Below are 57,671 nucleotides of genomic sequence, written 5' to 3' on the forward strand. Positions count from 1 at the left end.
ACCGCGGCGAACTCACCTTCCACATCGAACGCGAGCACCTCGTCCGCGTCGCGCGGACCCTGCGCGACGACCCCGCCCTGCGCTTCGAACTGTGCACCGGCGTCAGCGGCGTGCACTACCCGAACGACAAGGGCCGCGAGCTGCACGCCGTCTACCACCTGCGCTCGATCACCCACAACCGGTTGATCCGCCTCGAGGTCAGCGCGCCCGACGGCGACCCGCACATCCCGTCGCTGTTCTCCGTCTACCCGACGAACGACTGGCACGAGCGGGAGACGTACGACTTCTTCGGCATCGTCTTCGACGGTCACCCGGCCCTGACGCGGATCATGATGCCGGACGACTGGCAGGGCTTCCCGCAGCGCAAGGACTACCCCCTCGGCGGCATCCCCGTCGAGTACAAGGGCGCCCAGATCCCGGCCCCGGACCAGCGGAGGTCGTACTCGTGAGTGCCCACCCGTCTCCCGGCCACCACCCCTCAACGACTCCCTTCGGGAGGCAGCGATGACCAACGCATCCCCTCGCGAGACCACCGAGGGCACCGTCTACACCGTCACCGGCGGCGACTGGGACGAGGTCGTCGAGAGCGCCGCCCGCGCCGACGACGAGCGGATCGTCGTCAACATGGGTCCCCAGCACCCGTCGACGCACGGAGTGCTGCGCCTGATCCTGGAGATCGACGGCGAGACGGTCACCGAGGCCCGCTGCGGCATCGGCTACCTCCACACCGGCATCGAGAAGAACCTCGAGTACCGCACGTGGACCCAGGGCACCACGTTCGTGACGCGCATGGACTACCTGACGCCGTTCTTCAACGAGACGGCGTACTGCCTCGCGGTGGAGAAGCTCCTCGGCATCGAGGACCAGGTACCCGACCGCGCCTCGGTCATCCGCGTGCTCCTGATGGAGCTGAACCGGCTCTCCTCCCACCTGGTGTGCATCGCCACCGGCGGCATGGAGCTCGGCGCGACCACGATCATGATCTACGGATTCCGTGACCGTGAACTCGTCCTCGACATCTTCGAGCTCATCACCGGCCTGCGGATGAACCACGCGTTCGTCCGCCCCGGCGGACTCGCCCAGGACCTGCCGCCCGGCGCCGTGGACCAGATCCGCGAGTTCGTGAAGAAGATGCGCAAGAACCTGCCGGAGTACGACAAGCTCGCCACCGGCAACCCCATCTTCAAGGCCCGGATGCAGGACGTCGGACACCTGGACCTGGCCGGCTGCATGGCCCTCGGCGCCACCGGCCCGGTCCTGCGCTCCACCGGCCTGCCCCACGACCTGCGCAAGGCGCAGCCGTACTGCGGCTACGAGACCTACGACTTCGAGGTCCCCACCGCCGACACCTGCGACTCCTACGGCCGGTTCCTGATCCGGCTGGAGGAGATGCGCCAGTCGCTGCACATCGTCGAGCAGTGCCTGGACCGGCTCCAGCCCGGCCCGGTGATGGTCGCCGACAAGAAGATCGCCTGGCCCGCCCAGCTCGCCCTGGGGCCGGACGGACTGGGCAACTCCCTCGACCACATCAAGAAGATCATGGGCACCTCCATGGAGGCCCTGATCCACCACTTCAAGCTGGTCACCGAGGGATTCCGGGTCCCCCCGGGCCAGGCGTACGCGGCGGTCGAGTCGCCCAAGGGCGAACTCGGCGTGCACGTCGTCTCCGACGGCGGCACCCGTCCCCACCGGGTCCACTTCCGCGACCCGTCCTTCACCAACCTGCAGGCCATGGCGGCGATGTGCGAGGGCGGCCAGGTCGCCGACGTCATCGTCGCCGTCGCGTCCATCGACCCCGTGATGGGAGGCGTCGACCGGTGACCACCTCATCTTCCGAGCGGTCCGAGCGGGGCGTCAGCCTGGGCATGCCCGAACTGCCCGCACCCGCCTACCCGGACGACGTCCGGGCCCGCCTGGAGACCGACGCGCGCGAGGTCATCGCCCGCTACCCGGACTCCCGGTCCGCCCTCCTGCCGCTGCTGCACCTCGTGCAGTCCGAGGAGGGGCACGTCACGCGCACCGGGATGCGGTTCTGCGCGGACATGCTGGAGCTGACCACCGCCGAGGTGACCGCGGTCGCCACCTTCTACAGCATGTACCGGCGCCGCCCGAGCGGTGACTACCAGGTCGGGGTGTGCACCAACACCCTGTGCGCCGTCATGGGCGGGGACGCGATCTTCGAGGAGCTCCAGGAGCACCTCGGCGTCGGCAACGGGGAGACCACCGGCGACGGCAAGGTCACCCTGGAGCACATCGAGTGCAACGCCGCCTGCGACTTCGCGCCGGTGGTGATGGTGAACTGGGAGTTCTTCGACAACCAGACCCCCGAGAGCGCCAAGCGCATGGTCGACGACCTGCGCGCGGGGCGTCCGGTCGCGCCCACCCGCGGGGCGCCCCTGTGCACCTTCAAGGAGACCGCCCGCATCCTGGCCGGCTTCCCCGACGCGCGCGAGGGAGCCGTCGAGGCCACCGGCAGCGCCGGACCCGCCTCCCTGATCGGCCTGAAGCTGGCCAAGGGGGAGACCGCGCCCGCGCGCGTGGTGCACCCGCGTGGTGAGGCGCCCCGGGACACCCCGCCGCACGAGCCGTCGCCCACCGAGCACCTCAGCTCGCACGACGCGCCGAAGGACACGTCGGCCTCCGACCCGCAGCACCCGTCGGGTCCCGTCGCCGAGGAGGGGGAGTGATGACCTTGGCACCCGAACTCAAGGACATGAGCCCGGAGAAGCTGCTCGCACCCGTGCTGTCGGCCTTCTGGGACGAGGACGAGTCCTGGACGCTGGACGTCTACAAGAGGCACGAGGGGTACGAAGGGCTCCGCAAGGCGCTCGCCATGTCGCCGGACGACGTCATCGCGTACGTCAAGGAGTCCGGTCTGCGCGGCCGCGGCGGCGCCGGATTCCCGACGGGGATGAAGTGGCAGTTCATCCCGCAGGGAGACGGCAAGCCCCACTACCTGGTGGTCAACGCCGACGAGTCGGAACCCGGGACCTGCAAGGACATCCCGCTCCTCTTCGCGAACCCGCACAGCCTCATCGAGGGCATCGTCATCGCGTGCTACGCCATCAGGTCCTCGCACGCCTTCATCTACCTGCGCGGCGAGGTCGTCCCCGTGCTGCGCCGGCTGCACGAGGCCGTCCGCGAGGCCTACGCGGCCGGACTCCTCGGCGAGAACATCCTGGGCAGCGGACTCGACCTGGAACTCACCGTGCACGCCGGCGCCGGCGCGTACATCTGCGGTGAGGAGACCGCACTGCTCGACTCGCTCGAAGGCCGCCGGGGCCAGCCGCGGCTCCGTCCCCCCTTCCCCGCCGTCGCGGGCCTCTACGCCTGCCCCACCGTGGTGAACAACGTCGAGTCGATCGCGTCGGTTCCCGCCATCATGAACCGGGGCAAGGAGTGGTTCCGCTCGATGGGGAGCGAGAAGTCCCCCGGCTTCACGCTCTACTCCCTCAGCGGCCATGTCGCGAGCCCCGGCCAGTACGAGGCCCCCCTCGGCATCACCCTGCGCCAGCTGCTGGAGATGAGCGGCGGGATGCGGCCGGGCCACCGGCTGAAGTTCTGGACGCCGGGCGGCTCCTCCACGCCGATGTTCACCGACGAGCACCTCGACGTCCCCCTCGACTACGAGGGAGTGGGCGCCGCGGGGTCCATGCTCGGCACCAAGGCCCTGCAGTGCTTCGACGAGACGACCTGCGTCGTGCGCGCCGTCACCCGCTGGACCGAGTTCTACGCCCACGAGTCCTGCGGCAAGTGCACCCCCTGCCGGGAGGGCACGTACTGGCTGGTCCAGCTGTTGCGGGACATCGAGGCCGGCAAGGGACGGACGGCCGACCTCGACAAGCTGAACGACATCGCCGACAACATCAACGGCAAGTCCTTCTGCGCCCTCGGCGACGGCGCGGCCTCGCCGATCTTCTCCTCGCTCAAGTACTTCCGCGAGGAGTACGAGCAGCACATCACGGGCCGTGGCTGCCCCTTCGACCCGGCCAAGTCGACGGCCTGGGCCGACCGTACGGAGGTGCACGCATGACGGTGACCACCAACGCCCCCTCCGGCGGGGGAGAGGCGGCCGTGCCGCCCGAGGACCTCGTCACCCTGACGATCGACGGCGCCGAGATCAGCGTGCCCAAGGGCACCCTGGTCATCCGGGCCGCCGAGGAACTCGGCATCGAGATCCCCCGGTTCTGCGACCACCCGCTCCTCGACCCGGCCGGCGCCTGCCGCCAGTGCATCGTCGAGGTCGAGGGCCAGCGCAAGCCCATGGCCTCCTGCACCATCACCTGCACCGACGGGATGGTGGTGAAGACCCACCTCACCTCGCCGGTCGCCGAGAAGGCCCAGAAGGGTGTGATGGAGCTCCTGCTCATCAACCACCCGCTGGACTGCCCGGTCTGCGACAAGGGCGGCGAGTGCCCGCTGCAGAACCAGGCGATGTCGCACGGCCACGCCGAGTCCCGCTTCGAGGGCAAGAAGCGCACCTACGAGAAGCCCGTGGCCATCTCCACGCAGGTGCTGCTCGACCGCGAGCGGTGCGTGCTGTGCGCGCGCTGCACCCGCTTCTCCCACCAGATCGCGGGCGACCCGATGATCGAGCTGATCGAGCGGGGCGCGCTCCAGCAGGTCGGCACCGGTGAGGGCGATCCCTTCGAGTCGTACTTCTCCGGCAACACCATCCAGATCTGCCCGGTCGGCGCGCTCACCTCGGCCGCCTACCGGTTCCGCTCCCGACCCTTCGACCTGATCTCGTCGCCGTCGGTGTGCGAGCACTGCTCCGGCGGCTGCGCCACCCGCACCGACCACCGGCGCGGCAAGGTCATGCGGCGGCTCGCCGCCGAGGACCCCGAGGTCAACGAGGAGTGGATCTGCGACAAGGGCCGCTTCGGGTTCCGGTACGCGCAGCAGCGGGACCGCCTCGACAAGCCGCTGGTGCGCAACGCCGAGGGCGACCTGGAGCCCGCCTCCTGGCCCGACGCGCTGCAGATCGCGGCCCAGGGGCTGCTCGCCTCACGGGGCCGCACCGGTGTGCTGACCGGTGGCCGGCTCACCGTCGAGGACGCCTACGCGTACAGCAAGTTCGCGCGCGTGGCGCTCGACACCAACGACATCGACTTCCGGGCGCGCGCGCACAGCGCCGAGGAGGCCGACTTCCTCGCCGCGCGGGTCGCGGGCCGCGGCCGTGACCTCGACCGTACGGGCGTCACGTACTCCTTCCTGGAGAAGGCGCCCGCCGTGCTGCTGGTCGGGTTCGAGTCCGAGGAGGAGGCGCCCGGCGTCTTCCTGCGGCTGCGCAAGGCCTGGCGGGGACACGGGCAGAAGACCTTCGCCCTGGCCACGCACGCCACGCGCGGACTGCGCAAGGCCGGCGGCACCCTGCTCCCGGCGGCCCCCGGCACCGAGACCGAATGGCTCGACGCGCTGGCCGGCGGCGTCGGCCTGGACGGCGACGGGGCCGCGGCCGCCGAGGCGCTGCGCACCGAGGGCGCGGTCGTCGTCGTGGGCGAGCGGCTGGCGGCCGTACGGGGCGGGCTCACCGCGGCCGTCCGGTTCGCCACCGCGACCGGCGCCCGGCTGGTGTGGATCCCGCGCCGGGCCGGGGAGCGCGGCGCGCTGGAGGCGGGCGCGCTGCCCGCGGTGCTCCCGGGAGGCCGCCCGGCCACCGACCCGCGCGCACGGGAGGAGGTCGCCGCCGCGTGGGGCGTCGCCGAACTGCCGCACCGCTACGGCCGCGACACCTCCCAGATCGTCGAGGCCGCGGCCCGCGGCGAACTCCAGGCACTGCTGGTGGCGGGCGTGGAGGTGGCCGACCTGCCCGACCCGGCACGCGCGCGGGCCGCGCTCGCCGAGGCCGGCTTCGTCGTCTCGCTGGAGCTGCGGCCCAGCGAGGTCACCGCACTGGCCGACGTGGTCCTGCCGGTCGCCGCGGTCGCCGAGAAGGCCGGCACCTTCCTCAACTGGGAAGGCAGGGTCCGGCTCTTCGAGGCGGCGCTCAAGCCCGACCAGATGACCCGGCCGGCCGCTCCCACCGACGCGCGCGTGCTGCAGATGCTCGCCGACGCCATGGACGTCCACCTGGGCCTGCCGGACCTGCGCACGATCCGCGGGGAGCTCGACCGGCTCGGCGCCTGGGACGGACCCCGGGCCACCGACCCGCTGGAGACCGCGGGCGGCCTGCCCCGGCCGGCCGCCGGGGAGGCCGTGCTCGCCGGACACCGGCTGCTGCTCGACCAGGGCCTGCTGCAACAGGGCGACGAGGCGCTGGCCGGCACCCGGCACGACGCCCGCGCGCGCCTGTCGGCCGCCACGGCCGCCGAGGTCGGCGTCAAGGACGGCGACCCGCTGGCCGTGACCGGCACCGCCGGGACGGTGGAACTGCCGCTGGCGGTCACCGAGATGCCCGACCGGGTGGTCTGGCTGCCGCTGAACTCCGTGGGCGGCGGCGTCGCCTCCGGCACCGGGGCCCTGCCCGGCTCCCTCGTCCGTATCGGCCCGGCGACGCTCGCCGGTGAGGCCCCCCAGGAGGTGGAGGCATGAGCCCGTACCTCGCCGCCGAAGACCTCTCGATGTTCGGCCGCGACCCGTGGTGGCTGATCGTCGTCAAGGCGGTGTTCTGCTTCGCCTTCCTGATGGTGACCGTGCTGCTCTCCATCGTCATGGAGCGCAAGGTTGTCGCCTGGATGCAGCTGCGCGTCGGCCCCAACCGGCACGGCCCCTGGGGCATGCTCCAGTCGCTCGCCGACGGCGTGAAGCTGATGCTGAAGGAAGACGTCGTCGTCAAGCGCGCCGACAAGGTCGTCTACGTGCTCGCGCCGATCGTCGCGGCCGTCCCGGCCTTCATGGCGTTCGCCGTGATCCCCTTCGGTCCGGCCGGCAACGAGGTCTCGATCTTCGGCCAGCGCACCACGATGCAGCTCACCGACCTGCCGATCGCGATGCTGTACATCCTCGCGGTCGCCTCGGTCGGCATCTACGGCATCGTCCTGGCGGGCTGGAGCTCCGGCTCCACCTACCCGCTCCTCGGCGGCCTGCGCTCCTGCGCCCAGATGATCTCGTACGAGATCGCCATGGGTGCCGCGTTCGCCTCCGTGTTCCTCTACTCGGGGTCGATGTCGACGTCGACGATCGTCGAGCAGCAGGCCGACCGCTGGTACATCCTGCTGCTGCCGGTCTCCTTCCTCATCTACATCGTGACGATGGTCGGCGAGGTCAACCGCGCCCCCTTCGACATGCCGGAGTCCGAGGGCGACCTGGTCGGCGGCTTCAACACCGAGTACTCGTCGATCAAGTTCGCGATGTTCATGCTCGCCGAGTACATCAACATGGTGACCGTCTCGGCCGTCGCCGTGACCCTCTTCCTCGGCGGCTGGCGGGCCCCGTGGCCGATCAGCACCTTCTGGGAGGGCGCGAACCACGGCTGGTGGCCGATGCTCTGGTTCACCGGCAAGCTCCTGACGCTGCTGTTCTGCTTCGTCTGGCTGCGCGGCACGCTCCCGCGCGTGCGCTACGACCAGCTGATGAAGCTCGGCTGGAAGGTCCTCATCCCGGTCGCCCTGGTGTGGCTGATGGCCGTCGCCACCGTGCGGGCGCTGCGCAACGAGAACTACGACTTCGCCGACATCGCCCTCTACATCGCCGGGGGCGTCCTCACCCTGCTGCTGCTCTCCTTCGTCGCCGACATGTTCCGGGGGAAGGGCAAGGAGGCCGAACGGCCCGGTGAGGAACCGGCCTTCGACCCCATGGCGGGCGGCTTCCCCGTGCCGCCGCTGCCCGGCCAGGAGCTGCCGCCGGTGCCGCGCCGGCGCCCGCGCCGGGAGCGGGAGCTGATTTCCAGTGGCGGCTCCGATACCAAGAGTGACCAAACCCTGGGCGGATCTACGGATGGAAAGGAGGCGTCCGATGGCTGAGGAACCCAAGGACACCAAGCCCGGTTTCCAGAACCCCGTGGCCGGCTTCGGCGTGACCTTCAAGGCCATGTTCAAGAAGCGGCTGACCGAGCAGTACCCGGAGCAGCAGAAGACCACCGCTCCCCGCTTCCACGGCCGGCACCAGCTCAACCGCCATCCGGACGGCCTGGAGAAGTGCGTCGGCTGCGAACTGTGCGCCTGGGCCTGTCCCGCCGACGCGATCTACGTCGAGGGCGCGGACAACACCGAGGAGGAGCGCTACTCGCCCGGCGAGCGGTACGGGCGCGTCTACCAGATCAACTACGCCCGCTGCATCCTGTGCGGGCTGTGCATCGAGGCGTGCCCGACGCGCGCGCTGACGATGACCAACGAGTTCGAGCTGGCCGACTCCAGCCGCGCCAACCTCATCTACACCAAGGAGCAGTTGCTCGCCGGTCTGGAGGAGGGCATGGTCGACTCCCCGCACGCCATGTACCCGGGCACCGACGAACAGGACTACTACCGGGGCCTGGTGACCGAGGCCGCGCCCGGTACGGAGCAGCAGGCCGCCCACTCCAGGGGCGAGGTGGTGCAGGAGGCCGACTCGACCTTCGGGCCGGAGGAACCGGCGTCGGGGAAGGTGGTCGGGCGATGACCGGTCAGCTCGCCGCCTACTCCACCTCCACCGGAGAGGCCGTCCAGTTCTGGGTGCTGGGCACGGTCGCCGTGATCGGCGCCCTGTGCACCGTGTTCATGCGGCGGGCCGTGCACAGCGCGCTCTGCCTCGCCGGGACCATGATCGTCCTCGCGGTGTTCTACCTGGCCAACGGCGCCTACTTCCTGGGCGTCGTCCAGATCGTCGTCTACACCGGCGCGATCATGATGCTGTTCCTGTTCGTGGTGATGCTGGTCGGTGTCACCGCGGCCGACTCCCTGAAGGAGACCATCAAGGGCCAGCGCTGGCTGGCCCTGCTGTGCGGTCTCGGCTTCGGCGTCCTGCTGGTCGGCGGGATCGGCAACGCCTCGCTGAACGAGTTCAGCGGCATCGGCGAGGCGAACGCCGGCGGCAACGTGGAGGGCCTCGCCGCCCTGCTGTTCACCAAGTACGTGTTCGCCTTCGAGATCACCGGCGCCCTGCTCATCACGGCCGCCGTCGGCGCCATGGTGCTCACCCACCGGGAGCGCACCGAGCGGGCCCGGACCCAGCGGGAGCTGGCCGAGCAGCGCGTACGCGAGGGCACGTACCTGCCGCCGCTGCCGGCGCCCGGCGTCTACGCCCGGCACAACGCCGTGGACATCGCCGGCCTGCTGCCCGACGGCACCCCGTCGGACCTCACCGTCAGCAAGACGCTGCGGGACCGCGGCCAGATCCGCGACGTGTCGCAGGAGGCCATCAACGACCTGCGGGCGATGGAGCAGCGCGCGGAGGAACGCCTGGAGCGCAGGGCGATCGATCCGCCGACGTTCAAGCGGGCCGAGGAGGCGTCGAAGTGAACCCCGTCAACTATCTCTACCTGGCCGCGCTGCTGTTCACGATCGGCGCCACGGGTGTGCTGATCAGGCGCAACGCGATCGTCGTGTTCATGTGCGTCGAGCTCATGCTCAACGCCTGCAACCTCGCCTTCGTCGCCTTCTCCCGGATGCACGGCAACCTCGACGGGCAGGTCATCGCGTTCTTCACGATGGTCGTGGCCGCCGCGGAGGTCGTGGTCGGGCTGGCGATCATCGTGTCCCTGTTCCGTTCCCGCCACTCGGCCTCGGTCGACGACGCCAGCCTGATGAAGCTGTGAGGGGCTGCTGAATCGTGGAGAACCTGATTGCGCTGCTGGTGGCGGCGCCCCTGCTCGGAGCGGTGGTCCTGCTGTGCGGCGGACGCCGGCTGGACGCCGTCGGTCACTGGATCGGCACGCTGCTCGCGGCCGTCTCCTTCGCACTCGGCCTGGTGCTCTTCACCGACCTGCTGGGCAAGGGCGCGGCCGAACGCACCATGACGCAGCACCTGTTCAGCTGGATCCCGGTGGAGGGATTCCAGGCCGACGTCGCCTTCCGGCTCGACCAGCTGTCGATGACGTTCGTGCTGCTGATCACCGGTGTCGGCTCGCTGATCCACCTGTACTCCATCGGGTACATGGAGCACGACGAGCGGCGCCGCCGCTTCTTCGGCTATCTGAACCTGTTCCTCGCGGCGATGCTGATCCTCGTCCTCGCCGACAACTACCTGCTGCTGTACGTCGGCTGGGAGGGCGTCGGTCTCGCCTCCTACCTGCTGATCGGCTTCTGGCAGCACAAGCCCAGCGCCGCCACGGCCGCGAAGAAGGCCTTCCTGGTCAACCGCGTCGGCGACATGGGCCTGTCCATCGCGATCATGCTGATGTTCCTGTGGTTCGGCACCTTCGCCTTCGGGCCGGTGCTCGGCGGCGCGGGGGAGGCGGGTCTGGCCGGTGAGGCGGGCGAGGGCAAGCTCACCGCCATCGCCCTGATGCTGCTGCTGGCCGCGTGCGGCAAGTCGGCCCAGGTGCCGCTGCAGTCCTGGCTCGGGGACGCGATGGAGGGCCCGACCCCGGTCTCGGCCCTGATCCACGCCGCGACCATGGTGACGGCGGGCGTGTACCTGATCGTCCGCTCCGCGGCCGTCTTCAACGGCGCCCCGGACGCCCAGCTGGTGGTCACCATCGTCGGCGCGGTCACGCTGCTGTTCGGTGCGATCGTCGGTTGCGCGAAGGACGACATCAAGAAGGCGCTGGCCGGCTCGACCATGTCGCAGATCGGCTACATGGTGCTGGCCGCCGGTCTCGGCCCCATCGGCTACGTCTTCGCGATCATGCACCTGGTGACGCACGGCTTCTTCAAGGCCGGGCTGTTCCTGGGCGCCGGCTCCGTGATGCACGGGATGAACGACGAGGTCGACATGCGCCGCTACGGCGGCCTGAGGAAGTACATGCCGGTCACCTTCGTCACCTTCGGGCTCGGCTACCTCGCGATCATCGGCTTCCCGGGGCTGTCCGGCTTCTTCTCCAAGGACAAGATCATCGAGGCGGCGTTCGCCAAGGGCGGCACCGAGGGCTGGATCCTCGGTGCCTGCGCCCTGCTGGGCGCGGCCATCACCGCGTACTACATGACGCGCGTGATGCTGATGACGTTCTTCGGCGAGGAGCGCTGGCGCAACGCGCCGACGCCGTCCCCGGCCGCCCCCGACGTGGAGCCCGCCGCCGAGACGCGCGGCGCGTACGAGCCGCCGCACCCGCACGAGTCCCCGAGGTCCATGACCATCCCGATGATCGTGCTGGCCTTCGGATCGGTCTTCGCCGGCGCGTTCTTCGGTGTCGGCGACCGCTTCGTGCAGTGGCTGGAGCCCGTCACCGGCTTCGCCCACGGCCATCCGCCGGTCAGCGCCCTGACGGTGACGCTGTCCACGGTCGCCGTGATGGTCGTCGGCGTGGCGGTCGCCTGGGCCCAGTACGGGCGCCGTCCGGTGCCGGCCGTCGCCCCGCGCGGTTCGCTGCTCACCCGGGCCGCCCGGCGCGACCTGCTCCAGGACGACTTCAACCATGTGGTCCTGGTCCGCGGCGGCGAGCACCTCACCCGCTCGCTGGTGTACGTGGACCACACCCTGGTCGACGGGGTCGTCAACGGCACGGCGGCCACCATGGGCGGCCTGTCCGGGCGGATGCGCAAGCTGCAGAACGGCTTCGCGCGGTCCTACGCGGTCTCGATGTTCGGCGGCGCCGCGGTCCTCGTCGCCGCGACCCTGCTGATGAGGGCGGTCTGAGATGTCCTTTCCTCTGCTGACGGCGACGGCGGCGCTCCCGGCCATCGGGGCGATCGCCACGGCCGCCGTACCGGCCGCGAAGCGCACGGCCGCCAAGTGGCTGGCCCTGCTGTTCTCGCTCGCCACGCTCGTCCTGGCGATCGTCGTCCTGGTGCGGTTCGACCCGGGCGGCGACCGCTACCAGCTCACCGAGTCCCACGCCTGGATCGCGGACTTCGGCGTCCGGTACGAGCTGGGTGTGGACGGCATCGCGGTGGCGCTGATCGCGCTGACCGCGCTGCTGATCCCGTTCATCGTCCTGGCGGGCTGGCACGACGCCGACCCGCTGGAGACCGGGAGCAGGCGGTGGCGGCCGACGCAGGGCTTCTTCGCCCTGATCCTGGCCGTCGAGGCGATGGTGATCCTCTCCTTCGAGGCCACCGACGTCTTCCTCTTCTACATCTTCTTCGAAGCCATGCTGATCCCGATGTACTTCCTCATCGGAGGCTTCGGGGACCGTGCCCACGAGCACGGCGAGGAGAAGGCGGCGACCCAGCGGTCGTACGCGGCGGTGAAGTTCCTGCTCTACAACCTGGCCGGCGGTCTGATCATGCTGGCCGCGGTGATCGGGCTGTACGTGGCCGCCGGGAACTTCTCGCTCCCCGAGATCGCCGCGGCACGGGCGAGCGGCGAGCTGACCATGTCGACGAACACCGAACGCTGGCTGTTCCTCGGCTTCTTCTTCGCCTTCGCGGTGAAGGCGCCGCTGTGGCCGCTGCACACCTGGCTGCCCAACGCCATGCAGGAGTCCACCGCGCCGGTGGCGGTGCTGATCACGGCGGTCGTCGACAAGGTGGGCACCTTCGCGATGCTCCGCTTCTGCCTCGGACTGTTCCCGGAGGCCAGCAAGTGGGCGACGCCGGTCGTGCTCGTCCTGGCGGTCGTCAGCATCATCTACGGCGCGCTGCTCGCGGTCGGCCAGCGCGACATCAAGCGGCTGATCGCGTACGCGTCGATCTCGCACTTCGGCTTCATCGTCATGGGCATCTTCGCCATGACCAGCCAGGGCCAGTCCGGCGCGACGCTCTACATGGTCAACCACGGCATCTCGACGGCCGTGCTGATGCTGATCGCCGGATTCCTCATCTCGCGGCGCGGCTCGCGGCTCATCGCCGACTACGGCGGGGTGCAGAAGGTCGCCCCGGTGCTCGCCGGGACGTTCCTGATCGGCGGGCTGGCGACCCTCTCGCTGCCGGGGCTCGCGCCCTTCGTCAGTGAGTTCCTGGTCCTGGTCGGCACGTTCACCCGCTATCCGGTGATCGGGATCGTCGCCACCTTCGGCATCGTCCTGGCCGCGCTGTACGTCCTCGTCCTCTACCAGCGGACGATGACCGGCCCGGTGAGGCCCGAGGTGTCGGCCATGCCGGACCTGCGGGTGCGGGAGATCGCCGTGGTGGCGCCGCTGGTCGTGCTGCTGGTGTTCCTGGGCGTCTACCCGAAGCCCCTCACGGACGTCGTGAACCCGGCGGTGCAGCACACCATGTCCGACGTACAGAAGAAGGACCCCCAGCCCGAGGTGGAGGCGGCCAAGTGAGCGCAACAGCAGCCGTCCACAGCCTGTGGACAACGGCGGCGGCCGAGCCGATCGCCAGGATCGACGCGCCGAAGATCGAGTACGGGCAGCTCGCCCCCATGCTGATCGTCGTCGGCGCGGCGATCGTCGGGATCGCGGTCGAGGCGTTCGTGCCGCGGAAGTCCCGCTACTACGTACAAATGTTCGTATCGGTGGTGGCGCTCGCCGCCGCGTTCGCCGCGGTCGTGGCGCTCGCCGCGAACGGCTACGCCACGACCAAGGCGGGCATCGCGGCGATGGGCGCCATCGCCGTCGACGGACCGGCCCTGTTCCTCCAGGGCACGATCCTGCTGACCGCCCTGGTCGGACTGTTCACCTTCGCCGAACGCCGGCTCGACCCGGAGGTGCACGGCAACCGCGTCGACTCCTTCGCCGCGCAGGCCGCGGCCGTGCCGGGCAGCGAGAGCGAGAAGAAGGCCGTCAGGGCCGGGTTCACCACCACCGAGGTCTTCCCGCTGCTGCTCTTCGCGGTCGCCGGCATGCTGGTCTTCCCGGCGGCCAACGACCTGCTGACGCTGTTCGTGGCGCTCGAGGTCCTCTCGCTGCCGCTGTACCTGATGTGCGCGCTGGCCCGCCGCAAGCGGCTGATGTCGCAGGAGGCGGCGGTCAAGTACTTCCTGCTCGGCGCGTTCGCCTCCGCGTTCATGCTGTTCGGCATCGCCCTGCTGTACGGCTACGCGGGCTCGATGTCGTACGCGACGATCGCGCAGGTCGTCGAGGGCACGGTGCCCGAGATCACCCCGGCGCTCGCCGCCACCACGGGCAACGACGCGCTGCTGCTGGTCGGCGCCGCACTGGTGGTCATGGGCCTGCTGTTCAAGGTCGGCGCCGTGCCCTTCCACATGTGGACGCCCGACGTGTACCAGGGCGCCCCGACGCCGGTGACGGGCTTCATGGCGGCGGCGACCAAGGTGGCGGCGTTCGGCGCGCTGCTGCGCATCCTGTACGTCGTGCTGCCGGGGCTGCGCTGGGACTGGCGGCCGGTCATGTGGGGTGTCGCCATCGTCACCATGCTGGCCGGTGCCGTCGTCGCGATCACCCAGACCGACATCAAGCGGCTGCTGGCGTACTCGTCGATCGCGCACGCGGGCTTCATCCTCGCGGGTGTCATCGCGGCGACACCGTCGGGCATCTCGTCCGTGCTGTTCTACCTGGCGGCCTACTCGTTCGTGACGATCGGCGCGTTCGCGGTGGTCACGCTGGTGCGGGACGCCGGCGGCGAGGCGACGCACCTGTCGAAGTGGGCGGGGCTCGGCCGTCGCTCCCCGCTGGTGGCGGCGGTGTTCGCGGTGTTCCTGCTGGCCTTCGCCGGCATTCCGCTGACCTCCGGCTTCTCCGGGAAGTTCGCCGTGTTCAAGGCGGCGGCGGAGGGCGGTGCGGCCCCGCTGGTCGTCATCGGTGTGATCTCGTCGGCCATCGCGGCGTTCTTCTACATCCGCGTCATCGTCCTGATGTTCTTCAGCGAGCCGCGCCCCGAGGGCCCGACCGTCGCGGTGCCGTCACCGCTGACGACGACGGCGATCGCGGTCGGCGTGGCGGTCACGGTGGTGCTCGGTGTGGCGCCGCAGTACTTCCTGGAGCTGGCGGGCGACGCGGGGGTCTTCGTGCGCTGAGCGTCGCGCCCGTCGGGCCCCGAGGACGGCGGCGGCCCGGTACCCCGTGGGCGGGGTGCCGGGCCGCCGCCGTCTCCCACCGGCCTGTGGACAACTCCGGGGCTGTCGGTGCGGGCGCCTATCGTGGACGCAGTGGTCGAAGGACGACGCACGGGGGACGGGACGATGCACGGGACGGACGGTGTCGCCGGGATGGCAGTGACGGACGGTGAGGCGCGGGCGGTGCTGCACCGGGTCTTCGGGTACGAGGCCTTCCGGGGCGAGCAGGAAGCGGTCGTCGACCATGTGATCGCGGGCGGCGACGCCGTCGTGCTCATGCCGACCGGCGGCGGCAAGTCGCTGTGCTACCAGATTCCGGCCCTGGTCAGACCGGGTACGGGCGTCGTGGTCTCCCCGCTGATCGCCCTGATGCAGGACCAGGTGGACGCGCTGCGGGCGCTGGGCGTGCGCGCCGGGTTCATGAACTCCACGCAGGACTTCGACGAGCGGCGGACCGTCGAGGCGGAGTTCCTCGCCGGCGAGCTGGACCTGCTCTACCTCGCGCCGGAGCGGCTGCGGCTGGACAGCAGCCTCGACCTGCTCTCGCGCGGGAAGATCTCCGTCTTCGCGATCGACGAGGCGCACTGCGTGTCCCAGTGGGGGCACGACTTCCGGCCGGACTACCTCAGCCTGTCCCTGCTGGGCGAGCGGTGGCCGGAGGTGCCCCGGATCGCGCTCACGGCCACCGCCACGCACACCACGCACCGGGAGATCACCGACCGGCTGAGGATGCCGGACGCCCGCCACTTCGTGGCCAGCTTCGACCGGCCCAACATCCAGTACCGGATCGTGCCCAAGGCCGACCCCCGCAAGCGGTTGCTGACCTTCCTGCGCGAGGAGCACGCCGGGGACGCGGGCATCGTGTACTGCCTCTCACGCAACTCCGTGGAGAAGACCGCCGAGTTCCTGTCGCGCAACGGCGTCGAGGCGGTGCCGTACCACGCGGGCCTCGACGCGGGGACGCGCGCCGCGCACCAGGCGCGGTTCCTGCGGGAGGAGGGGCTGGTCGTGGTGGCGACCATCGCCTTCGGCATGGGCATCGACAAGCCGGACGTCAGGTTCGTCGCCCACCTCGACCTGCCCAAGTCGGTCGAGGGCTACTACCAGGAGACCGGGCGCGCCGGGCGGGACGGACTGCCGTCCACGGCCTGGATGGCCTACGGGCTGGGCGACGTCGTGCAGCAGCGCAAGCTCATCCAGTCCGGTGAGGGCGACGAGGCGTTCCGGCGGCGGGCCGGCGCGCACCTGGACGCGATGCTGGCGCTCTGCGAGACCGTGCGGTGCCGGCGGGGGCAGCTCCTCGCCTACTTCGGCCAGGAGCCCGGCGCGGACGGCTGCGGCAACTGCGACACCTGCCTCACCCCGCCGGAGACCTGGGACGGGACCGTCGCGGCGCAGAAGGTGCTCTCGACGGTGGTGCGGCTGCAGCGCGAGCGCGGGCAGAAGTTCGGCGCGGTGCAGATCGTGGACATCCTGCTGGGGCGGCGCACGGCCAAGGTCATCCAGTTCGACCACGACCAGCTCTCGGTGTTCGGCATCGGCGAGGAGCTGAGCGAGGCCGAATGGAGGGGCGTGCTGCGCCAGTTGCTCGCCCAGGGGCTGCTCGCCGTCGAGGGCGAGTACGGCACGCTGGTGCTCACCGAGGAGAGCGGGGCGGTGCTGCGGCGGGAACGCCAGGTGCCGCTGCGCAAGGAGCCCGAGAAGCCGGTCACGGCGCGCGGCGCGGGCGGCCGGGGCGGACGCAAGGCCAAGGCCGCCGCGGCCGAGCTGCCGGAAGAGCTCCAGCCCGCGTTCGAGGCGCTGCGCGCCTGGCGCGCCGAGCAGGCCCGCGAGCAGGGCGTCCCGGCGTACGTCATCTTCCACGACGCCACCCTCCGGGAGATCGCCACCGCCTGGCCCACGTCGGTGGCCGAGCTGGGCGGAATCAGCGGGGTGGGGGAGAAGAAGCTGGCGACGTACGGCGAGGGCGTGGTCGCGGTGCTGGCCGGGATGACGGCGCCGGGGGACGCCGGGCCCGCCCCTCAGGACGGCCCGGACGACTGGCCGGACGAGGAGCCGGAGCCCGACGACTGGACGTGACCGGGCGGGCGCGTCGGGCGGATGCCGGGCCGCCGCGCGGCCCGGTGATCACCGGGGCAGGGCGTTCAGCCCCGGCGCGAAGGTGATCAGCAGCGGGACGAACGGCACCAGCGCCGCGGCGGCGGTCGTCAGGGCGCGGTCACGGCGGCCGAGGCGGGGCGGGGGCTCCAGCAGGCGGTCGACGCGCTCGCCGAGCAGCCGGTGGCTGGAGGAGCAGGACAGCACGCCGCGGTGCTGGTTCAGCTCGATCAGCGCCAGGGCCGTGGTCAGGTGGCCGCAGCGGCGGGACGCGGTGTCGTCCGCGGACAGCTCCACCAGACGGTGGGTCTGGTCGCAGAAGTGGGCGAACAGCGGGACCCGGGGGAAGCCGGTGGCCAGGGCCGTGGACAGGTGCAGGAGCCAGTCGTGGCGGGCGCGGGCGTGGCCGCGCTCGTGGGTGAGGACGGCGTCGACCTGGTGGTCGGTGAGGCGCCGCAGCGCGCCGGTGGTGACGATCAGCTGGGGCGGGCTGCCGGGCATCCACCACGCGTCCGGGTACTCGTCCTCCAGCACCAGCAGGGGGCCGCGGGCGGCGGGGAGACCGGCGGGCAGGTCGGGGGCGCGCTCCCGCAGGTGCGCCCGGGCCTGGGCGCGACGGCGGCGCGCCTCGACCAGCTCACGTCCGAGCATCGCCGTCGTCCAGGCCGCACCGCAGGCCAGCAGCACGGTGAGGACGACGGTCCAGGGCGAGGCCGCGGACAGGTCGTAGGCCGCGGTCACCGCGGGCGGCGCCGGGGCGAAGAGCTGGGCGCGGACCGTGCCGAAGACGGCCGCGGCGCCGAGGGCGAGGGCCGTCAGACAGCACAGCAGGACGGTGGCGACCAGGCACTGCCACACCCACAGGGCGACCACCGGTTCCCGTTCCGGCCACTTCGCCCGGGTCAGTGCCCGGGGGACGGGCACGGCGGCCGTCACGGCGACAACGCTCAGCAGGAGCAGGCAGACGGTCATGCCACGGGCTCCGGTTCCTGTCGGAAGGGGCGGCTCGGGGGCGTGCGGGTCGTGCGGAGGGGCGCGGTGCCGGTACGCGCGCACCGCCCGACGCCAATTATGACGGCGAAGGGCGGTGCGGGTCAGGGGTCGTCGGAGATCGGGCAGGGCCGGGAGGGTCAGGTCCCGGGGACCACGCGTCCCGTGACCTCGCCGAGGCCCACGCGCACCCCGTCCGGGCCGGGCGCCCAGGCGGACAGCGTCACCACGTCGCCGTCCTCCAGGAAGGTCCGCTTGCCGTCGGGGAGTTCGAGGGGATCGCGGCCGTTCCAGGTCAGTTCCAGCAGCGAACCGCGCTCCCGCTCGGCGGGGCCGCTCACCGTGCCGGAGCCGTACAGGTCGCCGGTGCGCAGGGACGCGCCGTTGACGGTCATGTGGGCGAGCTGCTGGGCGGCCGTCCAGTACATGGTGGAGAAGGGGGGTTCGGAGACGACGTGGCCGTTGACGGTCACGGTGATGCGCAGGTCGTAACCCCCGGGCTCCTCTCCGCTGTCGTCCAGGTACGGCAGCAGTTCGTGGGTGCGCTCCGGCGGCGCCACGCGGGCCTCCTCCAGGGCGTCCAGCGGGGTGATCCAGGCCGACACCGAGGTGGCGAAGGACTTGCCGAGGAACGGGCCGAGGGGGACGTACTCCCAGGCCTGGACGTCGCGGGCGGACCAGTCGTTGAGGAGGCAGAGGCCGAAGACGTGGTCGCGGTAGTCGGAGAGCGGCACCGGCCGGCCCCGCTCGGACGGCGTGCCGACCACGAAGCCGACCTCCGCCTCGATGTCCAGCCGGACGGACGGCCCGAACACCGGGGCGGCGTCGGCGGGCGCCTTGCGCTGGCCGGAGGGGCGGACCACGTCGGTGCCGGACACCACGACCGTGCCGGAGCGGCCGTGGTAACCGATCGGCAGGTGCTTCCAGTTGGGGGTCAGGGAGTCGGCGGCGTCGGGGCGGAAGATCTGGCCGACGTTCCGGGCGTGGTTCTCGGAGGCGTAGAAGTCGACGTAGTCGGCGACCTCGAACGGCAGGTGCAGGGTCACCTCGGACAGCGGGTGGAACAGCGGCTCGACGGTCTCCCGGTGCGCGGGGACGGTCACCCAGGCGGTGAGCGCCCGCCGCACGTCCGACCAGGCCGTCCGGCCCGCGGCCAGCAGCGGGTTGAGGGTCGGGCGGGCGAGCAGGGAGGCGTAGGGGGAGCCCAGGGCGTGCGCCGCGGCGCCGGCGTCGAGGACATGATCGCCGAGCCGGACGCCGACGGTCCGCTCCGACGAGCCGGGGGGCGAGAACACGCCGTACGGCAGGTTGTGCGGGCCGAAGGGGTCGCCCTCGGGAACATCGAAGGGGGGCATCGGGTGCTGCCTCGCTTTCGTGTGCGCGGGTGCTCCACGTGTCCGTGGCCGTGCCACACGTTACGGGCCGCACGGCGATCCTGTGCAGAGCGGACTGCCACAACCGTGCCGAAGAGGGCCGGCGGACGGCGGGTGCGCGGGCGCGGGGGCGTCGCGCGCGGCCTCCCCGCGCGTACCGGACGTCATCCACGCGACGGGTACGCAATCTTGACGGAGTGGTGCGAACGGGGCGACTCTGGGCGGGTGCCGGAAGGCCTCGGGGAGGGGGCGTTCCGACGGCACACAGGGGGGCTGATGGCCATCGGGGAGGCCGGCCCGCGCTCGGCGCGCTCGCGGTCGCGGCCACAACGGCTGGAAGAGACCATGCGCGGCCGGCTCGGCCGGGAATGCGTGTACGTGCCGTCGTGCAGGCTGGGGCTGTACGTGGCGCTGCGCCACTTCTGCCCGCCGGGCGGCAGGGTGCTGATGTCACCGGTCGACGACGACGTCGTCCTCTTCGTGGTGCTGGCCGCCGGACTGCGCCCGGTGCAGGCGCCGTTGAACCCGCTCGACGCGTCCATCGACGTCGATGCCGTGCCCGAGGAGACCTGGCGCTCGCTCTGCGCGGTCCTGACCACCAACCTGTACGGCAACCCCGACCCGGCGCCACGCCTGCGGGCGCGCTGCGACGCGTCGGGCATCCCGCTGATCGAGGACGCGGCGCACGCGATCGGCAGCGAGGTGGGCGGACGGCCGGTCGGCGCCTGGGGCGAGGCCTCCGTCTTCAGTCTCTCCAAGCACGTCGGCGCGCAGGCGGGCGGCATCCTCTCGCTCGCCGACCCGGACCGGGGTGATGCCGTACGGCACACCTGCCGCGGACTGCTCACCCCGAGCCGGACGGCGTCCGAAGCCGCCCACGCCGTACGGCCGTTCGCGGAGGCGGCGGTGCGCGGGCTGGGGCTGCGCCGGGCGGCGTGGGCGGCGATGGGGCTGCTGGGGCTGACGGAGCGCGAGGGGATCAGGATGCCGCTGCGCCCGGCGGCGCTGGCCCGGGCCGTCGCCGCGGCCCCGGACCTGACCGCGTTCGATCCCTGGGTCCGCGTCGACCTGCACGGCTACCGGCTGGAGTCCGGCCGGTCGCGGCTGCGGCGGGCCGGGCGCGGCCTGGGGCGGCTGGAGGAGGTGCTGGAGGCGTGCCGGGACGGCACCGAGCTGCTGCTGTCGACGCGCTGGGCCCGGCCGCGTGCGGGAAGCGGCACCCAACCGCTGTTCCGGGTGCCGCTGTTCGTGGCGGACCGGGACGCGGCGAGGGCGGCGCTGGCCCGGCGCGGCATCGTCGTCGGCTACCTGTACGATCCGCCCCTCGACGACTACGCGGGGGAGGCCTTCACCGACGTCTCGCCCGCGCCCGGGGCGGCCCGCTGGTTCGCGCGGCACGCGCTGCCGGTGGATCCCCTGCGGGCCCGGGAGGCCGTCGAGGTGCTGGAGCGGTCCGGTGCGCGGCCGGCCGGCTCACCGCCCGGCCCGGCGGGGTGGTGGGCGGCGGCCGACGGGCCGGGGCCGTCGTCGTGACGGACATCCAGGTGCAGGAGCCGGCCGCGACCCGCGCAGGCGGGCGGCCGCCGCCCGCCGGGAAGCGGTCCGGTGCCGACTCCCTGTTCAAGAACGCCTACTTCCTGATGCTCAGTACGGGCGTGTCGGCCGTTCTCGGGCTGGGGTTCTGGCTCGTCGCCGCCCGCTACTACTCCGAGGAGGCCGTCGGCCAGGGCTCCGCCGCGATCGCCGCGATGCGGCTGCTCGCCAGTGTCACCGCGACCACGATGATCGGCGCGGTGGTCCGCTTCGTACCGCGTGCGGGCCGGGCGACCGGACGCCTGGTGTGGGGCGTGTACGGGGCGAGTTCGGTGGTCGTCGCCCTGGCCGCGGGTGTCTTCCTGCTGACGCTGGAGCAGTGGGGCGCCTCCTACGAACCGCTCGGCACACCGCCGGCCGGTGCGCTGTTCGTCGCGGCGTGCGTGGCGTGGGCGCTGCTCACGCTGCAGGACGGGGTGCTCACCGGGCTGCGCGAGGCCGCGTGGGTGCCGGTGGGGAACGCGGTGTTCTCCGTCGGGAAGCTGGTCCTGCTGGCCGTGTTCGCGAGCGCGCTGCCCGTCCTCGGCATCTTCGTGTCGTGGGCGGTCGCCATCGCGTTCTCCACCCTGCCGCTCGGCTGGCTGGTCTTCCGCCGGCTCATCCCGCGCCAGGCCGCCGCGGACCGGGACGTGGAACCGCCCGGCCTGCGGAGCATGGGCCGCTTCCTGGCCGGTGACTCGCTCGGCGCGCTGTTCAGCCTGGCGATGATCAACCTGCTGCCGGTGATGGTCGCGGTCCGCTTCGGCGCCGCGGAGAACGGCTACTTCTACGTGGCGTACACCGTCGGCGGCACGATGGAGTTCATGGCCATCAACATGGCCTCCTCGCTCACCGCGCACGCCTCCCACGACCCGCGTCAGCTCGCCGACGGGGTGCGCGGGGCCCTGCGCCGCATGACGCTGCTGCTGGTGCCGGTGGTCGTGGTCCTGGTCGTCTTCGCGCCCCTGATCCTCACGCCGTTCAGTCCGGACTACGCCGAACACGGCTCGACCGTGCTGCGGCTGCTCGCGCTCGGGGCGCTGCCCCGGGTGGTCGTGGAGCTGTACATCGGGGTGCTGCGGGTGCGGGGACGCACCGGTGTGCTCGCCGCGCTCCAGGGGGCGATGTGCGTCCTGGTGCTGGGCAGCGCGACCGTGCTGTTCACCCCGGCGGGGATCGCGGGGGTCGGGTGGGCGGTGCTGATCGGCATGACGCTGATCGCGGGTGTCTCGGTGTTCGGGCTGCGCGCGGCGCTGCGTGACCGGAGCGGCGGGACCGCCGACCGGCCCGCCCCCGCGCCCGACTACGGCACACGCTGGGCCCGGCTGAACGCCACCGCCGGGCACGCCACCGCCGGGTACGGCACCGGCCGGGCCCGCCGGTCGGCGGACGCCGAGGACGCCGGGAGGACCGGCGAGGACGCCGGGAGGACCGGCGAGGACACGCTCACGCTGTTCATCGGCCGCTCCGGGTACGAACGGGAGGCGCTGCGGGCGGACACGCCGGCGTTCGTCGTGCGCCCCCGCGGTCCGGGCGCGGCAGCACGGGCACCCGGGGGCGGGGACGGGGGCGCGAGCGGGGAGGGTCCCCGCCGGCCGGAGCGAGCCGGACCGGCCGGCGGCGCGGGCGCCGGTGCCGGTGCCGGTGCCGGTGCCGGGCGGGACGACGGCCTGGTACCGGAAGCCCCCGTACCGGAAGCCCTCGTACCGGAAGTCCCCGGGCCGGAACCGGTGGAGGGGTGTACGAGCGGCGTCCTCTGGGCGCTGCTGGGGCTCGCCACCCTCGTCTTCTGGGCGTCCCTGCGCGACCTGCCCCGGCCGGCCGGAACCGCCGAGCCGACCGGGCGCCTGCTGCTGGAGGGACTCCCGACGACGGCGCTCGCGGCGGGCACCACGCTGCTCCTCGTCTTCGTCGCCTCGGTGACCCTGTGCCCGCGCCCCGCCCCCTGGCTCTCCGGTACGGCGCTGGGGTCCGCACTGGCCGCCCTGTACGCCGCGCCCGTCGCCCTCGGCCGGGGACCGGAGCCGGTGGACGGGGCGCTGTACACGCGCACGGCCGGTTTCCTCGCGGAGACGCTGGGCCTGGACGGGCCCGGACCGCTGCTGCGCTGGGGGCCGCTCGTCTGCCAGCTGCTGTGTCTCGTACCCCTGTCGTTGCTGCTGGCGACCGTGGGCGGACGGCTGTCGTGGCCGGGCCGCTGGGCGGTGCTGTATCTCGTCGCGGTGGGCGGCTGGGTGGGGCGGGACGCCCTGGCGCCGGTCGCGCCGGCGCTGCTCGTCTCGCTCGTCGTCCTCCATACCGTCGTCGTACTCGTCCTGCTCCCGCCGCCGCTCCGCGGCGGACCACCGAACGGCCGATCCAGGGACTGATCACGCCGCAGAGCCGAACCGCCAGGGGGGAACCACCGTGCGTCCGCCAGCCACTCCACGAGAGAGATCCGCGCCCGAGCCGGCACCAGAGGGCACCGCGGCCCCGGTCACCCCGGACGACGCCGCGGCGGAGCGTACGGCCGGGGCCCCGGCCCCGGGCGCGTCGGAGGCGTCGAGTCCCGGCCACGATCCGGTGACGGACCGCTCCGACCTCCCGCCGGCGCCACCGGCGGGGCGCGGTCCGCGCGCGGCCCGGCCGGCGGTGCCGCTGCTCGCCGCGCTGGCCCTGTGGCTGTACGCGGTCCGGCACACCGACGTGTCACGGCTGGACGACTTCGGTCTGGTCACCGCGCTGCACCCGGCCTTCTGGGCGGGGCTGGCCGTCCTCACCGCGGGTTTCTGGCGCACGGTCCGCGATCCGCTGCGGCCCGGCGGCTGGGCGGCCGCGTACGTGTTCGGGCTGCTGGTGATGGAGCGGGCCACCCAGGCGCTGCTCTACCCGACCCCGTTGTACGCCTGGGCGTGGAAGCACGACGGTGTCGTCGACCACCTGCTGACGGCCGGCGGACTGCAGAGCGCGGACCAGGTCGGCGACATGGCCGTCTACGACCAGTGGCCCGGCTTCTTCGCCGCGCAGGCGGCGCTGGTGCGGCTGCTGGGCGTGGAGTCGGCGGCCATGTACATGGCCTGGTGGCCGCTGGTCTCCAGTCTGCTGCTGGTGCTCCCGCTGCTGCTGATCTACCGCACCTTCACCGAGGACCGGCGGCTGATCTGGACCGGCGTCTGGCTCTTCTGCGTCGCCAACTGGGTGGGCCAGGACTACTTCTCGCCCCAGTCGGTGGCCTTCGCGCTGCACCTCGGGGTGCTGGCCGTCGTCCTGCGCCGGTACGGCCGGCCCGGCGGCGGGCGCGGGCGGCACGGGCAGGCCGTCTGGACGGTCGTGCTCAGCGTGCTGGTGGTGACGATCGTCGTCTCGCACCAGCTCACGCCGGGCATGCTCGTCGTCTCGCTGCTCGCCCTGTGCCTGGTGCGCCGTCACCGCGCCTGGGTTCCGGCGGCCACCACGGTCGTGATCTTCCTGGCCTGGTGCCTGACGGCCGCGCTGCCGTTCCTGTCCGCCGCGCTGCCCGACATGATCCGCTCCGTCGGTGACGTCGGCGGCAACGTCGCCACCGGGTACGGGGCCACCCCGACCGGTACGGGGGCGGTGGCGACCTCGTGGGCGGCCCGGCTGCTGTCGGGCACGGTGCTGCTGCTGGCGGCCGCCGGGGTGTGGCGGCAGCGGGTGCTGCGGCACCGGGCGATGCCGCTGCTGCTGATCGCGGCGGCCCCACTGCCGATGCTCGCGGCGAGCGGCTACGGCAGCGAGATGCTCTTCAGGGTCCTGCTGTTCATGCTGCCCGGCGTCGCCTTCTTCGCCGCCGCGGCGCTGCTGCCCGAGGTGCGCACCCTCGCCGCCGGGGCCCGGCCGGACGCCCCCGCCGCGGCCCCCGCTCCGGCCAGCCGGCGGGGCGTCATCGGCGCCGGGGGTCCGCTGCTCGTGCTCCTCGCCACGACCCTGGCGTTCGTCCCGAGCTACTCGGGCAAGGACAGGATCAACTACTTCCCGCCGGCGGAGGTGGCCCTGGTCCAGCGGCTCTTCGACGAGGCGCCCGAGGGTTCCACGGTCGTCGCCGCCAACCGCAACTACCCACTGGCGTACGCGTCGTACGGGACCGTCGGCCACTACTGGTTCCTCGAGGACGACCGGCGGCACGTCGACGCGATCGTGCGGGACCCGGCCGCCACTCTCGCCGCCGACATGGCCGGGGTCGAGCGTCCCGGCCGCGCCTACTTCCTGCTCACCCAGGGCCAGTTCGCCAACTCCGAGATGAACGGACAGCTCACGAAGGCCCAGTTGAACCGCATCCGGGAGTCCGTCGCGGACTCGCCCCGCTTCCGGCTCGTGGCGGAGAACGGCGCGGGCGTGGTCTACGCACTGCGACGCGAGGACGAGGACGGACCAGCGGGAGGAACAGCCGAAGCGGACGCAGCGGAAGCGGACGCAGCGGGAGCGGAAACAGGAGGAGCGCGGTGATGACACCACAGGACCTCGTCGTGCGGATGCTCCCGCCGTTCTCCGGCTGGCTGGCCCTCGCCGCGCTCGCCCTGCCCGGCGGTTCGCCCCTGCGCGGTGCGGCGGTCGCCGTGTTCCTGGCGGCGGGCCCTGGCGCGGCCCTGACCGGCGTCTGCGGGCCGGCGCTGCGGGCCCGCCCCGCGCGGGGACCGGTCGAGTCACGGGACCCCGGCTTCGCCCGCCGCTCCGACCTGCTGGAACGGCTGATGCTGGCGGTCCTGCTCAGCGTCGGCGCGGTGGTGATCGTCGCCACGGTGCTGATCGCCACCCACACCTTCAGCGCACAGCGGGTGCTGCTCGCCCTGACCCTCCTGACCACGCTCGCCGCCTGCTGCCCGCGGCTGCGGGCCTCACCACCGGCACCGAGGACGTCGACGACACGGAAGGGCTCCGCTCCGTGAGATTCCACCGCCCCTTTCGCCGCGACAGCGGCCCGCCCGCCCCCGAAGCCCGGCACCGCGAGCCCTCCCGGCCGCGGGCGCGCGGCCCGCTGTCACGGCGCCGCAGACTGCTGCTCACCTCCGCCACGGTGGTCGGCGCGGGCCTGGTCGCCCTGCTCGCCCTGCGGGACGCCTCCGGGCCCGAACCGTCCCGCGCGGGCGGGAGGTGCGCGCCCACCGAGCTCCTCGAACCGCCCTGCGGCGCCTGGTTCGGGGCGTTCGTGCCGCACGACCGGGACGACCTTCAGGACAGGGTGGAGGCCTACGAGAAGCGCGTGGGCCGCGCACTTGACGTCGTGTACACCTACCACGACATGTCCCTGCCCGAAGGGACCCGCAGGGAAGGGCAGTTGCTCAGCCCGGAGGAGCAGCGCGTGGGTGAGGACCGCCTGCTGCTGCTGTCCTGGGAGAGCAAGTGGTGGGGCGGTACGAAGGACCGGCAGCCGACGTGGAAGGAGATCGCGGCCGGTGAGCTGGACGAGACCGTCATCGACGTCCAGGCCCGGCGGATCAAGGACTACGGCGAACGCACCGGCAGGAAGGTGTTCCTCTCCTTCGACCTGGAGATGGACACCCGCACCCCGGACAACGGCACCCCGGCCGAGTACGTCGAGGCCCACCGGCACATCCACGACCGGTTCGCGAAGCTGGGCGTGGACAACGTCGTGTGGACGTGGATCATCACCGGCTACCTGAACCACGCCGACCTGTTCCGGCGCATGTACCCGGGGGACGCGTACGTCGACTGGATCGGCTACAACCAGTACAACTACTACCGCTGCCACAGGACGGACTGGCTGACCTTCGAGCAGACCCAGACCGCCACCCACGCGTGGATCCGCGCGAACATCTCCGACGACAAGCCGCTGATGCTCTCCGAGTTCGGCACGGCGGCCGACCCGGCCCGCCCGGGACGGCAGGCCGAGTGGTACGCGCGGGTGCCGCGGGTGCTGAAGGACCTGGACGGGGTGAAGGCCGCCCTCCAGTGGAACCACCGGGACCCGGGCCCCCACTGCGACCTCGCCCTGGCCGGCGACGCGGCCTGGGACAGCCTGCGCGAGGCGGTGTCGGACCCGTATCTGAACCAGCCGCGGAAATGACCCCGCCGGAGTTCCCCTCGCCCGTCAGCCGGCGAACTCCGGCCCCTTGAGGGCGGCCCGGCCACGCCGGTACCAGCGCCAGGCGACCGTCTCCGGGCCGTCCCGGTACGGGGCGACGCGCGCCCTCTCGCCGGCCAGCCACGCCTCGACGTCGGCGACGGTGTGGCCGCGCCGGACGATCAGGCGGGCGATGCGGTGGCGCTCGTCGCGCTCCGAGCTGAGCGCGTGCCGCACGGCGGCCGCCGTCTCGTAGCCGGCCCGGACGGCCGCCGCGCGCACCCGCGGACTGTTGTAGCCGTGCGGGTAGGCGAGATGGGGCACCGCGTGGCCGAGGGTGTCCTCCAGCACGGCCTTGGAGTCGAGCAGTTCGGCGCGCAGGCGGCGCGCGGTCAGCGTGTCGAGCTGTGCGTGGGTGACCGTGTGGCTGCCGACCTCCAGGCCGGCCTCCTCCAGCCGTTCCGCCCCGTCCAGGGTCATCATCGGGGCGGGTGGCAGCAGACTGCGGCCGCCCGGGACGATGGCACCGGTGGTGAGGTAGGCGGTCGCGGGCATCCCGCGGGCGGCCAGCATCTCGGCGGTCGGACCCGGCAGGTCGGCGAAGCCGTCGTCGAAGGTGAGCAGCACCGGCCGGGGCGGCAGCGGCGCCCGCCCGGCGAGGCGGGCGGCGAACGCGCCGATCGTGACGGGCGTGCGGCCGCTGTCCGCGACGGCGTCGAGATGCGCCGCGAACGCCCTCGGTGTCACGGTGAACTCGGCGATCCACTCCGGTGGATCGTCCATCACGGCGTGGTAGAGGAGGACGGGCACGGCAGGGTTCATCCCGTCGCCCTCCCCGCGGTCCGGCCCGGCGCGCGCCGCGCCCGCAGGTATCCGAGCGGCCCGTACACCATCCCCCTGCGCTGGAGCCGCGACAGCCTGCGCGGCCACGGATGCGCGCGGGTGCCGTGGGCGCCGGGCGCGCCGCCGCCGTCCGTGTCGCGCACGGCGGTCAGCGCCCGGGCGTGCGCCAGCCCGCGCGGCAGCCGGGCGAGGAACGCGGGCAGCAGCGCGGGCCGGCCGACCAGGATCGCGGTGAGGTAGGCGGTGAGGCCGGCGCCGTACCCGTACGCCTGGGCCTCCAGGTCCGCCCAGGTCTCCCGGTGGTGGTGCCACACCAGCGCGTACGGCGTGTAGTGCAGCCGGTGCCCGCGGGTGAGGACGCGCACGAAGCCGTACAGGTCGTCACCGCCGCGCGCGGGCGTCCCGGCGCCGGTGGCCGGGTCGAAGCCGCCGACGGCCCGCAGCACCTCCGTACGGAACGCCATGTTCGCGCCGGAGCCGAAGCGGCCCGCGGTGAAGGGGAACAGCGGTTCGTCGCGGGGCGGGTCCCTGGGGTCGTACGTCGTCGGGGCGAACCCCTTCGCGAAGCCGCCGTGGCTCTCCAGCAGGACCTGGGCCGGGGTGCGCAGCCGGGCGGGCAGGATCAGGCCGGTGGCGCAGCCGAGCCGCGGGTCGGCGGCGAACGGCGCGGTCAGTTCGGTGAGCCAGCGGGGATCGGCGACCACGTCGTCGTCGGTGAAGGCGATCACCTCGCCCCGGGCCGCGGCCAGCCCCGTGTTGTGGGCGGCGGCGAGCCCGGGGACCGGCTCGCGGACGTACCGCACCCGCTCGCCGTACGCGCGCTGCACCAGCTCGCGCGTCGCGCCGGTCGCGGGCGCGTTGTCGACGACGACGATCTCGAAGCGCGGATGCTCCTGCGCGAGCAGCGAGTCGAGCGCCCGGGCGAGCTGCCCGGCCCGCTCCCGGGTGGCCACGACCACGGAGACGTACGGCACCGCGCCACCGTCGGCCTCGTCCTCCCGGTTCTCCCGGGCTGCCGTCCGGGGGTCCGTCCCCGTGCCCCGGCCCTCCCGGGCCGGCGTCCCGGCATCCGTCGCCGTCCTCCGGCCCTTCCGGGCCGTCCCGGCGTCCGCCCCCGCAGCCGGGTGCTCCGGGGCCCGTCCGTGACCGGCGCGGGCCGCCTGCTCCAGCACGGTGCGCGGGTCCGCTCCCTCCGGTACCCGCGTCAGCAGGGTGCCCACCGGGCGTCCGGCACGCCTGACCAGCAGGAACACCTCACCGTGGGTCACCGGCGGGCTGCCGGGGCCGGGTCTGAGCCCGCTCCCGCCCTCGCCCTCCAGGTCCAGCTCGGCCACCTGCACCGCGCCGATGGCCAGGAACCGCCGTATCTCCTCGTGCGTGCGCGCGCGTGCTACCCCGGACATACGTCCTCCCCTCCCCCTTCTCACGCCTCACGAGCGGCGCAGCCGTGCCGCGCCCTTCAAGGTCCGTGACGCCAGCGACGCCAGGCGCGGACGGGCGCGGACGAAGCCGTGCGCGCGGCGCGCGGGCTCGCGGCCCAGCCAGTGCAGCGCGGCACCCACCCCGGGACGGCTCACCGCCCCCTCGTGGACGGCGAGTTCGCCGGTCTTCAGCGCGTCCTTGTACTCGGCCGGGCCGCGCCCCATGTCGAGCAGGCCGATGCCCTCGGCCGCCGCCGCCTCGGCCATCCGCAGGTGCAGCACCAGCCCGGGCGAGTACCTCGCGTACGACGGGTCGTACGCCGGGAACCAGCAGGCCAGGACGGAGGCCGACCGCAGCCCGAAGTGAGCGGCCACGGGCCGGTCACCGGCGTACAGGACCGACAGCGTGCCCGCGCACTCGGGCGCCCGCGTCTCGGCGAGCCGCCCCACGAGCCCGACGATCCACTCCCGCGCGAACCGGTCACCGCGCCCGGTCCGCCGGTACTGGGCGGACTTCCACGCCATGAGCGCCCGCAGCGCGGCCGGGTCGCGTTCGTCGAAGACGAACCGCACGGGGCCCTCCCGGCGGCCGAGGCGGCGCTCCTTGGCCAGCGTGGTCTTCAGGAACTTCGGCGACTGGGTGCGCAGCACCGACTCGTACGTCTCGTAGCCCTTCTCCACGTCGATGACGTAGGTGGCGTGCTCCTCGGCCGCGTACGGCACGAACAGCTCCTGGCCGGCCTCCAGGTTGTCGAAGGCCAGGCTCGACACGGAGCAGGCCCGCAGCAGTCCGGCGGGGTCGGGGGCGACACCGGGAGCCAGCACCGCGCCCTGGCAGTCCGACACCCCGAGCCCGATCGCCCGGCCCTGCCCCAGCACGCCCCGCTCGTGGGGCAGGAAACCCGTCGGCTCCGCCCCCTCGTACAGCACCGCCACCCGGGCCCCCGGCCGCACCCGGCCCACGGCGGCGGTGAACTCCGGCTCCATGAAAGGGCTGCGCGGCGCGTCCGCCGCGGCGCGCACGTCCCGCCAGCGCTCCCGTTCCCCCTCGCCGAGCTCCTCGGGCCTCAGCACGCGCACGCGTCCACCGCTCACCTGACCCCCCGATCAAGTCCCCCCTGGACTCTTCGGAAGGTACCGCCCGATCCCGGGCGGACGGTAGACAGCGGACGATGTTCTCGCCAAACGGTGAAAGAGTGCTGAACCGGTCCCTATCCGGCGCCTACGGAAGGGGAACCGCACCGAAAGCGAGCGGATCCGGGCACGGTGAATCGGACGGTCGCGTTGTCCGTATTCTCTGATCATGGCCGCACCCACCGATTGTTCCCTCATCGCCACCGACCTGGACGGGACGCTGCTGCGCGACGACGACACCCTGTCCGACCGGTCCCTCGCCGCGCTCACGCGGGTGGCGCAGTCCGGTGCCCGGCACCTCGTGGTGACGGGCCGCCCGGCCCCCAGGGTGCGGCCGCTCCTCGACGACCTCGGCTGCACGGGACTCGCGGTGTGCGGGCAGGGCGCGCAGGTGTACGACGCGGGCGCGCACCGGATGCTGTGGTCCGTCCGGCTGGACCGGGAACTCGCGGAGACCGCGCTCGGCAAGATCGAGGCCGAGGTGGGGGAGGTGTACGCCGCGGTCGACCAGGACGGGGTCGACGGGCTGACGCTGATCGAGCCGGGCTATCTGATGCCGCACCCGACGCTCCCCGCGGTGCGGGTCGAGCGGCGCGGCGATCTGTGGGAGCGGCCGATCAGCAAGGTGCTGCTGCGCCACCCGCTGCTGTCCGACGACGCGTTGGCGGCTGCGGCGCGGTCGGTGGTGGGTTCGCTGGCCACGGTCACCATGTCGGGGCCGGGGACCGTGGAGCTCCAGCCGTGCGGGGTGACCAAGGCGACCGGGCTGGCGCTGGCCGCCGAGCACCTCGGGCTGAGCCCGGAGAAGACGGTCGCCTTCGGCGACATGCCGAACGACATCCCGATGTTCGACTGGGCGGCGCACGGCGTCGCCATGGCCAACGCGCACCCCGAGCTGAAGGCGGTGGCCGACGAGGTCACCACGTCGAACGAGGACGACGGCGTGGCCGTCGTCCTCGAGCGACTGTTCGGTGGTGCGGCCGTGCTGGGCCGTCAGCGGTCGGCTCAGTACGCGCCGAAGACGTTGTCGATGGAGCCGTAGCGGTCGGCGGCGTAGTTGCAGGCCGCCGTGATGTTCGCGACCGGGTCGAACGGGTCGAAGGCCGTGCCGGGCACGTGGTAGGCCTGGAAGGTCGGGTCGATGACCTGCAGCAGGCCCTTCGACGGGGTGCCCTTGGCGGCGTTTGAGTCCCACAGGTTGATGGCGGCGGGGTTGCCGGAGGACTCGCGCATGATGTTGCGGTGGATGCTCTCGTAGGAGCCCGGGATGCCGTGCTGCGCCATCACGTCCAGCGACTCGCGGATCCAGCCGTCGAGGTTGTCCGGGTACGCCGTCGTGGAGGCGGTGGTGGACGTGGTGGTGGCCGCGGTGGCGCTGGTGGCGCCGAACAGCGGGAGGGCGACCACGGCGATGCCGGTGCCGGCGACGGCGAGGGAGCGGGCGATGCGGCGACGGCCGAAGCGGGACTGACCGGAAGCGGGCATGTCTGGGTTCCTCTCCTACGCCTGCGAGGTGAGCTGTCGGGTTCGGGCGGGAGAGTGCCCGGCCGTGCCCCTGCGGGCATGGCTTCACCCCCAGCCGTCCCGGTGCGATGCCCGGTCCGGCGACTTACCTGGGTCCCCCGCTCCTGCCGTGCGTGAGTTCGTCGATGGGTGTGATGCGGGCGGTGGCAGGATTCGGCGTCCGCCCGGCAGGCCCGGAACGTATGCGAGAGCGGATGTCGGGAACAAGTGAGGGCATCACACAAGCGGCCGTTTGATCTTCGAATGGGTGATTTGGGGCGCTTGATCCTTTGCGGACGGGAAGGGTCAACTCCGTTCCGCGGGGCGGGGATACGCCGGAACGGAGGCGTGGCGGGCGGGAAGGGCTGCGCGTGACTCACTTCACTGGCCACGGAATGCGAGAGCATTTACCGCCAAGAGGAATTCGTTCGTCAATCGCGGCAAATCGGACGCACGTCCGGGCGGGGCGATTGGGGCGCCGATACGTCCGTCAAAGAGAGGGAATGTCCATTGCGGTCGACCGGTCGCGGACACGCCGCCGCTGATCCCGTACGGCCTTGCCTGTAACGCCGGGTGCCGGTGGTGATCGAAACGTGACCGGATACGCTGACTTGAGTGAGGGCAGCGACCTATCGACATTCCGTGTAATCGCCAGTGGACACCAGCAGACAGGAGACCCCTCGTGACCGTCGTCGGGCCGTTCGGGCTGAGCGTGCGGGACCAGGCTCTGGAAGCCGATGTCCAGGCCGGAATGACGGCTGTCGAGGAAGGGCTGATCGAGGCCACCAAGAGTGAGGTCCCCTTCATCACGGGCGCCGCCCAGCACCTGGTGCGGGCCGGCGGCAAGCGGTTCCGCCCGCTGCTCGTGATGCTCGCCGCCCAGTTCGGCGACCCCTACGCGCCCGGCGTGGTGCCCTCCGCCGTGGTCGTGGAGCTCACCCACCTGGCCACGCTGTACCACGACGACGTGATGGACGAGGCCGACGTGCGGCGCGGCGTGGACAGCGCCAACACCCGCTGGGGCAACTCCGTCGCGGTCCTCACCGGCGACTTCCTCTTCGCCCGGGCCTCGCACATCCTGGCCGACCTCGGCCCGGAGGCGGTGCGGGTGCAGGCGGAGGCGTTCGAGCGGCTGGTCACCGGGCAGATCCTGGAGACCGCGGGACCGCAGGACGGCCGCGACCCGGTCGACCACTACCTGGACGTGCTCGGCGGCAAGACCGGCTCGCTGGTCGCCGTCTCCTGCCGGTTCGGCGCGATGATGTCCGGCGCCGACGACACGGTGGTCGACGTGCTCACCCAGTACGGCGAGCGGCTCGGCGTCGCCTTCCAGCTCGCCGACGACGTCCTGGACATCGCCTCCGACACCCACGAGTCCGGCAAGACCCCCGGCACCGACCTGCGCGAGGGCATCGCCACCCTGCCCGTGCTGCGGCTGCGCGAGCGGGCGGCCCGGCTGGGGCTGCCCGAGGACGTCGCCCTGTGCGAACTGCTCGACTCCGACCTCACCGACGACACCCGGCACGCCGAGGCGCTGCGCCTGCTGCGCGCCCACCCCGCACTGGAGCAGGCCCGCCGGGACACCGTGCGGTACGCCGAGGAGGCGCGCGCGGCCCTGGCCCCGCTGCGGGAGTGCGAGGCCAAGGCGGCACTGGTGGAGCTGTGCGACGCGGTGGTGCACCGAGCGGGCTGAGCGGCCCGCGCTCCCCGCGACCCCCACGCGACGCCCGACCCCCACGGAACGCCCGACCCCCACGCGACGCCCGACCCCCACGGAACGCGCGACCCCTACGGGGCGGGGGAGGGAACCGCCCCTCGTGTCATACCCCAGCAGTACGCGGAGTTGAGCCCGGGGTCTGACGCGTCCGGCCGCCGGATTTGGTCGGATGGACCACGACGGACAACACCACTTCTCACCGGTTCGGGTGAGAATGGCGGCTCAGGGCGAGACTGGTGCGAGGACACGAGACGGAAGCCGCCGCCGACGACGGAGGGCACACATGGCACCGTACGAATCCGACGACACGACCACCGCGGGGGAGGCCGGCGAGCCGCGCACGGGGCGGCGCAGGGCGGCGCGGTACGTCGTCCCGGTCACGGTGATGGGAGTGGCGGCCGCGACCATCGGGCTCGTCCCCGCGATCGCCAGTTCCGGAGACCCCGACCTGCCGGAGATCACCGCCGCGCAGCTCATCGAGAAGATCGCGCAGTCGGACGTGGAGCGGCTGTCCGGCACCGTGAAGATCACCACCGACCTCGGACTGCCGGACCTCGGCGGCCTGGAGAGCGGCCTGATGTCCGGCGCGGCGGAGCGGGGCGGTGACGACGGCTCCTCGGCCGACCCGTCCGCCAAGCTCACCGAACTGGCGTCCGGCACGCACACGCTGCGGATCGCGGCCGACGGCCCCGACCGGCAGAAGGTGTCGATCCTGGAGAACGCCGCCGAGTACAGCCTGATCCACAACGGCGCGGACGTCTGGGGCTACGACAGCAAGTCCAACGAGGTCTACCACGGCACGGTCGACGCCTCCGGCGAGGCCCGGGAGCAGCGGCCCCCGGCCACCCCGCGGGACTTCGCCGAGGAGGCGCTGAAGGCGGTCGACGACACCACGTCCGTGACCGTCGACGGCACCGCCCAGGTGGCCGGCCGGGACGCGTACAAGCTGGTCGTCGAGCCGAAGCAGTCCGGCTCCACGGTGGGCGCGATCAGCATCGCCGTCGACCACGAGACCGGCATGCCGCTGAAGTTCACGCTCACCCCGTCGAGCGGCGGCGCGGCCGTCGTGGACGTGGGCTTCACCAAGGTCGACTTCGGCGCGCCGGCCGCCTCCACGTTCGAGTTCACCCCGCCCAAGGGCGCGAAGGTGACCGAGGGCGAACCGGAGCACGACCGGGAGCACTCGGGGAAGCCGGAGCGGGCCCCGAAGTCCGAGGAGGACCTGGCCAAGGGCCTCGACGGGATGAAGACGCTCGGCAAGGGCTGGAACACCATCGCCACCTTCGACGGCGGCGCCGGGGGCGGCCTGCCCACCGGTGACGCCGGCGGCGACCTCGGCGGCTTCGTCGACTCGCTCGGCGACCGCGTCAAGGGCGAGTTCGGCACCGGCACGGTGTTCAGCACCCGCCTGATCAACGCCCTGCTCACCGAGGACGGCACGGTCTATGTGGGCGCCGTCACCAAGGACGCGCTCGTGAAGGCGGCCGACGCGGGGAAGTAAGGCCCCGGGACCTTACGACGGGACAGGGAACGAGGGAGCCGATGGGCGAGGCGTCCGCCAGGGAGCCGGACGGCGCGCACACGGGTGACGGAGTCATCGTCACCCGGGCGCTCACCAAGCGCTACCGCGGCGGACAGCTCGCCGTGGACGGTCTGCACCTGACCGTCCCGGAGGGCAGCGTCTTCGGCTTCCTCGGCCCCAACGGCTCCGGCAAGACCACCACCATCCGCATGCTGATGGGCCTGATCGAGCCGACCTCCGGCACGGCGCGCGTCCTGGGGCGTCCCATGCCCCGCTCCGCGCGCGCCGTGCTGCCCCACGTCGGCGCCCTCATCGAGGGACCGGCCCTGTACGGCTTCCTCTCCGGCCGCGACAACCTGCTCCGCTACGACGCCGCCGACCCGGCCGCCGACCCGCGCACCCGGCGGGTCCGCGTCGCCGCCGCGCTGGACCGGGTGGGCCTGACGGCCGCCGCCGGCAAGAAGACGAAGGCGTACTCCCTCGGCATGAAGCAGCGCCTGGGTCTCGCGGCGGCCCTGCTCCAGCCGCGCCGGCTGCTCGTCCTGGACGAGCCGACCAACGGCCTCGACCCGCAGGGCATCCGGGAGATCCGCACCCTGGTGCGCGAACTGGCCTCCGAGGGCACCACCGTCTTCCTCTCCTCCCACCTGCTCGACGAGATCGAGCAGGTGTGCACGCACGCCGCCGTGATGGCCCAGGGCCGGCTCGTCGTCCAGGGCCCGGTGGCCGACCTGGCGGCGGGGGCCCGCGGCCGGCTGGCGGTGACCACACCCGACCCGGCGGACGCGGCCCGGGTCCTGAAGGAACAGGGGGTCGCCGACGTCGTGGTGGCCGAGGACCGGGTGACCGGCGAAGCTCCCGGACGCGACCTCGCCGAGGTCAACGCCGCGCTGGTGAACGCCGGCGTCCGGGTGCGTGGCTTCGGAGTCGAACGGGCCTCGCTGGAGGACGCGTTCGTGGCGCTGACCGGGGAGGGCTTCGATGTCGCGGGCTGAAGCGGTGCGCGGGGCGAGTCCGCTGTGGACCCTCGGCCTGTTCCGCAACGAGCTGCTCACCACCTTCCGGCGCTGGCGCACCCTCGCCCTGCTCGGCGTGCTGGCGGCCGTACCGGTCCTGGTCGGCGTGGCCGTGCGGATCGAGACCGGTGACGGCCCGTCGGGCGGGGGCGGCGGGGGAGGGCCGGCGTTCATCTCCCAGATCACCAACAACGGGCTGTTCCTGGTCTTCACGGCCCTCGCCGCCACGCTGCCGTTCTTCCTGCCCATGGCGATCGGGGTGATCGCGGGCGACGCCCTGGCCGGCGAGGCCAACGCCGGCACCCTGCGCTACCTCCTCGTCGCCCCCGCCGGCCGCACCCGCCTGCTGCTCACCAAGTACGCGACGGTCATGGTGTTCTGTCTGGTCGCCACCCTCGTGGTCGCCGTCTCGGCCCTGATCACCGGCGCGCTGCTCTTCCCGCTCGGTGACCTCACGACCCTCTCCGGCACCCGGATCGGCTTCGCCGAGGGACTGGGCAGAGCGCTGCTGATCGCCCTGGTCGTCGCCGCGTCACTGACCGGAGTGGCGGCCCTCGGCCTGTTCGTCTCCACGCTCACCCACAGCGGCATCGCGGCCATGGCGACCACGGTGGGCCTGCTGATCACGGTCCAGATCCTCGACCAGATCCCCCAGTTGCACGCCCTGCACCCCTACCTCTTCTCCCACCACTGGCTGTCCTTCGCCGACCTGATGCGCGAACCGGTCCACTGGGACGACCTCACCAAGAACCTCGGCCTCCAGGCCCTCTACGCGGCCGTCTTCGGCTCGGCGGCCTGGGCGCGGTTCACGACGAAGGACATCAACGCGTAGGGGTTACGGTCCGGTCCGACCGGGTGCCGGGGGGAAGCGGGCCCGGCCGGTGAGCCGTGGGGTCAGGCGGCCTCGTACGGGTAGCGGGCGAGGGGTGCCTCCCGGGCGAAGAAGGTCTTCGCGCGGGCCAGGGCGTCGGTGTCCTTCAGGACGTCACCCGGCTTGCTGCCGTTGCCGAGCAGCACCCCGCCGAACCGCATGCCCAGGTAGGCGGCCGAGTGGTTCAGCGTGCCGACCAGCGGGTCCGCCACGGACGTCTCCTCGTGGGCGAGCGCGGTCACGCCCCACAGGGTGCGGTCCGCCATGGTGGCCTTGAAGTCCAGGCCGGGAGTGCGCAGCCAGCCCGCCCAGTGGTCCAGGTAGCGCTTGGTCTGCGCGGACACCGAGTACCAGTACAGCGGTGAGGCGATCACCACGTCGGTGGCGGCGAGGGTGGCGTCCAGGAGCCGCGCCACGGGGCCCTCGCCGGCGCGGACGTGGTCGCTGTCGTGGCGCAGGTCCTCGAAGTCGGGCAGGGGGTGGTCGGTGAGGCCGATCCACTGCTGCTCCACGTCCGGGGGCAGCTGTTCGGCGGCCCGGCGGGCCAGCAGTTCGGTGTTGCCGTCGGGGCGGGCACTGCCCAGGAGGAAGAGAAAACGACGCGTCATGATCATCCCCAGATGCTCGGCGTACGCCAATTGCAGGCTCTTGCATCTTATGCACATGCAAGTAAGTTGCCAAGGGCCTTTGCTGGCAAGGGGATTCACGCGGTGGCGCCGCGCCGTTCCGCCTCCCGTGCCACGGCGAGCAGCAGGTCCTCCCGGCCGTGCGCCGCCACCAGCTGGAGGCCCGCCGGGCAGCCGTCGGCGCCGAACCCGGCCGGCAGGCTCAGCGCGGGGTGCCCGCTGAGGTTGAACGCCCAGGTGAGCGCGGTCGAGTAGCGGTCACCGGGGCCCTCGTGGCCGTGCGGCGCGGTCGGTGTCGTGGGGGTGAGCAGCAGATCGGCGCCGGAGAAGAGGGCGTCCAGGCGGCGGTCGTTCTCGGCGCGGACGCGGTGGGCGCCGGCCCGGTCCGCGCCGGGCGCGCGCAGGGCCGACCAGGCCGGGCCGGGGTCGAGGAGCACGGGCGACTCCCGCCGCCGTGCCGGCCGTACGGTCCCCGTGCCCACGAGCCGGCCGGCCGCCGACCGGGCCAGCGCTACCTGCTCCGGGTCGGGCCGGGCGAAGCCGAGGCCGGGGGACCAGACGGCCCGGACCGGGAAGTCCGCGGGCGCCCGGTCCGCGCCGGACGGCCGCACCGCCCGCCACCAGGCCGCCGCGTCCGCGGCCGTACGGGCCAGGACGCCGGGTGCCGCCAGTCCCGTACGGTCGGGCGACGCGAGGAGGCCGCCGGTGGCCTTCAGTCCGACCACCGCGCACCACGCCGCCGGGATCCGTACCGAGCCCGCCCCGTCGCTGCCCGTCGCCAGCGGCACCAGCCCCGCCGCCACCGCCACCGCCGCCCCGGCCGACGAGCCGCCCGGCGTGCGGTCCGCCCGCCACGGATTGACCGTACGGCCGTGGGCGCCCAGCCCCCACGTCTGCCAGGGCGTCCCCGGGCCGGGCACCGCGGTGGCGCCCACCGCGACACAGCCGGCCGCGAGCAGCGGACCCGCCGCCCGCAGTCCGTACCGTCCCTTCACCGCGACCGGCACCCCGGCCAGCGGCAGCCCCTCACCGGCGGCGACGCGCGCGTCCACCTCGCGCGCCCGCCGCAGCGCCTCCCCGGGCCACACGTCGAGGAAGGCGCACAGCACCGGATCGGCCCGCCCGATCCGCTCCAGCGCCTCCGCGACCACGTCCACCGCCCGGAGCGTGCGCCCGCGCACGGCGGAGGCGATCTCCGCCGCGCCGCCGTCTCCGCTCAGCGCGTCGCACCCGTCAGACGGGCCGGCGAGTCCGACCCGTGCGGGGGCCGGCCGCTCAGGTCGCCCAGGCGCCACTCGGACACCCACGGCACCCGGTACACGTCGATCACCGACTCCACCCGCCGGATCCGCTGGGCGAGGGGACGGGGCAGCCGCCCGGGCGCGTCCGCCACCAGGACGACGGCCTCCAGGGCCAGCCCCCGGGGCGCCTCGCCGCGCCGGAACGCCTCCACGGCCGGGACCACCGCGTCGAGCCCGGCCGCGTGGGTCCGGGCGACGAACAGCACCGACCGCGGATCGGCGGGCCCGGGCCAGGCACGTCCGCCGTCGTGGCCGCCGTAGACGGCGGCGAGCGTGGAGACGCCGGCACCGCCGTGCAGGCCGACCCAGGAGAAGCGCCGCGGCGCCGCGTGCGGGCGGGCGGGGTCCGGCGGGGCCACCGCCTCCGCGTCCGGTGCCGCCTCTGCGTCCGGTGCCGCCACCGCGTCCGGTGCGGCCACCGGCCCTCGGATCCAGATCTCCGGTCCCTGTCGCATGCCTGTCCGCATGCCCCCTCTCCTGCTCGTCACCTCGATCTTCATGCCGGCGCGCGGGCCGGGAACCGGCACCGACGGCCGTTGGGACGAGCCTGTGACAACGCGGTGACGTGAGAATCGCGGGCGAGCGGACAGACTCGACGGCAGGTGTACGACCCGAATGAGGGAACGATGTCTCGACTCAGCCGCGAGCAGCAGCGGGAACAGCAGCAGGCCGCCGATGCGGCGAACCTTGCGGCAGCGCCGATCGACGTCCATGTCCCCGCCGGCGCGGCAGCGGCGTGGGTGGGCGGGGTGGCGGTGATCGCGGGGCCCGGGGAGGAGATCCAGCACGCGGTGCTGAACCGCCTCCACCGCCTCGCCATCGCGTCCGGGCACGCCGTCCTCGCCACCGTGCACGACGAGCGCATCGGCTACGTCGTGCCGCTCCAGGTCGAGCCGGACGGCTCCAGCCGGTTCACGGCACAGCCGGACCGGCTGCGCACGGCGCGGGACCGGGAACCGGAGCACAGGGCCGAGCCCGCGCGCGAGCCCGACACGGACCGGCCGACGCACCTGCTGCGCCCCGCGCCCCAGCCGCCGGCAGCCGCCGAGCCGGCGCCCGCGCGGGACTCCGCCCCCACGTTCAGGCTGCGCCCGGTCCCGGAGACGCGGGCCCCCGCCCGGGACGCCGTGCCGACCTTCCAGCTCCGGTCCGTTCCCGAGCCCGGGGAGGGCACGCCGCCCGGCACGGTCGCGCCCCCGACGGGCGCGTTCGGCCCGCCCCCGCCCATGGACACCGTGCGGCGCCCCACCCAGCCGGACGCGGCCCAGCCGAGCTCCGAGCCGGTGCCGGACACCGAGCCCGTGCCGGGTCCGCGGCCGGTGTCGAGCCCGCAGTCCGTGCGGGGTCCGCAGTCCGCGCCGGGTCCGCAGCCTGTGCCGGGCTCGCAGCCTGTGCCGGATTCCCAGTCCGTGCCGGCCCCGCAGCCTGTTCCGGCCCCGCAGCCCCTGCCGGCCCCGCAGCCCCTGCCTGGCCCGCGGTTCACGTCGGGTCCGCCACCGGTGCGGAACCCGCGGCCCCAGCCGGATCCGGGCCCCGAAGCCCTGCTGGACCCCGACCCCAAGCCCACCCCGCCCCGCGGGTTCGACGCCGTGGCGGAGGCGGTGCTCGGCGACGGACCCCCCGCCTCGTCGGGCGAGTACCACCTGGCGGAGCCCATGGCCCGGATCAACGAGGCCGTCCGCTCCGGCCGGATCGACACGGCCGCCGGCCTGGCGGAGGAGACCGTGGTCCAGGCGTCGGCCACCCTGGGCCCGGAGCACCCGGAGGTGCTGCGGCTGCGGGAACTCACCGCCTACATCGCCTACCTGGCCGGTGAGCCGCTGCGCGCCTTCCGGCTCTCCCTCGACCTCGTCCTGATCCGACGCCGGGCCCACGACGCGGAGGCCGCCTACGGCAACGTCCGCAGCGCCGCCACCGCGTGGCGCGGGGTGCGCGATCCGCTGCTCGGCCTCGAACTCGGGCACGAGCTGATCGCCCTGTGGACCGAGCTCGCCGCGGAGGGCGGTGCCGCCGCCGACGAGATCGAGGAGCTGGAGTCGGCCCGCGCCCGCATGGGCCGCCTGACGGAACGGGCCCGCACGCGACAGACCTGAACGGCGGGGAGCCGACGGGGGACGCCGTACCGCCCCGCCCGTGAGGGCCGGCGCCGGCGCCGGCGCGGCGCTACGGCCTGGCCGCCGGCGCGTCCGGCTCCGGGGCGGCGGGCACGCCCTCGGGGCCACGGTCGGAGCCCGCCTCGTCGGCCGCCTCGTCGGCCGCCGCGGCGCTCGCGGCGGCGGACCGCCCGGCGGCCAGCGTGCGGGCGGCCCGGCGGGCGGTGCGCAACGCGTCCCAGGTGAGCACGGCGAGCGCCAGCCACACCAGGGCGAAGCCGGCCCAGCGCTCCGGCGGCATGGCCTCCTTGAAGTAGAGGACGCCGAGGAGGAACTGGAAGACCGGCGCCATGTACTGCAGCAGCCCCAGCGTGGACAGCGGCACGCGGATCGCGGCGGCGCCGAAGCAGATCAGCGGGATCGCGGTGACCAGTCCGGTCCCCGCGAGCAGCAGCGCGTGTCCCGCCCCCTCGCCGGTGAAGGTGGATTCGCCCCGGGTGCTCAGCCACACCAGGAAGCCGAGCGCGGGCAGGAACTGGATCGCGGTCTCGGCGGCCAGCGACTCGACGCCGCCGAGGTTGACCTTCTTCTTCACCAGGCCGTAGGTGGCGAAGGAGAAGGCGAGGCAGAGGGAGATCCACGGCGGCCGGCCGTAGCCGACGGTGAGGACGAGCACCGCGGTGACGGCGATCCCGACCGCCGCCCACTGCGCGGGCCGCAGGCGCTCCTTCAGCAGCAGCACGCCCATCGCGATGGTGACCAGCGGGTTGATGAAGTAGCCGAGGGAGGCCTCGACGACGTGGCCCGAGTTCACGGACCAGATGTACAGGCCCCAGTTCACGGTGATGACCGACGCGGCGACCGTGATCAGCGCCAGTTTGCGGGGCTGCCGCACCAGCTCGCCGAGCCAGGCCCAGCGGCGGACGACGAGCAGCGCGGCGAGGACGAAGAGCAGCGACCAGACCATCCGGTGGGCCAGGATCTCCACCGCGCCCGCGGGTTGCAGCAGGGGCCAGTACAGGGGCACGAGCCCCCACATGGCGTACGCGGCGATGCCGTTCAGCAGTCCTATGCGTCCCTCTGCGGCCGACTTCCCGGTCACGGGCCCTCCTTCGTGCCTGACGCGTGCCCTGTCTCCGCGACGCCCGCCGAACGCGCGCGCGATGCTCGCCGGACGACGGTAACGCCGGACACCCCCGCGTGTCATGTCCGTACCGGAATACGGTCATGACCGACGGGGGTGGAGGGACGGCGGTGACCCGGGTCAGCCCTTCAGGGCGGCGGCGACGGCCTCGGCGAGCGGGGTGGTCGGGCGGCCGGCCAGCCGGGACAGGTCGCCGCTGTCGACGACGAGCTCGCCCCTCCCGATGGAGACGTCCGCGCCCGCGAAGGCCGCCGCGGCCGGCTCGGGGACACCGGCGCCGGTCATGATGCCGGTGAGCGCCTCGGGCGTGACCGGGTTGTAGACGATCTCCTCGCCGGTCTGCCGGCTCAGCTCGGCCGCGTACTCGGCGAAGCTCCACGCCTCATCGCCGCCCAGCTCGTACGTCCGGTTCTCGTGCCCCTCACCGGTGAGTACGGCGACGGCGGCGGCCGCGTAGTCGGCGCGGGAGGCGGAGGAGACCCGGCCCTCGCCGGCGGCGGCCAGGACCGCGTGGTGCTCCAGCACCGGGGCGAGGTTCTCGGTGTAGTTCTCGTGGTACCAGCCGTTGCGCAGCAGCACGTACGGCAGGCCCGAGGCCAGCAGGACCTCCTCGGTGGCACGGTGGTCGTCGGCCAGGGCGGCGGTCAGGGACCCGGGGGCGCTGGTGTAGGCGAGCAGGGCGACACCGGCCGCCTTCGCGGCGTCGATCACCACCCGGTGCTGGCCCACCCGGTCCCGGCCGACCTCGTTGCCGGAGATCAGCAGCACCTTGTCGCCGGCCGCGAACAGGCCGTCGAAGGTCTCGGGGGCGTCGTAGTCGGCGACCGCGATCCGCACCCCGCGCGCGGCGAGGTCCGCCGCCTTTCCGGCGCTGCGGACGACGGCCGTGACCTGCTCGGCGGGGACCTTCTCCAGCAACTGCTCCACGACGTGGCGGCCGAGGTGTCCGGTGGCTCCGGTGACGACGATGCTCATGGTGCGCGACTCCTTTGTGGGGTGGGTACTCCACTAACCGTAAGAGACGCGCTATCTGAAGGAAAGTACCCACCTTGACGTAAGGTACTGGCATGACGGTAAGTGTGAGGGGGCGCGGCGGCGACGCCGAGGCGATGTGCCCGCAGCGGCTGGTCCTGGAGCACGTGACCAGCCGCTGGGGCGTGCAGGTGCTGATCCGTCTCCTGGAGCGCCCGTACCGCTTCAGCGAACTGCGCCGGGCCATCGGCAGGGTCAGCGAGAAGATGCTCACCCAGACCCTGCAGACCCTGGAGCGCGACGGGATGGTGCACCGTGACGCCAGGCCGGTCATCCCGCCCCGCGTCGACTACTCCCTCACCGGCCTGGGCCGTGAGGCCGCCGAGCAGGTGCGCGACCTCGCCCTGTGGACGGACCGGCGCGTGACCGACGTGCTCGCCGCCCGCCAGGCGTACGACGAGGCCCGGACGCCGTAGCGGCACCCGGGCCTCGTCGGTGACCACGGCGGGGATCAGCCCACGACGGTCCAGGTGTCTCCGCCGGCCAGCAGCGCGGCCAAGTCGCCCTTGCCGTTCTGTTCGACCGCGGCGTCGAGCTGGTCGGCCATGAGGGTGTCGTAGACCGGCCGCTCGACGGAACGGAAGACACCGATCGGGGTGTGGTGCAGGGTGTCCGGATCCGCGAGCCGGGACAGGGCGAACGCGGTGGTCGGGGACGCGGAGTGGGCGTCGTGGACCAGGATCCCGGCCTCGTTGTCCGGCGTCACCGTGACCACCCGCAGATCACCCGTCCGCTGGTCGCGCACGACGCCCTTGGACCCGTCGGCGCCGAAGCGGATCGGCTCGCCGTGCTCCAGACGGATCACGGCCTCCTCCGCCCGCTGACGGTCCTTGAGGACCTCGAAGGCGCCGTCGTTGAAGATGTTGCAGTTCTGGTAGATCTCCACCAGCGCCGTGCCCGGGTGGTCGGCGGCCTGGCGCAGCACCTCGGTGAGGTGCTTGCGGTCCGAGTCCACCGTGCGGGCCACGAACGACGCCTCCGCGCCGATGGCCAGCGACACCGGGTTGAAGGGCGCGTCGAGCGAGCCCATCGGCGTCGACTTGGTGATCTTGCCGACCTCCGAGGTGGGCGAGTACTGGCCCTTGGTCAGACCGTAGATCCGGTTGTTGAACAGCAGGATCTTCAGATTGACGTTGCGGCGCAGCGCGTGGATGAGGTGGTTGCCGCCGATGGACAGCGCGTCGCCGTCACCCGTCACCACCCACACGCTCAGGTCGCGGCGGGAGGCCGCGAGCCCGGTCGCGATGGCCGGCGCACGGCCGTGGATGGAGTGCATCCCGTAGGTGTTCATGTAGTACGGGAAACGGGAGGAGCAGCCGATGCCCGAGACGAAGACGATGTTCTCCTTCGCCAGGCCGAGCTGCGGCATGAACCCCTGCACGGCGGCGAGCACCGCGTAGTCACCGCAGCCGGGGCACCAGCGCACCTCCTGATCGGACTTGAAGTCCTTCATGGACTGCTTGCCCTCGGCCTTGGGGACGAGCTGGAGCAGCGCGTTGGCGTCAGTCATCGATGGCCTCCTTCAGCGCCGCGGCGAGCTGCTCCGCCTTGAACGGCATACCGTTGACCTGGTTGTACGAACGGGCGTCGACCAGGTACTTCGCCCGCACGAGAGTGGCGAGCTGCCCGAGGTTCATCTCCGGGACCACCACCTTGTCGTACCCCGCGAGCACCGCGCCGAGGTTGCGCGGGAAGGGGTTCAGGTGCCGCAGGTGCGCCTGCGCGACGGACTCCCCGGCGCCCCGCAGCCGCCGCACCGCCGCCGTGATCGGCCCGTACGTCGAACCCCAGCCCAGCACCAGGAGCCGCGCGGTCCCGTCCGGGTCGTCGACCTCCAGATCCGGTACGTCGATGCCGTCGATCCTGGCCTGCCGGGTGCGGACCATGAAGTCGTGGTTGGCCGGGTCGTAGGAGATGTTGCCCGTGCCGTCCTGTTTCTCGATGCCGCCGATGCGGTGCTCGAGACCGGGCGTGCCCGGGACCGCCCACGGACGGGCCAGGGTCTCGGGGTCCCGCTTGTACGGCCAGAACACCTCGGTGCCGTCGTCCAGGGCGTGGTTGGGGCCCTGCGCGAACCGCACCCGCAGATCGGGCAGCTCCTCCGTGTCCGGGATCCGCCACGGCTCCGAACCGTTCGCCAGGTAGCCGTCGGAGAGGAGGAACACCGGGGTGCGGTACTCCAGCGCGATCCGGGCCGCCTCCAGGGCGGCGTCGAAGCAGTCGGCCGGGGTGCGCGGCGCGACGACGGGGACCGGCGCCTCACCGTTGCGCCCGTACATCGCCTGGAGCAGGTCCGCCTGCTCCGTCTTGGTCGGCAGACCCGTCGACGGGCCGCCGCGCTGGATGTCCACGATCAGCAGCGGCAGCTCCAGCGACACCGCCAGCCCGATCGTCTCCGACTTCAGCGCCACACCGGGACCGGACGTCGTCGTCACCGCGAGCGAACCCCCGAAGGCCGCCCCCAGCGCCGCCCCGATACCGGCGATCTCGTCCTCCGCCTGGAAGGTCCGCACACCGAAGTTCTTGTGCCGGCTCAGCTCGTGCAGGATGTCCGACGCCGGGGTGATCGGGTACGAGCCCAGGAACAGCGGCAGGTCCGCCTGCCGGGACGCGGCGACCAGGCCGTAGGACAGGGCCAGGTTCCCCGAGATGTTGCGGTAGACACCGGGCGGGAACGCCTTCGCCGCCGGGGCCACCTCGTAGGAGACGGCGAAGTCCTCGGTGGTCTCACCGAAGTTCCAGCCGGCCCGGTAGGCCGCGATGTTGGCGGCCGCGATGTCCGGCTTCTTCGCGAACTTCGTCCTCAGGAACTTCTCCGTGCCCTCCGTGGGCCGGTGGTACATCCAGCTCAGCAGGCCGAGCGCGAACATGTTCTTGCTGCGCTCGGCCTCCTTGCGCGTGAGGTCGAACTCCTTCAGCGCCTCCACCGTCAGCGTGGTCAGCGGAACCGGGTGCAGGTGGTACCCGTCCAGCGAGCCGTCCTCCAGCGGGCTGCTGTCGTAGCCGACCTTCTGCATCGCCCGCTTGGTGAACTCGTCCGTGTTGACGATGATCTCCGCGCCGCGCGGCAGGTCGCCGACATTGGCCCTGAGCGCGGCCGGGTTCATCGCCACCAGCACGTTGGGGGCGTCACCGGGGGTGAGGATGTCGTGGTCGGCGAAATGGAGCTGGAAGGACGAGACACCCGGCAGGGTGCCCGCGGGGGCGCGGATCTCGGCCGGGAAGTTCGGCAGTGTGGAGAGGTCGTTGCCGAAGGACGCGGTCTCCGAGGTGAAACGGTCACCGGTGAGCTGCATCCCGTCACCCGAGTCCCCCGCGAACCTGATGATCACGCGGTCGAGCCGGCGGACGTCCTTCGCGCCCGCCGCCTTGCGCTGCTCTCCTACGACTGCTCCGTCGGCCTGCTCCGCAGTGCTGCTGACCTGGCTGGTCACTGAACTGGACCTCCTCGAGGGCGGCTGTCCGGGACGGCCTTCCCGCAGGCCTTCCCCGCATAAACCCTACGTCCGTAAGGGTCGCCTTCCTCGGGTCATTCGCATCTTGGACACGACTTCGCGGTGTCCCGTCCCGACCGGGCGACCCCGCCCTACGAGTTGAGGTAGGTGAGAACGGCCAGGACCCGCCGGTGATCACCGTCGCTCGGGGACAGCCCCAGCTTCAGGAAGATGTTGCTGACGTGCTTCTCCACCGCTCCGTCGCTGACCACCAGCTGCCGGGCGATCGCCGAGTTCGTCCGTCCCTCGGCCATCAGGCCCAGTACCTCCCGCTCGCGCGGGGTGAGCCCGGCCAGCACGTCCTGCTTGCGGCTGCGCCCCAGCAGCTGCGCCACGACCTCCGGATCCAGCGCCGTACCGCCCCCGGCCACCCGCACCACCGCGTCCACGAACTCGCGCACGTCGGCCACCCGGTCCTTGAGCAGATAGCCGACGCCCCGGCTGGAACCGGCGAGCAGCTCCGTGGCGTAACGCTCCTCCACGTACTGCGACAGCACCAGCACCCCGATGTCCGGATGCGACTTGCGCAGCTGCACCGCGGCCCGCACGCCCTCGTCCGTGTGCGTCGGCGGCATCCGCACGTCCGCCACCACGACGTCCGGCAGCAGGCCCTGCCCGTCCAGCTCGGCGATGGTCTTAATCAGCGCCTCCCCGTCGCCGACGCCGGCCACGACCTCGTGCCCCCGGTCGGTCAGCAGCCGCGTCAGACCCTCCCGCAGCAACACCGAATCCTCGGCGATGACCACCCGCACCCTGTCCTCCACGTTCCTCGGACCCCCCACACCCCTGTTTCCGGGCCCGCCCTCCTGGCGGGCCCGGCCGACGGGTCCAGCATTCCAGCATCCGGCGGGGAACGGGCCGGGGCATCGCGACCGGGGGTGTCGGCCGGGGCCTTCCCTTCGTCGGCCGGCCGGCGGCGGCACGCGGACGGGCGGGCGCGGCCCCAGCTGGGTCCGCGCCCGCCCGCCCCGTCCCGTCGGTCAACGGGGCCCGGTCACCGGGTCCGCTCCGCGCGCCACGGCAGTTCGGCGGTCACCCGGGTCGGACCGCCGGCCGGGGAGTCCACCACCAGGATCCCGTCCACCGCGTCCAGCCGCTCCGCCAGACCCGAGAGCCCGGAACCGTGAGTGGTGTCGGCGCCGCCCACCCCGTTGTCCACCACCTGGAGCATCAGCCGGTTCTCCGCGCGCCACACCTCCAGCGCGGCCCACGTCGCCCGCGAGTGCTTGCTGATGTTCTGCAGCAGCTCCGAGGCCGTGAAGTAGGCGATGCCCTCGATGGCCGGCGCGGGCCGCTCCGTCAGGTCCACCTCCACCTTCACCGGGACCGTGCAGCGCGAGGCGACCGAGGACAGGGCGGCGTCCAGACCACGGTCGGTCAGCACCGCCGGGTGGATACCGCGGGCCAGGTCCCGCAGCTCCTGCAGCGCCGTCTTCACCTCGCCGTGCGCCTCGTCCACCATCTGCGCCGCGACCTTCGGATCCTCCCGCAGCTTCTCCTTCGCCAGCCCCAGATCCATCGCCAGCGCCACCAGCCGGGCCTGCGCCCCGTCGTGCAGGTCGCGCTCGATGCGCCGCAGGTCCGCCGCCGCCGTGTCCACCACGACCCCGCGGTCCGACTCCAGCTCCACCACCCGCGTGGCCAGCCGGGACGGCCCGAGCAGCCCGTGCACCATCACCCGGTCCACCGTCGTCAGCGCCCGCACGATCCACGGCGTGGCGAGCGTGAACAGCAGACCCACCCCCGCGGTCACCGCGATCTCGAACGGGTTGTCCAGGTAGAACTGCCGGTGCTCGTCGCCGTACAGCTGTATGCCCGACTGCCCGCCGTACGTCGGGAGGACCCAGAACCACAGCGGGTACGTCACCAGGGTCCAGCCCACCGACCAGAGCGTCACGGTGACGGTGAAGGAGAGGACCGCCCACGGCAGCTGGAGCACCGCGTACAGCAGGGCCCGCCAGGAGGAGCCGCTCTTGAGCACGGCGCCGACCCAGGACATCAGCCCCTGCCCCTTCGCCCGCAGCGGCTCCGGCTCGCCCACCTCCAGGCCCAGCAGCCCGCGCGCCCGGGCCCGCTCCACCGACCCCATCCCGCGGCAGCCGGCGAGCGCCGCCGCCAGCACCGGGACGCCGAGGAACGTCACCAGCAGGCCCGCCCCCAGCGACACCATCGTGACCGCGTAGGTGAACAGCAGGATGCTGATCGGCAGGCTCAGCAGGACGTAGCCCAGCTCCCGCCAGGTGCGTCCCTCGACCGGCGCCCGCAGGGCGGCCGGCAGCCGGTGCTTCCCGGGGTGTCCGGGCTCCGCGGGGAGCCCGTAACCCTGTCCGTACTCCGTGGCCATCGGTGTCGTCCTTCGTCTCGTCCGGGGGCTGTCCTCGTATCCCCAGACTCCTCCGTGGCGGGCCCGCGGACCATGGAGTCCGTCGCAGTCCTGAACGGGGGGTTTTCCCTACCGTCGGCCGCGGGCAGGCGCCCGCCCGCCCCCGCGCGCCTGCCCGTCCGGGACACCGGCACGGTCCCGCCACGGCAGCTCCGCCGTCACCGTCGTCGGACCGCCCTCCGGCGAGTCCACGACGAACAGGCCGTCCACCGCGCCCAGCCGGTCGGCCAGGCCCCGCATGCCGGAGCCGCCCTCCAGCCGGGCACCGCCCCGCCCGTCGTCCCACACCTGCAGGAACAGCCGCCCCTCCGACCGCCACGCGTCGACCGCGGCCGACCGGGCCCCGCTGTGCTTGCTCACGTTCTGCAGCAGCTCCGAGACGGTGAAGTAGGCGATGCCCTCGATGGCGGCCGCCGGACGCTCGTCCAGATCGACCGTCACCTGCACCGGCACCGTGCAGCGCGAGGCGACCGAGGACAGCGCGGCGTCCAGACCGCGGTCGGTCAGCACCGCCGGATGGATACCGCGGGCCAGGTCCCGCAGCTCCTGCAGGGCCAGCTTCACCTCGCCGTGCGCCTCGTCGACCATCGACGCCGCCGCGTCGGGGTCCTCCAGCAGCTTCTCCTTGGCCAGACCCAGCCCCATCGCCAGATTGACCAGCCGGGCCTGCGCCCCGTCGTGCAGATCGCGCTCGATGCGCCGCAGGTCCGCCGCGGCCGTGTCCACCACCACGCCCCGGTCGGACTCCAGCTCCGCGATGCGCCGCTCCAGCTCGTCGGAGGGCGACAGCAGTCCGCGCACCATCGCCCGGTCCCCGTCGGCCAGGGCCCGCACGACGAACGGCAGCACCGGCCACAGCACGAACAGCCCGGTCAGCGTCACGGTGAAGGTCAGCACCCCCCACGGCAGCCGTATCAGCTCGTACAGCACCGTGCGCCAGCCCACCGGGTCCTTCAGCGCCATCCACAGCCGCGGCCAGAAGCCGCCGGCCCGGCGCGGCAGCCGGCTCGGCTCCTCCACCCGCACCCCGAGCAGCTTCCTGGCCCGGGCCCGCTCCAGCCGGCCCAGCAGCCGCGCCCCCATCAGCCCGGCGGCCAGCAGCGGCAGCCCGATCACCGTCACGGTCAGCCCGGCACCGGTGAACAGCATGGTCACCGTGTAGGTGAAGCCGACCAGCGACACCGGGAGGTTCGTCAGCAGATGGACGATCTCCTTCCAGGTGTGCGCGTCGAAGGCGAAACGGGCCGGCGGCGGACGGTCGCCGGGGCCGGCCGGCGCGGCGTGCGCCGTCACGGGCGCACCCGCGGGCGGGAGGGGTTCGGTCATGCGCCCAGCCTGCCGGGAGGAGGGGGGCCCGCGCCATCAGGCGGACCGCCGGGACGCCCTGAGGAAAACCCCACCCCGGGTGTCCCGAGTGGTGACGGGCCGCTTACCGTGGCTTTATCAGGGCCTAGACTCCCGTGCGTACAGATCTCCGAGGCAGTGAGGGGCGGACGTGCGGGAAACGACCGTCGTCGCGGCGGACTACTTCCGGTCCTACTCGGTCGTCGGCCTGCTCGCCGTCGTCGGCCTGCTGTTCGTCGCCGTGGCCTTCGGGGCGGGCCGCCTGCTCCGGCCGGTGGTCCCCACCCCCGAGAAGCTCATGACGTACGAGTGCGGGGTCGACCCCGTCGGCGAGGGCTGGGCCCACACCCAGGTCCGTTACTACGTGTACGCCTTCCTCTACGTGATCTTCGCCGTCGACTCGATCTTCCTCTTCCCCTGGGCCACCGTCTTCGCCGCCGAGGGCTACGGCGCGACGACCCTGGTGGAGATGTTCATCTTCCTCGGCTTCCTCGCCGTGGGCCTGCTGTACGCATACAAGAAGGGCGTCCTGACATGGACGTGAACCCTGCCGCCGCCGAGAACCCCGCCGCCCCCGGGCCCGTGCCGCTCCCGGAGCCCAAGCGGCTGGGCGCGCTCGCCCGGCTGGCTCCCGAACCGATGAAGGTCGTCCTCAACTGGGGCCGCCGCTACTCGCTCTGGGTCTTCAACTTCGGCCTGGCCTGCTGCGCGATCGAGTTCATCGCCGCCTCCATGGCCCGGCACGACTTCATCCGCCTCGGCGTCATCCCCTTCGCGCCGGGACCGCGCCAGGCCGACCTGATGGTCGTCTCCGGCACGGTCACCGACAAGATGGCGCCCGCGGTGAAGCGCCTGTACGAGCAGATGCCGGAGCCGAAGTACGTCATCTCCTTCGGCGCGTGCAGCAACTGCGGCGGCCCCTACTGGGACTCCTACTCCGTCACCAAGGGCGTCGACCAGATCATCCCGGTCGACGTGTACGTCCCCGGCTGCCCGCCCCGCCCCGAGGCACTGCTCCAGGGCATCCTGAAACTCCAGGAGAAGATCGCCCGGGAGTCGCTGGGGGAGCGGTACGCATCCGGCGGCGGCGCACGGCCCTCCGCGGCGGCCCTGCAGAGCGGCCTGGTCCGGCCGCCGGCGCCGCCGGCCGGTGAGGGGGAGGGCCGATGACCGCGGCCGGCTGGCTCCCCGACGACACCGGGGAACTCTTCGGCGCCGACGCCACGGCGGAGGAGTCGTACGGCGTCCTCACCGTCGACGTCCCGCCCGCCTCCTGGATCACCGCCCTGGAGACCGCCCGCGACCGTCTCGGCTGCACCTTCTTCGACTGGCTGAGCGCGGTCGACGAACCCGGCACGGGCTTCCGCGTCACGGCGCACGTCGCCGCCCTCGGTCCCGTACGGCGCCTGCTGCTGCGCACCACGGTGGCGCACGACGCCCCGACGCTGCCCTCCGCCGTCGGCGTCTACGCGGGCGCCGCCTGGCACGAGCGGGAGACCCACGAGATGTTCGGGGTCGCCTTCACCGGCCACCCGGGCCTGGACCACCTCCTCCTCCCGGACGCCTTCGAGGGCCACCCGCTGCGCAAGGACTTCGTCCTCGCCGCCCGGGTCGCCAAGGCATGGCCCGGCGCGAAGGAACCCGGCGAGTCCGAGCACGGCGGCCCCAGGCGCCGCCAGATGCTGCCGCCCGGCGTCCCCGACCCCAACGAATGGGGGCCCCTGAAGGGCCAGCTCCCCCCGGCCCCGTCCCGCCCCGCCCGCGGCACGGCCAGGCCGGCCGCGGGCACGCCCCGCACCCCCGCCGAACGCCCGCCCCGCCGCACCCGCTCGGCGTCCGAGGGTTCGGCGAGCCAGACCTCCGCGCCGGAGGCGCCGGGCGTGCCGCGTCGTAGTCGTTCGGCGTCCGAGGGTTCGGCGAGCCAAACGGCTTCCGCCGAGGCAGTCGACCGGCCCTCGACCCCGCCGCGCCGCAGTCGTTCGGCGTCCGAGGGCTCGGCGAGCCAGTCGGCGCAGGCGAGCCCCGAACAGGCCGCCCCTACGGCCCGACGCGCGCGGAGCGCGAGCGAGGGGTCGGCGTCGCAGCGCTCCGGTGGGGCCGCCGCGGGCGGCCCCCGCCGGGCGCGCAGCGCGTCCGAGGGGTCCGCGAGCCGGCGCGCCGTTCCGGACGAGGCCCCGCCGACGGGCGACGAGCCCACGCCCACCGGCACCGGCCGGCCGGACGGACCTCCCCCCGCCGCCCCGCGCAGCCCGGACGCCCCGTGGCACCACGCCCGCCCGGCCTTCACGGAACCGGCAGCGGAGTCCCCTCCCGAGCCCGGCGCCGAACCGGCCCCCGAGCCCGGCGCCGAACCGGCCCTCAGGGCCGGGGCCGACGAGCCCGGTGCCGACGAGCCGGGGGGCGACGAGCCCGGGGGCGACGACGCGCCCCGTCCCACCGGACGGGCCCGCGCGACCGAGCAGACCACCGAGTCCGAGACCGGACCCGGGACCCAAGCCGGACCCGAGACGGAGACCGAGGCCGGACCCGGGACCGAGACCGGACCCGGGACCGAGGCCGGACCCGGGACCGGCACCACCACTCCCGACGACCCCGCAGGAGGCCCGCGGTGAACGACGTGCTCGACGTCGCCCTGCGACTCCTGGTCGTCTTCGTCGTCTTCCTCACCTTCCCCCTGATCGTGGGTCAGACCGAGCACAAGGTGATGGCCCACATGCAGGGCCGCCTCGGCCCGATGTACGCCGGCGGATTCCACGGCTGGGCCCAGCTCGTCGCCGACGGGGTGAAGTTCGCGCAGAAGGAGGACGTGGTCCCGGCCGGCGCGGACCGCCGTATCTTCCAGCTCGCCCCCGCCGTGGCCCTCCTGCCGTACCTCCTCGTGCTGCTCGCCATACCGATCGGCCCGGGCGAGGGCGCGGTCGGCCAGGTGATCGACGCGGGCGTGTTCTTCGTCCTCGCCGTCATGGGCGTCGGAGTCCTCGGCTCGCTCATGGCCGGCTGGGCCTCCGCCAACAAGTTCTCCCTCCTCGGCGGCCTGCGCACCGCAGCCCAGCTCCTCTCCTACGAACTGCCGATGCTGCTCACCGCCGCATCGGTGGCGATGGCGGCCGGCACCGTCTCGCTCGTCGGCATCCTCGACGCCTTCGAGTGGTGGTGGGTGCCCTGGCAGATCACCGGCGCGCTCGTGTTCTTCATCGCCGGCCTCGCCGAACTCCAGCGCCCTCCCTTCGACATGCCGGTCGCCGACTCGGAGATCATCTTCGGCGCGTACACCGAGTACACCGGTCTGCGCTTCGCCCTCTTCCTCCTTGCCGAGTACGCCGGGATCGTCGTGCTGTGCGGCCTGACCACCGTCCTCTTCCTGGGCGGCTGGCACGGCCCCTGGGGCGCCGACGGACTCGGCTGGGTCTGGACCCTGCTCAAGGCCGCGGTCCTCGCCTTCGTCGTCATCTGGCTCCGCGTCACCTACCCCCGCATGCGCGAGGACCAGCTCCAGAAGTTCTCCTGGACCCTCCTCGTCCCCCTGTCCCTCGCCCAGATCGCCCTCACCGGCGTCGTCAAGGTGGTGTTCCTCTGATGGCCCCCATCCCCGGCTCCGGCCTGGCCAAGGGCCTGGCCGTCACCCTGCGGACGATGACGAGGAAACCCGTCACCGCCCAGTACCCGGACACCCAGCCCGACCTCCCGCCCCGCACCCGCGGAGTGATCGGCCTGTTCGAGGAGAACTGCACGGTCTGCATGCTGTGCGCCCGCGAGTGCCCGGACTGGTGCATCTACATCGACTCCCACAAGGAGACGGTGCCCCCGGCGGCCCCCGGCGGCCGCGAACGCAGCCGCAATGTCCTGGACCGCTTCGCCATCGACTTCTCCCTGTGCATGTACTGCGGCATCTGCATCGAGGTCTGTCCCTTCGACGCCCTGTTCTGGTCCCCGGAGTTCGAGTACGCCGAGACCGACATCCGCGACCTCACCCACGAACGCGACAAGCTCCGCGAGTGGATGTGGACCGTCCCCGCCCCGCCCGCGCTCGACCCCGGCGCCGAGGAACCCAAGGAAGTGGCCGCCGCCCGCAAGACCGCCGACAGACTCGCCGCCGCCCAGGCCGAACAGCAGGAGGAGTCGTGACCCTCGCGGCAGCCGCGGCAACGGCCGCGCACGCCACGGCCACCACCGCCGCCGACCCGCAGGGCTTCCTCTCGCCGACCGGCGTGGAGATCGCCTTCCTCCTCGTCGGCCTGGTCACCCTGGGGGCCGCGGTCGTCACCGTCACCACCCGGCAACTGGTGCACGCCGCCCTGTGGCTGGTGGTCGCCCTCGGGGGCCTCGCCGTCGAATACCTCCTGCTCACCGCCGAGTTCATCGCGTGGGTGCAGGTCCTCATCTACGTCGGTTCGGTCGTCGTCCTCCTCCTGTTCGGGCTCATGCTCACCCGGGCCCCCATCGGCCGCTCACCCGACGCCGACTCCGGCAACCGCTGGGTCGCCCTCGGCGTGGCCGTCACCGCCGCGGCAGCCCTGGTGTGGGTGGTCGTCGACGCCTTCCGGACCACCTGGATCGACCTGGACGGCGCCCCCGCCGGCTCGACCGAGGTGACCGGTGCGAGCCTCTTCCAGCACTGGGTCCTCCCCTTCGAGGCCCTCTCCGTCCTCCTTCTCGCCGCCCTCGTCGGCGCGATCGTCCTCTCCCGCAAGGCCAAGACCGAGGCCGGGGCCGATGCCGAGGCCGAACGGGCGGCGGCCACCGCCCCCGGCGCCCCGCGGTCCGGGGCCACCCGGCGCGAGACGGAGGGGACCCGCTGATGCACCTCGCCTATCCCGCCGTGCTGTCCGCCCTCCTCTTCTGCACCGGCCTGTACGGCGTCCTCGCCCGCCGCAACGCGATCCTCGTCCTGATGTCGGTCGAGCTGATGCTCAACGCCGTCAACCTCAACCTCGTCGCCTTCGACGTCTGGCTCAGCCGGGCCGCCGAGGAGACCCTGCACTCCGGACAGGCCCTGGCCCTGTTCACCATCGCCATCGCGGCCGCCGAGATCGGCATCGGCCTGGCGATCGTCCTCGCCGTGTACCGCAACCGCGGCACCTCGGACATCGACAAGCTCCGCGACACCGCCGAGGGCCACGAGCCCGACGGCCCCGAAAGCGACGTGTCCGGCAGCGGCGCCTCCGCTCCCCGCACGGCCACCGAGAAGGCCGAGGCCACCGCGTGACCACGACCACCCTCGCCGTCCTCGTCCCCCTCCTGCCGTTCCTCGGCGCGATCGCCGGACTGCTCCTGGGCCGCACCGCCCCCGGCTTCGTCCGGCCGCTCGCCGTCCTGCCGACCCTCGTCTCGCTCGGGCTCGCCGCCGCGGTCGCCGCACGCCAGGGCGGCGACGGCGCGGTGGACGCCGCCACCGAGCTCACCCCGACCGGCTCGGTCCCCATCGAACTCGCCCTGTACGTCGACGGCTTCGCCGCACTGACCGCCGTCCTGGTCACCGTCGTCGCCACCTGCGTACAGATCTACTCGACCGGTTACCTGCGCGACGACCCGCGCTACCCCTCCTACGCCGCCCTCGTCTCGCTGTTCACCTCCGCGATGCTCCTGGTCGTCTACTCCGGCGACCTGATGGTCCTGCTGGTCGGCTGGGAAGTCATGGGCATCTGCTCCTACTTCCTCGTCGGCCACTACTGGGAGACCCCCGAGGCCCGCGCCGCCTCCCTCAAGGCATTCCTGGTCACCAAACTCGGCGACGTCCCCTTCCTCATCGGCCTGTTCGCCCTGGCCACCGACGCCGGGTCGTTCCGCATCACCCGCATCCTCGGCGCCGTCGCGAACGGCGGCATCGAACAGCCCACGCTGATCGCCCTGCTGCTCCTGGCGGGCGTGGCCGGCAAGTCGGCGCAGTTCCCGCTGCACACCTGGCTCCCCGACGCGATGGCGGGCCCCACGCCCGTCTCCGCGCTGATCCACGCCGCGACCATGGTCGCCGCCGGTGTCTACTTCGTCGCCCGCCTCCTCCCGCTCTTCGAGGCGTCCCGGGCCGCGATGACCGTCCTCGCCGTCATGGCCGCCGTGACCATGACCGGCTCGGCGCTCGCCGCCCTCGCCCAGGACGACATCAAACGCGTCCTCGCCTACTCGACGATCGGCCAGCTCGGCTACATGACCGGCGCCCTCGCCGTCGCCGACCGCGGTGCCGCCGTCTTCCACCTCCTGTCCCACGGCGCCTTCAAGGCGCTGCTGTTCCTCGCCGCCGGTGTGATCATCCACGCCGCCGGCACCAACTCGCTGGCCGCCATGTCCCGCATGGGCCGCCTGCGCGACCGCGTCCCGGACGCCTACTGGACGATGACCGTGGCCCTCCTCGCGCTCGCCGCGATCCCGCCGTTCAGCGGCTTCTTCTCCAAGGAGGCCGTCCTCGGCAGTGCCGAACACGTCGTCACCGGCCACACCGGAGCCGCCCCCGCCGCCGCGGGCTGGATCGTCCTCCTCGCCGGCCTCGTCACGGCCCTGCTCACCGCCGCGTACGCGACCCGCCTGTGGCTCCTGGCCTTCCGCGGCGACGGCCCCGACGCCGCCGACCACGGCAGGCAGCCGCTGTCGATGACCGTGGTGCTGTGGGTGCTCGCCGTGCCGTCCCTCGCGCTCGGCGGCCTCGCCTTCCGCGTACTGCCCGACTGGTTCGACGGCCACGACCTGACCCCGACCCTCACCACCTCCGTCCTCGGTACGGGCGTGGCGCTGGTCGGCGGCATTGTCACCTACGCCACCTGGCGGCACACCACCGCACACGCCGCCCGTATCCCCCTCGGCGCCGTCGCCGCCCACCCCGAGGGCGACCCCGGGCGGGTCGAGGCGGAGGCCATCGCCAGCCACGAACCGGCTTACGGCGACATCGCGTACGCGCCCGACCCGACGGACCCCGGACGGCTGCTGCTCGGCCCGCTGCACCGCCCCGCGGCTGCCGGCTTCCACCTGGACGCCCTGTACACGGCGCTCTTCGTCCGCCCGGTCCGGGCCGGCGCGAGCCTCGTGCGGTTCCTCGACCGCGAGGTCGTCGAGACCTACGTACGCGGCGCGGGCACGCTGCCCCGATGGCTCGGCGCAGCCGTGCGACGGGCCCAGACCGGCAATCTGCAGACCTATGTGAGCGCGCTGCTCGCCGGCACCGTCGTCCTCACGGTCGCCGTCGTCCTCGCCGCCACGGGAGCGTGAGCAGGCGTGATCGATATCAACGAGTCCGTGATGCAGGTCCTTCTGGCGTTCCTCGTCGTC

At 73.0% G+C, this 57,671-nt stretch carries 50 protein-coding genes and 1 riboswitch (2 of these 51 running past the window's edge); of the genes, 34 read left to right on the forward strand and 16 right to left on the reverse strand.

All coding sequences use genetic code 11. The annotated features are described in order from the left end of the window. The 13 genes from IE172_RS18070 to recQ form a co-directional block, all read left to right on the forward strand. Nucleotides 1-449, forward strand: the 3' portion of a protein-coding gene (locus IE172_RS18070) for an NADH-quinone oxidoreductase subunit C (RefSeq protein ID WP_190098279.1). The gene continues 301 nt to the left of window position 1, outside the view; 449 of the gene's 750 nt are visible here — the last part of the coding sequence; its start codon lies beyond the left edge, outside the window; its stop codon occupies nt 447-449. Nucleotides 450-504: 55 nt separating this feature from the next. Then, nucleotides 505-1,821 (forward strand): NADH-quinone oxidoreductase subunit D, encoded by a 1,317-nt coding sequence (locus IE172_RS18075; protein WP_190098280.1) that lies wholly within the window; start codon nt 505-507, stop codon nt 1,819-1,821. Then, nucleotides 1,818-2,687 (forward strand): NADH-quinone oxidoreductase subunit NuoE, encoded by an 870-nt coding sequence (gene nuoE / locus IE172_RS18080; RefSeq protein ID WP_190098281.1) that lies wholly within the window; start codon nt 1,818-1,820, stop codon nt 2,685-2,687. The genes IE172_RS18075 and nuoE overlap by 4 nt, the downstream gene beginning before the upstream one ends. Then, on the forward strand, nt 2,687-4,033 hold the full coding sequence (gene nuoF, locus IE172_RS18085; RefSeq protein WP_403382188.1) for an NADH-quinone oxidoreductase subunit NuoF: 1,347 nt from the start codon (nt 2,687-2,689) through the stop codon (nt 4,031-4,033). Before nuoE ends, nuoF begins: the two co-directional genes overlap by 1 nt. Next, complete coding sequence (locus tag IE172_RS18090; protein WP_190098283.1) at nt 4,030-6,534, forward strand: NADH-quinone oxidoreductase subunit G; 2,505 nt, start codon at nt 4,030-4,032, stop codon at nt 6,532-6,534. The genes nuoF and IE172_RS18090 overlap by 4 nt, the downstream gene beginning before the upstream one ends. Next, nucleotides 6,531-7,904, forward strand: coding sequence for an NADH-quinone oxidoreductase subunit NuoH (gene nuoH / locus IE172_RS18095; protein ID WP_190098284.1), 1,374 nt, complete (start codon nt 6,531-6,533; stop codon nt 7,902-7,904). Before IE172_RS18090 ends, nuoH begins: the two co-directional genes overlap by 4 nt. Then, entirely contained in the window at nt 7,897-8,538 is a 642-nt protein-coding gene (nuoI, locus tag IE172_RS18100) for an NADH-quinone oxidoreductase subunit NuoI (RefSeq protein ID WP_190098285.1), read from the forward strand. The genes nuoH and nuoI overlap by 8 nt, the downstream gene beginning before the upstream one ends. Continuing rightward, nucleotides 8,535-9,377: an NADH-quinone oxidoreductase subunit J gene (locus tag IE172_RS18105; RefSeq protein ID WP_190098286.1), complete on the forward strand. Its 843-nt coding sequence runs from the start codon at nt 8,535-8,537 to the stop codon at nt 9,375-9,377. Before nuoI ends, IE172_RS18105 begins: the two co-directional genes overlap by 4 nt. Beyond that, entirely contained in the window at nt 9,374-9,673 is a 300-nt protein-coding gene (nuoK, locus tag IE172_RS18110; protein ID WP_037929353.1) for an NADH-quinone oxidoreductase subunit NuoK, read from the forward strand. Before IE172_RS18105 ends, nuoK (IE172_RS18110) begins: the two co-directional genes overlap by 4 nt. A gap of 14 nt (nt 9,674-9,687) precedes the next feature. Then, nucleotides 9,688-11,652: an NADH-quinone oxidoreductase subunit L gene (gene nuoL / locus IE172_RS18115; protein WP_190098287.1), complete on the forward strand. Its 1,965-nt coding sequence runs from the start codon at nt 9,688-9,690 to the stop codon at nt 11,650-11,652. Nucleotide 11,653: 1 nt separating this feature from the next. Continuing rightward, complete coding sequence (locus IE172_RS18120; protein WP_190098288.1) at nt 11,654-13,225, forward strand: NADH-quinone oxidoreductase subunit M; 1,572 nt, start codon at nt 11,654-11,656, stop codon at nt 13,223-13,225. Beyond that, nucleotides 13,222-14,877 (forward strand): NADH-quinone oxidoreductase subunit NuoN, encoded by a 1,656-nt coding sequence (gene nuoN / locus IE172_RS18125; RefSeq protein WP_190098289.1) that lies wholly within the window; start codon nt 13,222-13,224, stop codon nt 14,875-14,877. The genes IE172_RS18120 and nuoN overlap by 4 nt, the downstream gene beginning before the upstream one ends. 165 nt (nt 14,878-15,042) lie before the next feature. Then, the gene (gene recQ, locus IE172_RS18130; protein WP_190098463.1) at nt 15,043-16,995 is read left to right on the forward strand and encodes a DNA helicase RecQ; all 1,953 of its coding nucleotides are present in this window, start codon (nt 15,043-15,045) and stop codon (nt 16,993-16,995) included. Nucleotides 16,996-17,043: 48 nt separating this feature from the next. On the opposite strand, the gene IE172_RS18135 is transcribed toward recQ, so the two are convergent. After that, nucleotides 17,044-17,985, reverse strand: coding sequence for a M56 family metallopeptidase (locus IE172_RS18135; protein ID WP_190098290.1), 942 nt, complete (start codon nt 17,983-17,985; stop codon nt 17,044-17,046). A 158-nt stretch (nt 17,986-18,143) separates the two neighbouring features. Then, entirely contained in the window at nt 18,144-19,358 is a 1,215-nt protein-coding gene (gene fahA, locus IE172_RS18140; RefSeq protein WP_190098291.1) for a fumarylacetoacetase, read from the reverse strand. 363 nt (nt 19,359-19,721) lie between these two features. Here fahA and IE172_RS18145 point away from each other — a divergent pair, with 363 nt between their 5' ends. From IE172_RS18145 to IE172_RS18165, 5 genes are all read left to right on the forward strand, one after another. After that, a complete protein-coding gene (locus IE172_RS18145) occupies nt 19,722-20,909 on the forward strand; it encodes a DegT/DnrJ/EryC1/StrS family aminotransferase (protein WP_229886188.1) in 1,188 nt (395 codons plus the stop codon). Next, nucleotides 20,906-23,317 (forward strand): lipopolysaccharide biosynthesis protein, encoded by a 2,412-nt coding sequence (locus IE172_RS18150; protein ID WP_190098293.1) that lies wholly within the window; start codon nt 20,906-20,908, stop codon nt 23,315-23,317. The genes IE172_RS18145 and IE172_RS18150 overlap by 4 nt, the downstream gene beginning before the upstream one ends. Nucleotides 23,318-23,510: 193 nt before the next feature. Continuing rightward, nucleotides 23,511-25,394, forward strand: coding sequence for a glycosyltransferase (locus tag IE172_RS18155; RefSeq protein WP_229886169.1), 1,884 nt, complete (start codon nt 23,511-23,513; stop codon nt 25,392-25,394). Beyond that, the gene (locus IE172_RS18160; RefSeq protein WP_190098294.1) at nt 25,394-25,834 is read left to right on the forward strand and encodes a hypothetical protein; all 441 of its coding nucleotides are present in this window, start codon (nt 25,394-25,396) and stop codon (nt 25,832-25,834) included. The genes IE172_RS18155 and IE172_RS18160 overlap by 1 nt, the downstream gene beginning before the upstream one ends. Next, nucleotides 25,831-26,973: a glycosyl hydrolase gene (locus IE172_RS18165; protein WP_190098295.1), complete on the forward strand. Its 1,143-nt coding sequence runs from the start codon at nt 25,831-25,833 to the stop codon at nt 26,971-26,973. Before IE172_RS18160 ends, IE172_RS18165 begins: the two co-directional genes overlap by 4 nt. Nucleotides 26,974-26,997: 24 nt before the next feature. On the opposite strand, the gene IE172_RS18170 is transcribed toward IE172_RS18165, so the two are convergent. Genes IE172_RS18170 through IE172_RS18180 form a run of 3 tightly spaced genes read right to left on the reverse strand, consistent with a single transcriptional unit; the run spans nt 26,998 to nt 30,308 of the window. Beyond that, nucleotides 26,998-27,792 carry a polysaccharide deacetylase family protein gene (locus IE172_RS18170; RefSeq protein WP_229886171.1) on the reverse strand — a complete coding sequence of 265 codons (795 nt, stop codon included), beginning with the start codon at nt 27,790-27,792 and terminating at the stop codon, nt 26,998-27,000. Further along, nucleotides 27,789-29,216: a glycosyltransferase family 2 protein gene (locus IE172_RS18175; RefSeq protein WP_190098296.1), complete on the reverse strand. Its 1,428-nt coding sequence runs from the start codon at nt 29,214-29,216 to the stop codon at nt 27,789-27,791. The genes IE172_RS18170 and IE172_RS18175 overlap by 4 nt, the downstream gene beginning before the upstream one ends. 27 nt (nt 29,217-29,243) lie before the next feature. Continuing rightward, the gene (locus IE172_RS18180; RefSeq protein WP_190098465.1) at nt 29,244-30,308 is read right to left on the reverse strand and encodes a GNAT family N-acetyltransferase; all 1,065 of its coding nucleotides are present in this window, start codon (nt 30,306-30,308) and stop codon (nt 29,244-29,246) included. A gap of 229 nt (nt 30,309-30,537) precedes the next feature. Between IE172_RS18180 and IE172_RS18185 the strand changes: the two genes are divergently transcribed. Further along, nucleotides 30,538-31,410, forward strand: a complete 873-nt coding sequence (locus IE172_RS18185) for an HAD family hydrolase (protein ID WP_190098297.1) — start codon at nt 30,538-30,540, stop codon at nt 31,408-31,410. Here IE172_RS18185 and IE172_RS18190 read toward each other — a convergent pair. Beyond that, entirely contained in the window at nt 31,374-31,853 is a 480-nt protein-coding gene (locus tag IE172_RS18190; RefSeq protein ID WP_190098298.1) for a transglycosylase SLT domain-containing protein, read from the reverse strand. The two genes, IE172_RS18185 and IE172_RS18190, sit on opposite strands and share 37 nt — an antisense overlap. 3 nt (nt 31,854-31,856) lie before the next feature. Beyond that, nucleotides 31,857-32,027: riboswitch (cyclic di-AMP (ydaO/yuaA leader) on the reverse strand. Between the two features lie 526 nt (nt 32,028-32,553). On the opposite strand from IE172_RS18190, the gene IE172_RS18195 reads away from it, so the two are divergent. From IE172_RS18195 to IE172_RS18210, 4 genes are all read left to right on the forward strand, one after another. Then, nucleotides 32,554-33,564 (forward strand): polyprenyl synthetase family protein, encoded by a 1,011-nt coding sequence (locus IE172_RS18195; protein ID WP_190098299.1) that lies wholly within the window; start codon nt 32,554-32,556, stop codon nt 33,562-33,564. Between the two features lie 307 nt (nt 33,565-33,871). Beyond that, nucleotides 33,872-35,089, forward strand: coding sequence for a LolA family protein (locus tag IE172_RS18200; RefSeq protein ID WP_190098300.1), 1,218 nt, complete (start codon nt 33,872-33,874; stop codon nt 35,087-35,089). A 41-nt stretch (nt 35,090-35,130) separates the two neighbouring features. Continuing rightward, a complete protein-coding gene (locus IE172_RS18205) occupies nt 35,131-36,105 on the forward strand; it encodes an ABC transporter ATP-binding protein (RefSeq protein WP_190098301.1) in 975 nt (324 codons plus the stop codon). Continuing rightward, entirely contained in the window at nt 36,092-36,958 is an 867-nt protein-coding gene (locus tag IE172_RS18210; protein ID WP_190098302.1) for an ABC transporter permease, read from the forward strand. The genes IE172_RS18205 and IE172_RS18210 overlap by 14 nt, the downstream gene beginning before the upstream one ends. Before the next feature lie 62 nt (nt 36,959-37,020). On the opposite strand, the gene IE172_RS18215 is transcribed toward IE172_RS18210, so the two are convergent. The 3 genes from IE172_RS18215 to IE172_RS18225 form a co-directional block, all read right to left on the reverse strand. Further along, nucleotides 37,021-37,605: a flavodoxin family protein gene (locus IE172_RS18215; RefSeq protein ID WP_190098303.1), complete on the reverse strand. Its 585-nt coding sequence runs from the start codon at nt 37,603-37,605 to the stop codon at nt 37,021-37,023. 95 nt (nt 37,606-37,700) lie between these two features. Further along, nucleotides 37,701-38,843 carry an amidase family protein gene (locus IE172_RS18220; RefSeq protein WP_190098466.1) on the reverse strand — a complete coding sequence of 381 codons (1,143 nt, stop codon included), beginning with the start codon at nt 38,841-38,843 and terminating at the stop codon, nt 37,701-37,703. Continuing rightward, the gene (locus IE172_RS18225; RefSeq protein WP_190098304.1) at nt 38,840-39,391 is read right to left on the reverse strand and encodes a DUF6668 family protein; all 552 of its coding nucleotides are present in this window, start codon (nt 39,389-39,391) and stop codon (nt 38,840-38,842) included. Before IE172_RS18225 ends, IE172_RS18220 begins: the two co-directional genes overlap by 4 nt. 159 nt (nt 39,392-39,550) lie before the next feature. On the opposite strand from IE172_RS18225, the gene IE172_RS18230 reads away from it, so the two are divergent. Beyond that, a complete protein-coding gene (locus tag IE172_RS18230; protein WP_190098305.1) occupies nt 39,551-41,017 on the forward strand; it encodes a tetratricopeptide repeat protein in 1,467 nt (488 codons plus the stop codon). A 70-nt stretch (nt 41,018-41,087) separates the two neighbouring features. Here the strand turns inward: IE172_RS18230 and rarD are convergent, their stop codons facing one another. After that, nucleotides 41,088-42,119, reverse strand: coding sequence for an EamA family transporter RarD (gene rarD / locus IE172_RS18235; RefSeq protein ID WP_190098306.1), 1,032 nt, complete (start codon nt 42,117-42,119; stop codon nt 41,088-41,090). A 162-nt stretch (nt 42,120-42,281) separates the two neighbouring features. After that, nucleotides 42,282-43,136, reverse strand: coding sequence for an SDR family oxidoreductase (locus tag IE172_RS18240; protein WP_190098307.1), 855 nt, complete (start codon nt 43,134-43,136; stop codon nt 42,282-42,284). A gap of 92 nt (nt 43,137-43,228) precedes the next feature. On the opposite strand from IE172_RS18240, the gene IE172_RS18245 reads away from it, so the two are divergent. Then, complete coding sequence (locus tag IE172_RS18245; RefSeq protein ID WP_190098308.1) at nt 43,229-43,609, forward strand: winged helix-turn-helix transcriptional regulator; 381 nt, start codon at nt 43,229-43,231, stop codon at nt 43,607-43,609. A 35-nt stretch (nt 43,610-43,644) separates the two neighbouring features. On the opposite strand, the gene IE172_RS18250 is transcribed toward IE172_RS18245, so the two are convergent. From IE172_RS18250 to IE172_RS18270, 5 genes are all read right to left on the reverse strand, one after another. Beyond that, nucleotides 43,645-44,703 (reverse strand): 2-oxoacid:ferredoxin oxidoreductase subunit beta, encoded by a 1,059-nt coding sequence (locus IE172_RS18250; RefSeq protein WP_190098309.1) that lies wholly within the window; start codon nt 44,701-44,703, stop codon nt 43,645-43,647. Next, entirely contained in the window at nt 44,696-46,627 is a 1,932-nt protein-coding gene (locus tag IE172_RS18255) for a 2-oxoacid:acceptor oxidoreductase subunit alpha (protein ID WP_190098310.1), read from the reverse strand. The genes IE172_RS18250 and IE172_RS18255 overlap by 8 nt, the downstream gene beginning before the upstream one ends. A 152-nt stretch (nt 46,628-46,779) precedes the next feature. Then, nucleotides 46,780-47,439, reverse strand: coding sequence for a response regulator transcription factor (locus IE172_RS18260; protein WP_306432796.1), 660 nt, complete (start codon nt 47,437-47,439; stop codon nt 46,780-46,782). A 242-nt stretch (nt 47,440-47,681) separates the two neighbouring features. Then, entirely contained in the window at nt 47,682-49,031 is a 1,350-nt protein-coding gene (locus tag IE172_RS18265) for a sensor histidine kinase (protein ID WP_190098312.1), read from the reverse strand. A gap of 108 nt (nt 49,032-49,139) precedes the next feature. Continuing rightward, nucleotides 49,140-50,396, reverse strand: coding sequence for a sensor histidine kinase (locus tag IE172_RS18270; RefSeq protein WP_190098313.1), 1,257 nt, complete (start codon nt 50,394-50,396; stop codon nt 49,140-49,142). A gap of 169 nt (nt 50,397-50,565) precedes the next feature. Between IE172_RS18270 and IE172_RS18275 the strand changes: the two genes are divergently transcribed. The 9 genes in view from IE172_RS18275 to IE172_RS18315 are tightly spaced (at most 6 nt apart) and all read left to right on the forward strand, a layout consistent with a single transcriptional unit that may run on beyond the window. Further along, nucleotides 50,566-50,958, forward strand: a complete 393-nt coding sequence (locus IE172_RS18275) for an NADH-quinone oxidoreductase subunit A (RefSeq protein ID WP_190098314.1) — start codon at nt 50,566-50,568, stop codon at nt 50,956-50,958. Next, a complete protein-coding gene (locus tag IE172_RS18280) occupies nt 50,949-51,584 on the forward strand; it encodes an NADH-quinone oxidoreductase subunit B (protein ID WP_190098315.1) in 636 nt (211 codons plus the stop codon). The genes IE172_RS18275 and IE172_RS18280 overlap by 10 nt, the downstream gene beginning before the upstream one ends. Next, nucleotides 51,581-53,026 (forward strand): NADH-quinone oxidoreductase subunit C, encoded by a 1,446-nt coding sequence (locus IE172_RS18285; RefSeq protein ID WP_229886173.1) that lies wholly within the window; start codon nt 51,581-51,583, stop codon nt 53,024-53,026. The genes IE172_RS18280 and IE172_RS18285 overlap by 4 nt, the downstream gene beginning before the upstream one ends. Further along, nucleotides 53,023-53,991 (forward strand): complex I subunit 1/NuoH family protein, encoded by a 969-nt coding sequence (locus IE172_RS18290; RefSeq protein ID WP_190098316.1) that lies wholly within the window; start codon nt 53,023-53,025, stop codon nt 53,989-53,991. The genes IE172_RS18285 and IE172_RS18290 overlap by 4 nt, the downstream gene beginning before the upstream one ends. Next, entirely contained in the window at nt 53,991-54,539 is a 549-nt protein-coding gene (locus IE172_RS18295) for a NuoI/complex I 23 kDa subunit family protein (RefSeq protein WP_190098317.1), read from the forward strand. Before IE172_RS18290 ends, IE172_RS18295 begins: the two co-directional genes overlap by 1 nt. After that, entirely contained in the window at nt 54,536-55,213 is a 678-nt protein-coding gene (locus IE172_RS18300; protein WP_190098318.1) for an NADH-quinone oxidoreductase subunit J family protein, read from the forward strand. Before IE172_RS18295 ends, IE172_RS18300 begins: the two co-directional genes overlap by 4 nt. After that, nucleotides 55,213-55,620, forward strand: coding sequence for an NADH-quinone oxidoreductase subunit NuoK (gene nuoK, locus IE172_RS18305; RefSeq protein WP_190098319.1), 408 nt, complete (start codon nt 55,213-55,215; stop codon nt 55,618-55,620). The genes IE172_RS18300 and nuoK (IE172_RS18305) overlap by 1 nt, the downstream gene beginning before the upstream one ends. Then, on the forward strand, nt 55,617-57,611 hold the full coding sequence (locus IE172_RS18310; RefSeq protein WP_190098320.1) for an NADH-quinone oxidoreductase subunit 5 family protein: 1,995 nt from the start codon (nt 55,617-55,619) through the stop codon (nt 57,609-57,611). The genes nuoK (IE172_RS18305) and IE172_RS18310 overlap by 4 nt, the downstream gene beginning before the upstream one ends. Before the next feature lie 6 nt (nt 57,612-57,617). After that, nucleotides 57,618-57,671: the start of a complex I subunit 4 family protein gene (locus IE172_RS18315; RefSeq protein WP_190098321.1), read on the forward strand. 1,575 nt of this gene lie beyond the right edge of the window; 54 of the gene's 1,629 nt are visible here — the first part of the coding sequence; the start codon lies at nt 57,618-57,620; its stop codon lies off the right edge, out of view.

It is taken from the genome of Streptomyces griseoflavus, from assembly GCF_014649995.1.
GTDB classification, from domain to species: Bacteria; Actinomycetota; Actinomycetes; order Streptomycetales; family Streptomycetaceae; genus Streptomyces; species Streptomyces griseoflavus.

Bases quoted from the DNA above. Each gene is read 5' to 3' on its own strand.
- IE172_RS18075 (WP_190098280.1), top strand. From the start codon at position 505: ATGACCAACGCATCCCCTCGCGAGACCACCGAGGGCACCGTCTACACC.
- nuoF (WP_403382188.1), top strand. From the start codon at position 2,687: ATGACCTTGGCACCCGAACTCAAGGACATGAGCCCGGAGAAGCTGCTC.
- IE172_RS18090 (WP_190098283.1), top strand. From the start codon at position 4,030: ATGACGGTGACCACCAACGCCCCCTCCGGCGGGGGAGAGGCGGCCGTG.
- nuoH (WP_190098284.1), top strand. From the start codon at position 6,531: ATGAGCCCGTACCTCGCCGCCGAAGACCTCTCGATGTTCGGCCGCGAC.
- nuoI (WP_190098285.1), top strand. From the start codon at position 7,897: ATGGCTGAGGAACCCAAGGACACCAAGCCCGGTTTCCAGAACCCCGTG.
- IE172_RS18105 (WP_190098286.1), top strand. From the start codon at position 8,535: ATGACCGGTCAGCTCGCCGCCTACTCCACCTCCACCGGAGAGGCCGTC.
- IE172_RS18120 (WP_190098288.1), top strand. From the start codon at position 11,654: ATGTCCTTTCCTCTGCTGACGGCGACGGCGGCGCTCCCGGCCATCGGG.
- recQ (WP_190098463.1), top strand. From the start codon at position 15,043: ATGCACGGGACGGACGGTGTCGCCGGGATGGCAGTGACGGACGGTGAG.
- IE172_RS18135 (WP_190098290.1), bottom strand. From the start codon at position 17,985: ATGACCGTCTGCCTGCTCCTGCTGAGCGTTGTCGCCGTGACGGCCGCC.
- fahA (WP_190098291.1), bottom strand. From the start codon at position 19,358: ATGCCCCCCTTCGATGTTCCCGAGGGCGACCCCTTCGGCCCGCACAAC.
- IE172_RS18145 (WP_229886188.1), top strand. From the start codon at position 19,722: ATGCGCGGCCGGCTCGGCCGGGAATGCGTGTACGTGCCGTCGTGCAGG.
- IE172_RS18160 (WP_190098294.1), top strand. From the start codon at position 25,394: ATGACACCACAGGACCTCGTCGTGCGGATGCTCCCGCCGTTCTCCGGC.
- IE172_RS18170 (WP_229886171.1), bottom strand. From the start codon at position 27,792: ATGAACCCTGCCGTGCCCGTCCTCCTCTACCACGCCGTGATGGACGAT.
- IE172_RS18175 (WP_190098296.1), bottom strand. From the start codon at position 29,216: ATGTCCGGGGTAGCACGCGCGCGCACGCACGAGGAGATACGGCGGTTC.
- IE172_RS18185 (WP_190098297.1), top strand. From the start codon at position 30,538: ATGGCCGCACCCACCGATTGTTCCCTCATCGCCACCGACCTGGACGGG.
- IE172_RS18190 (WP_190098298.1), bottom strand. From the start codon at position 31,853: ATGCCCGCTTCCGGTCAGTCCCGCTTCGGCCGTCGCCGCATCGCCCGC.
- IE172_RS18200 (WP_190098300.1), top strand. From the start codon at position 33,872: ATGGCACCGTACGAATCCGACGACACGACCACCGCGGGGGAGGCCGGC.
- IE172_RS18205 (WP_190098301.1), top strand. From the start codon at position 35,131: ATGGGCGAGGCGTCCGCCAGGGAGCCGGACGGCGCGCACACGGGTGAC.
- IE172_RS18210 (WP_190098302.1), top strand. From the start codon at position 36,092: ATGTCGCGGGCTGAAGCGGTGCGCGGGGCGAGTCCGCTGTGGACCCTC.
- IE172_RS18215 (WP_190098303.1), bottom strand. From the start codon at position 37,605: ATGACGCGTCGTTTTCTCTTCCTCCTGGGCAGTGCCCGCCCCGACGGC.
- IE172_RS18225 (WP_190098304.1), bottom strand. From the start codon at position 39,391: ATGCGGACAGGCATGCGACAGGGACCGGAGATCTGGATCCGAGGGCCG.
- IE172_RS18230 (WP_190098305.1), top strand. From the start codon at position 39,551: ATGTCTCGACTCAGCCGCGAGCAGCAGCGGGAACAGCAGCAGGCCGCC.
- IE172_RS18240 (WP_190098307.1), bottom strand. From the start codon at position 43,136: ATGAGCATCGTCGTCACCGGAGCCACCGGACACCTCGGCCGCCACGTC.
- IE172_RS18245 (WP_190098308.1), top strand. From the start codon at position 43,229: ATGACGGTAAGTGTGAGGGGGCGCGGCGGCGACGCCGAGGCGATGTGC.
- IE172_RS18250 (WP_190098309.1), bottom strand. From the start codon at position 44,703: ATGACTGACGCCAACGCGCTGCTCCAGCTCGTCCCCAAGGCCGAGGGC.
- IE172_RS18265 (WP_190098312.1), bottom strand. From the start codon at position 49,031: ATGGCCACGGAGTACGGACAGGGTTACGGGCTCCCCGCGGAGCCCGGA.
- IE172_RS18270 (WP_190098313.1), bottom strand. From the start codon at position 50,396: ATGACCGAACCCCTCCCGCCCGCGGGTGCGCCCGTGACGGCGCACGCC.
- IE172_RS18280 (WP_190098315.1), top strand. From the start codon at position 50,949: ATGGACGTGAACCCTGCCGCCGCCGAGAACCCCGCCGCCCCCGGGCCC.
- IE172_RS18285 (WP_229886173.1), top strand. From the start codon at position 51,581: ATGACCGCGGCCGGCTGGCTCCCCGACGACACCGGGGAACTCTTCGGC.
- IE172_RS18295 (WP_190098317.1), top strand. From the start codon at position 53,991: ATGGCCCCCATCCCCGGCTCCGGCCTGGCCAAGGGCCTGGCCGTCACC.
- nuoK (WP_190098319.1), top strand. From the start codon at position 55,213: ATGCACCTCGCCTATCCCGCCGTGCTGTCCGCCCTCCTCTTCTGCACC.